The sequence below is a fragment of the Mesorhizobium sp. M0011 genome, from assembly GCF_040324155.1.
Classification (GTDB): domain Bacteria; phylum Pseudomonadota; class Alphaproteobacteria; order Rhizobiales; family Rhizobiaceae; genus Mesorhizobium.
In genome coordinates, this window is sequence record NZ_JAMYVQ010000020.1 from 1 (window position 1) to 57,285 (window position 57,285).

At 63.4% G+C, this 57,285-nt stretch carries 52 protein-coding genes (1 of these 52 only partly in view); 19 read left to right on the forward strand and 33 right to left on the reverse strand.

Annotated features, from left to right (window positions below):
* Positions 1-130: 130 nt before the first annotated feature.
* The 5 genes from NKK51_RS20855 to NKK51_RS20875 all read right to left on the reverse strand — a co-directional run bounded on the left by NKK51_RS20855 (position 131) and on the right by NKK51_RS20875 (position 5,835).
* Entirely contained in the window at positions 131-1,069 is a 939-nt protein-coding gene (locus NKK51_RS20855) for an ABC transporter substrate-binding protein (RefSeq protein ID WP_027038073.1), read from the reverse strand.
* A 77-nt stretch (positions 1,070-1,146) separates the two neighbouring features.
* The gene (locus NKK51_RS20860; RefSeq protein ID WP_127266680.1) at positions 1,147-2,145 is read right to left on the reverse strand and encodes an ABC transporter permease subunit; all 999 of its coding nucleotides are present in this window, start codon (positions 2,143-2,145) and stop codon (positions 1,147-1,149) included.
* Positions 2,142-3,686, reverse strand: a complete 1,545-nt coding sequence (locus NKK51_RS20865; RefSeq protein ID WP_023811053.1) for a sugar ABC transporter ATP-binding protein — start codon at positions 3,684-3,686, stop codon at positions 2,142-2,144. The genes NKK51_RS20860 and NKK51_RS20865 overlap by 4 nt, the downstream gene beginning before the upstream one ends.
* Entirely contained in the window at positions 3,683-5,062 is a 1,380-nt protein-coding gene (locus tag NKK51_RS20870) for an FGGY-family carbohydrate kinase (RefSeq protein WP_352554461.1), read from the reverse strand. The genes NKK51_RS20865 and NKK51_RS20870 overlap by 4 nt, the downstream gene beginning before the upstream one ends.
* Positions 5,059-5,835: a DeoR/GlpR family DNA-binding transcription regulator gene (locus tag NKK51_RS20875; RefSeq protein WP_023811051.1), complete on the reverse strand. Its 777-nt coding sequence runs from the start codon at positions 5,833-5,835 to the stop codon at positions 5,059-5,061. Before NKK51_RS20875 ends, NKK51_RS20870 begins: the two co-directional genes overlap by 4 nt.
* A 192-nt stretch (positions 5,836-6,027) precedes the next feature.
* Here NKK51_RS20875 and NKK51_RS20880 point away from each other — a divergent pair, with 192 nt between their 5' ends.
* The 3 genes from NKK51_RS20880 to NKK51_RS20890 are packed head-to-tail and all read left to right on the forward strand — an operon-like array spanning position 6,028 to position 9,201.
* Positions 6,028-7,071: a class II aldolase/adducin family protein gene (locus NKK51_RS20880; RefSeq protein ID WP_352554462.1), complete on the forward strand. Its 1,044-nt coding sequence runs from the start codon at positions 6,028-6,030 to the stop codon at positions 7,069-7,071.
* Between the two features lie 7 nt (positions 7,072-7,078).
* Positions 7,079-8,353 (forward strand): FGGY-family carbohydrate kinase, encoded by a 1,275-nt coding sequence (locus tag NKK51_RS20885; protein ID WP_352554515.1) that lies wholly within the window; start codon positions 7,079-7,081, stop codon positions 8,351-8,353.
* Positions 8,350-9,201 (forward strand): TIGR01459 family HAD-type hydrolase, encoded by an 852-nt coding sequence (locus NKK51_RS20890; protein ID WP_023811048.1) that lies wholly within the window; start codon positions 8,350-8,352, stop codon positions 9,199-9,201. Before NKK51_RS20885 ends, NKK51_RS20890 begins: the two co-directional genes overlap by 4 nt.
* Here NKK51_RS20890 and NKK51_RS20895 read toward each other — a convergent pair.
* A complete protein-coding gene (locus NKK51_RS20895; RefSeq protein WP_023811047.1) occupies positions 9,188-10,198 on the reverse strand; it encodes a sugar-binding transcriptional regulator in 1,011 nt (336 codons plus the stop codon). The genes NKK51_RS20890 and NKK51_RS20895 overlap by 14 nt on opposite strands.
* A 159-nt stretch (positions 10,199-10,357) precedes the next feature.
* On the opposite strand from NKK51_RS20895, the gene NKK51_RS20900 reads away from it, so the two are divergent.
* The gene (locus NKK51_RS20900) at positions 10,358-11,161 is read left to right on the forward strand and encodes a hypothetical protein (protein ID WP_128304696.1); all 804 of its coding nucleotides are present in this window, start codon (positions 10,358-10,360) and stop codon (positions 11,159-11,161) included.
* Between the two features lie 14 nt (positions 11,162-11,175).
* Here the strand turns inward: NKK51_RS20900 and ptsP are convergent, their stop codons facing one another.
* The 5 genes from ptsP to NKK51_RS20925 form a co-directional block, all read right to left on the reverse strand.
* On the reverse strand, positions 11,176-13,155 hold the full coding sequence (ptsP, locus tag NKK51_RS20905; RefSeq protein WP_352554463.1) for a phosphoenolpyruvate--protein phosphotransferase: 1,980 nt from the start codon (positions 13,153-13,155) through the stop codon (positions 11,176-11,178).
* Positions 13,156-13,210: 55 nt separating this feature from the next.
* Positions 13,211-13,591, reverse strand: coding sequence for a PTS glucitol/sorbitol transporter subunit IIA (locus NKK51_RS20910; protein ID WP_023811044.1), 381 nt, complete (start codon positions 13,589-13,591; stop codon positions 13,211-13,213).
* Positions 13,592-13,699: 108 nt separating this feature from the next.
* The gene (gene srlE / locus NKK51_RS20915) at positions 13,700-14,701 is read right to left on the reverse strand and encodes a PTS glucitol/sorbitol transporter subunit IIB (protein WP_127295941.1); all 1,002 of its coding nucleotides are present in this window, start codon (positions 14,699-14,701) and stop codon (positions 13,700-13,702) included.
* A gap of 16 nt (positions 14,702-14,717) precedes the next feature.
* Positions 14,718-15,479, reverse strand: a complete 762-nt coding sequence (gene srlA, locus NKK51_RS20920) for a PTS glucitol/sorbitol transporter subunit IIC (protein WP_013529328.1) — start codon at positions 15,477-15,479, stop codon at positions 14,718-14,720.
* Positions 15,480-15,567: 88 nt separating this feature from the next.
* The gene (locus NKK51_RS20925) at positions 15,568-16,005 is read right to left on the reverse strand and encodes a transcriptional regulator GutM (protein WP_023811041.1); all 438 of its coding nucleotides are present in this window, start codon (positions 16,003-16,005) and stop codon (positions 15,568-15,570) included.
* Positions 16,006-16,200: 195 nt separating this feature from the next.
* On the opposite strand from NKK51_RS20925, the gene NKK51_RS20930 reads away from it, so the two are divergent.
* Both NKK51_RS20930 and NKK51_RS20935 read left to right on the forward strand, forming a co-directional pair.
* A complete protein-coding gene (locus NKK51_RS20930) occupies positions 16,201-16,842 on the forward strand; it encodes a hypothetical protein (protein ID WP_023811040.1) in 642 nt (213 codons plus the stop codon).
* A 94-nt stretch (positions 16,843-16,936) separates the two neighbouring features.
* Positions 16,937-17,611: an HAD family hydrolase gene (locus NKK51_RS20935; RefSeq protein WP_128304698.1), complete on the forward strand. Its 675-nt coding sequence runs from the start codon at positions 16,937-16,939 to the stop codon at positions 17,609-17,611.
* Here NKK51_RS20935 and NKK51_RS20940 read toward each other — a convergent pair.
* The 6 genes from NKK51_RS20940 to NKK51_RS20965 all read right to left on the reverse strand — a co-directional run bounded on the left by NKK51_RS20940 (position 17,608) and on the right by NKK51_RS20965 (position 24,712).
* Complete coding sequence (locus NKK51_RS20940; protein WP_352554464.1) at positions 17,608-18,780, reverse strand: DUF930 domain-containing protein; 1,173 nt, start codon at positions 18,778-18,780, stop codon at positions 17,608-17,610. The two genes, NKK51_RS20935 and NKK51_RS20940, sit on opposite strands and share 4 nt — an antisense overlap.
* 163 nt (positions 18,781-18,943) lie before the next feature.
* Complete coding sequence (locus NKK51_RS20945) at positions 18,944-19,702, reverse strand: 5'/3'-nucleotidase SurE (RefSeq protein WP_352554465.1); 759 nt, start codon at positions 19,700-19,702, stop codon at positions 18,944-18,946.
* Positions 19,699-20,865: an MBL fold metallo-hydrolase gene (locus tag NKK51_RS20950; RefSeq protein ID WP_352554516.1), complete on the reverse strand. Its 1,167-nt coding sequence runs from the start codon at positions 20,863-20,865 to the stop codon at positions 19,699-19,701. The genes NKK51_RS20945 and NKK51_RS20950 overlap by 4 nt, the downstream gene beginning before the upstream one ends.
* Positions 20,865-21,944, reverse strand: coding sequence for an ABC transporter ATP-binding protein (locus NKK51_RS20955; RefSeq protein WP_352554466.1), 1,080 nt, complete (start codon positions 21,942-21,944; stop codon positions 20,865-20,867). Before NKK51_RS20955 ends, NKK51_RS20950 begins: the two co-directional genes overlap by 1 nt.
* Positions 21,932-23,635 (reverse strand): ABC transporter permease, encoded by a 1,704-nt coding sequence (locus tag NKK51_RS20960; protein ID WP_023811034.1) that lies wholly within the window; start codon positions 23,633-23,635, stop codon positions 21,932-21,934. Before NKK51_RS20960 ends, NKK51_RS20955 begins: the two co-directional genes overlap by 13 nt.
* 90 nt (positions 23,636-23,725) lie before the next feature.
* Positions 23,726-24,712, reverse strand: coding sequence for an ABC transporter substrate-binding protein (locus NKK51_RS20965; protein ID WP_128305052.1), 987 nt, complete (start codon positions 24,710-24,712; stop codon positions 23,726-23,728).
* A gap of 257 nt (positions 24,713-24,969) precedes the next feature.
* On the opposite strand from NKK51_RS20965, the gene NKK51_RS20970 reads away from it, so the two are divergent.
* Positions 24,970-25,941: a sugar-binding transcriptional regulator gene (locus tag NKK51_RS20970; protein WP_352554467.1), complete on the forward strand. Its 972-nt coding sequence runs from the start codon at positions 24,970-24,972 to the stop codon at positions 25,939-25,941.
* A 45-nt stretch (positions 25,942-25,986) separates the two neighbouring features.
* On the opposite strand, the gene NKK51_RS20975 is transcribed toward NKK51_RS20970, so the two are convergent.
* The 5 genes from NKK51_RS20975 to NKK51_RS20995 all read right to left on the reverse strand — a co-directional run bounded on the left by NKK51_RS20975 (position 25,987) and on the right by NKK51_RS20995 (position 31,213).
* Positions 25,987-26,355, reverse strand: a complete 369-nt coding sequence (locus NKK51_RS20975; protein WP_013529317.1) for a hypothetical protein — start codon at positions 26,353-26,355, stop codon at positions 25,987-25,989.
* A gap of 114 nt (positions 26,356-26,469) precedes the next feature.
* Positions 26,470-27,852: a pyruvate dehydrogenase complex dihydrolipoamide acetyltransferase gene (locus tag NKK51_RS20980; protein ID WP_352554468.1), complete on the reverse strand. Its 1,383-nt coding sequence runs from the start codon at positions 27,850-27,852 to the stop codon at positions 26,470-26,472.
* A 3-nt stretch (positions 27,853-27,855) separates the two neighbouring features.
* Complete coding sequence (locus NKK51_RS20985; protein WP_128305050.1) at positions 27,856-28,854, reverse strand: alpha-ketoacid dehydrogenase subunit beta; 999 nt, start codon at positions 28,852-28,854, stop codon at positions 27,856-27,858.
* On the reverse strand, positions 28,854-29,882 hold the full coding sequence (locus NKK51_RS20990) for a thiamine pyrophosphate-dependent dehydrogenase E1 component subunit alpha (RefSeq protein ID WP_127261511.1): 1,029 nt from the start codon (positions 29,880-29,882) through the stop codon (positions 28,854-28,856). Before NKK51_RS20990 ends, NKK51_RS20985 begins: the two co-directional genes overlap by 1 nt.
* Positions 29,883-29,884: 2 nt before the next feature.
* Positions 29,885-31,213: an NAD(P)H-dependent oxidoreductase gene (locus tag NKK51_RS20995; RefSeq protein WP_352554469.1), complete on the reverse strand. Its 1,329-nt coding sequence runs from the start codon at positions 31,211-31,213 to the stop codon at positions 29,885-29,887.
* A gap of 434 nt (positions 31,214-31,647) precedes the next feature.
* Between NKK51_RS20995 and NKK51_RS21000 the strand changes: the two genes are divergently transcribed.
* The 6 genes from NKK51_RS21000 to NKK51_RS21025 all read left to right on the forward strand — a co-directional run bounded on the left by NKK51_RS21000 (position 31,648) and on the right by NKK51_RS21025 (position 39,188).
* Positions 31,648-32,550, forward strand: a complete 903-nt coding sequence (locus NKK51_RS21000; protein ID WP_352554470.1) for a MurR/RpiR family transcriptional regulator — start codon at positions 31,648-31,650, stop codon at positions 32,548-32,550.
* A 46-nt stretch (positions 32,551-32,596) separates the two neighbouring features.
* Entirely contained in the window at positions 32,597-34,039 is a 1,443-nt protein-coding gene (locus tag NKK51_RS21005; protein ID WP_352554471.1) for an amidase, read from the forward strand.
* Positions 34,040-34,113: 74 nt separating this feature from the next.
* Positions 34,114-35,646: an ABC transporter substrate-binding protein gene (locus NKK51_RS21010; RefSeq protein ID WP_352554472.1), complete on the forward strand. Its 1,533-nt coding sequence runs from the start codon at positions 34,114-34,116 to the stop codon at positions 35,644-35,646.
* A gap of 74 nt (positions 35,647-35,720) precedes the next feature.
* A complete protein-coding gene (locus NKK51_RS21015) occupies positions 35,721-36,659 on the forward strand; it encodes an ABC transporter permease (RefSeq protein WP_023811025.1) in 939 nt (312 codons plus the stop codon).
* Positions 36,656-37,507 carry an ABC transporter permease gene (locus tag NKK51_RS21020; protein ID WP_236383514.1) on the forward strand — a complete coding sequence of 284 codons (852 nt, stop codon included), beginning with the start codon at positions 36,656-36,658 and terminating at the stop codon, positions 37,505-37,507. Before NKK51_RS21015 ends, NKK51_RS21020 begins: the two co-directional genes overlap by 4 nt.
* Position 37,508: 1 nt before the next feature.
* The gene (locus tag NKK51_RS21025) at positions 37,509-39,188 is read left to right on the forward strand and encodes a dipeptide ABC transporter ATP-binding protein (RefSeq protein WP_352554473.1); all 1,680 of its coding nucleotides are present in this window, start codon (positions 37,509-37,511) and stop codon (positions 39,186-39,188) included.
* Positions 39,189-39,539: 351 nt separating this feature from the next.
* On the opposite strand, the gene NKK51_RS21030 is transcribed toward NKK51_RS21025, so the two are convergent.
* Positions 39,540-40,073 (reverse strand): TetR/AcrR family transcriptional regulator, encoded by a 534-nt coding sequence (locus NKK51_RS21030; RefSeq protein WP_023811021.1) that lies wholly within the window; start codon positions 40,071-40,073, stop codon positions 39,540-39,542.
* 146 nt (positions 40,074-40,219) lie between these two features.
* On the opposite strand from NKK51_RS21030, the gene NKK51_RS21035 reads away from it, so the two are divergent.
* Together NKK51_RS21035 and NKK51_RS21040 are read left to right on the forward strand one after the other, a co-directional pair.
* Positions 40,220-41,551: an efflux RND transporter periplasmic adaptor subunit gene (locus tag NKK51_RS21035; RefSeq protein WP_352554474.1), complete on the forward strand. Its 1,332-nt coding sequence runs from the start codon at positions 40,220-40,222 to the stop codon at positions 41,549-41,551.
* Positions 41,548-44,631, forward strand: coding sequence for an efflux RND transporter permease subunit (locus tag NKK51_RS21040; protein ID WP_027038951.1), 3,084 nt, complete (start codon positions 41,548-41,550; stop codon positions 44,629-44,631). The genes NKK51_RS21035 and NKK51_RS21040 overlap by 4 nt, the downstream gene beginning before the upstream one ends.
* Positions 44,632-44,881: 250 nt before the next feature.
* Here the strand turns inward: NKK51_RS21040 and NKK51_RS21045 are convergent, their stop codons facing one another.
* Both NKK51_RS21045 and NKK51_RS21050 read right to left on the reverse strand, forming a co-directional pair.
* Positions 44,882-45,343 carry a L,D-transpeptidase gene (locus tag NKK51_RS21045; RefSeq protein WP_023811018.1) on the reverse strand — a complete coding sequence of 154 codons (462 nt, stop codon included), beginning with the start codon at positions 45,341-45,343 and terminating at the stop codon, positions 44,882-44,884.
* A gap of 233 nt (positions 45,344-45,576) precedes the next feature.
* On the reverse strand, positions 45,577-45,885 hold the full coding sequence (locus tag NKK51_RS21050; RefSeq protein WP_352554475.1) for a hypothetical protein: 309 nt from the start codon (positions 45,883-45,885) through the stop codon (positions 45,577-45,579).
* A 199-nt stretch (positions 45,886-46,084) separates the two neighbouring features.
* Between NKK51_RS21050 and NKK51_RS21055 the strand changes: the two genes are divergently transcribed.
* Positions 46,085-46,252, forward strand: coding sequence for a hypothetical protein (locus NKK51_RS21055; RefSeq protein ID WP_081738724.1), 168 nt, complete (start codon positions 46,085-46,087; stop codon positions 46,250-46,252).
* A 72-nt stretch (positions 46,253-46,324) separates the two neighbouring features.
* Here NKK51_RS21055 and NKK51_RS21060 read toward each other — a convergent pair whose 3' ends face one another.
* On the reverse strand, positions 46,325-47,026 hold the full coding sequence (locus tag NKK51_RS21060) for a response regulator transcription factor (RefSeq protein ID WP_027037043.1): 702 nt from the start codon (positions 47,024-47,026) through the stop codon (positions 46,325-46,327).
* A gap of 46 nt (positions 47,027-47,072) precedes the next feature.
* Here NKK51_RS21060 and NKK51_RS21065 point away from each other — a divergent pair, with 46 nt between their 5' ends.
* Positions 47,073-47,846, forward strand: coding sequence for a response regulator (locus NKK51_RS21065; RefSeq protein WP_206517176.1), 774 nt, complete (start codon positions 47,073-47,075; stop codon positions 47,844-47,846).
* An 84-nt stretch (positions 47,847-47,930) separates the two neighbouring features.
* Positions 47,931-50,018: an ATP-binding protein gene (locus NKK51_RS21070; protein ID WP_352554476.1), complete on the forward strand. Its 2,088-nt coding sequence runs from the start codon at positions 47,931-47,933 to the stop codon at positions 50,016-50,018.
* A 113-nt stretch (positions 50,019-50,131) separates the two neighbouring features.
* Here NKK51_RS21070 and NKK51_RS21075 read toward each other — a convergent pair whose 3' ends face one another.
* The 6 genes from NKK51_RS21075 to NKK51_RS21100 form a co-directional block, all read right to left on the reverse strand.
* Positions 50,132-50,542, reverse strand: a complete 411-nt coding sequence (locus tag NKK51_RS21075; protein ID WP_352554477.1) for a hypothetical protein — start codon at positions 50,540-50,542, stop codon at positions 50,132-50,134.
* Positions 50,543-50,752: 210 nt separating this feature from the next.
* Positions 50,753-52,063 carry a flavin monoamine oxidase family protein gene (locus NKK51_RS21080; protein ID WP_352554478.1) on the reverse strand — a complete coding sequence of 437 codons (1,311 nt, stop codon included), beginning with the start codon at positions 52,061-52,063 and terminating at the stop codon, positions 50,753-50,755.
* Positions 52,064-52,152: 89 nt separating this feature from the next.
* The gene (locus NKK51_RS21085) at positions 52,153-53,211 is read right to left on the reverse strand and encodes a dipeptidase (protein ID WP_127295190.1); all 1,059 of its coding nucleotides are present in this window, start codon (positions 53,209-53,211) and stop codon (positions 52,153-52,155) included.
* 144 nt (positions 53,212-53,355) lie between these two features.
* Positions 53,356-53,655, reverse strand: coding sequence for a GNAT family N-acetyltransferase (locus NKK51_RS21090; protein WP_023811010.1), 300 nt, complete (start codon positions 53,653-53,655; stop codon positions 53,356-53,358).
* Positions 53,656-53,657: 2 nt separating this feature from the next.
* The gene (locus NKK51_RS21095; protein ID WP_023811009.1) at positions 53,658-54,278 is read right to left on the reverse strand and encodes an alpha/beta hydrolase; all 621 of its coding nucleotides are present in this window, start codon (positions 54,276-54,278) and stop codon (positions 53,658-53,660) included.
* Positions 54,279-54,282: 4 nt separating this feature from the next.
* Positions 54,283-55,215, reverse strand: coding sequence for a VOC family protein (locus tag NKK51_RS21100; RefSeq protein ID WP_352554479.1), 933 nt, complete (start codon positions 55,213-55,215; stop codon positions 54,283-54,285).
* Between the two features lie 227 nt (positions 55,216-55,442).
* Here NKK51_RS21100 and NKK51_RS21105 point away from each other — a divergent pair, with 227 nt between their 5' ends.
* The gene (locus NKK51_RS21105) at positions 55,443-57,011 is read left to right on the forward strand and encodes an alkaline phosphatase family protein (protein ID WP_352554480.1); all 1,569 of its coding nucleotides are present in this window, start codon (positions 55,443-55,445) and stop codon (positions 57,009-57,011) included.
* A gap of 48 nt (positions 57,012-57,059) precedes the next feature.
* On the opposite strand, the gene NKK51_RS21110 is transcribed toward NKK51_RS21105, so the two are convergent.
* Positions 57,060-57,285: the 3' portion of a PRC-barrel domain-containing protein gene (locus NKK51_RS21110; protein ID WP_352554481.1), read on the reverse strand. Its footprint extends 1,112 nt past the window's final position; 226 of the gene's 1,338 nt are visible here — the last part of the coding sequence; its start codon lies beyond the right edge, outside the window — the gene reads right to left on this strand; it ends in the stop codon at positions 57,060-57,062.

Below are 57,285 nucleotides of genomic sequence, written 5' to 3' on the forward strand. Positions count from 1 at the left end.
CCCCCCCCCCTTTCCCACCCCTCGTGGTGGGCGGGCGCTGTTTTTTTTTTTAACTCCAACCTCTCGGGGGCCGCGGGTCCCCCCTCGGGGGGGGCCGGGCCCCCCCCCCCCCCACCGGCCTTGGGAGGATTTAGCGGGCTGCGGTCCAGCCCTTGTAGTCCTTCAGGTTCTCGGCCGTGATGAGCTTCGGGTCGAGCAGGACGGTCGGCTCCGCCGGCTTCTTGCCGGCCAACAGTTCGGCCGCCATCGTCAGCGACTGGCCGGCCATCACATAGGGATCCTGCGAGGCCGAGGCCTTGATCATCGAGGTGCCGGAGGAGAGTTCCTTCTCGATATCGGGCGCGCCGTCGACGGCGGTGAAGATGAACTCCGAGCGGTTGAGCTGCTTGGCGGCAAGCTGGGCGCCGATCGCCGTCGGATCGTTGATGGCAAACACCGCATCGATCTTGTCGAAGCGGGTGAGCAGCGACTGGAACACCTTCAGGCCGCCGTCGCGCGAGCCTTCGGCATTCTGGTCGTCGGAGAGGATCTTGATGTCGGGATGCTGCGCCAGCACGTTCTTGCAGCCCTTCACCCGCTCCAGGATCGAGGACGATGCCGGTCCGTTGAGGATGACATAGTCGCCCTTGCCGCCGGTGTGGTCAACCAAGTACTGGCAGGCCTCTTCGCCGGCCTTGACGTTGTTGGTCATCACGGTGACGTCGGCGCCCGGCGCCGAAACGTCGAAGGCGGCAACGACGATACCCGCAGCCTGTGCCTTCTTCACCGCCGGCGCGATCGCCTTGGCGTCGACGGCATTGAGCATGATCACGTCGACACCGGCGGCGATGAACGAATCGACCTGCGAGACCTGCTTGTTGAGGTCATAGTCGGCCGACACCGAGGTCACCTCGACCTTTGGGTTGATCTTCTTGGCCGCGTCCTCGATGCCCTTGATGGTGGCGACGAAGAAGGGATTGCCGAGCAGGCCGACCGAGATGCCGACCTTATTGAGGTCCTTGGCCGAAGCAGGCGCGATGGCGAGCGACGCGAGTGCGACGCCGCAGAGCAGTTTGGCGATGGTCTTCATTGCTTTCCTCCGATTGCCCCGCGCCTCTCACGGTGCGTTACATGAAACCGGTCGTTGACGCCGGCGACTAAGGTCAATCACGTTCTTGCTCCTGCCTGGAGCCTGTAGCGGTCGAGGGCGACCGCCACGATGATGACCAATCCCTTGATGATGTACTGCCAGATGTCCGAAACGCCGGCCAAGATGAGCCCGTTGGAGAGCACCGCGATGATCAGGCCGCCAATCAGCGTGCCCCAGATCGAGCCGACGCCGCCGACGAAGCTGGTGCCGCCGAGGATGACCGCGGCAATGGCGTCGAGTTCGTAGGACTGGCCCAACTGCAAGCCGTTGGCGGCGTAGAGCCGGGCCGCCGACATGGCGCCGCCAAGACCGGCCAGCAGGCCGGAAACGCCATAGACGAAGAGCAGCACCAGCGGCACCTTGATGCCGGTCAGCCGCGCCGCTTCGGCATTGCCGCCGACGGCATAGATCCAGGTGCCGAGCACGGTGCGCTTGAGCACCAGCCAGGACAGCACCACCACCGACAGCGCGATGATGACCAGCCAGGGAATGCCGAACAGCGAACCGTTGCCGATAAAATCGAACGGCAGGTCCGAGTTGAACACCGTGGTGTCCTGGCCGAGCAGGCGGGCAACACCGCGCACCGCGGTCAGCGAACCCAGCGTGACGATGAAGGGCGGCAGCTTGATGTAGGCGATGAGCAGCCCGTTGATGAGGCCGAAGCCGAGCCCGACCAGAATGGCCGCCGGCACGCCGAGCAAACCCCAATCCGGCACCAGCGACACCATCACCGCCACCATCGCCGATGCGGCGAGGATGGCGCCGACGGACAGGTCGATGCCGCCGGTCAGGATGACGAAGGTCATGCCGGCCGCCAGCACGATGTTGATCGACGACTGCTGGGTGACGATCAAGAGGTTGGTCTCGGTCAGGAAGCGCGGGTTCAGGAACTGGAAGCCGGCCGCCAGCAGGATCAGCACCGGCAGCATGCCAAGGGCAGCGAAAGCCGTGCGCAGCCGTCGGCTCGTGCCGGTGGCCTGGCCGCCTGCGCTGATCTCGGTCGCCTTGTCGGTCATTGCTGAGCCGCTCCCGTTGCAAGTTCCATGATTTTCTCCTGGCTTAGCGGTTCGCCTTGCGATGCCGTCACCTCGCCCGATATCGTGCCGTCGCGCATCACCAGCACGCGGTCGGCAACGCCGATCACCTCCGGCAGTTCGCTGGAGATCATCAGGATGGCGATGCCCTGCTTGGCGAGATTGTCGATCAGCCGGTAGATTTCCGATTTCGCCCCGACGTCGACGCCGCGGGTCGGCTCGTCGAGGATGACGACCTTCGGCTCGGTTTCGAGCAGGCGGGCGAGCAGCACCTTCTGCTGGTTGCCGCCCGACAGCGAGCCGGCATTGGCCTGCACCGAACTGGTGCGGATGGAGAGACCGGCAACGGCCTTGGAAGCGCGCCTTTCGGCGGCCGCGAAGTCGCGCAAGCCGCCGGCGCGCGAATCCCGCGCCAGCACGCCCATGCTGATGTTGTCGGAAATCGACATGTCGAGGAACAGGCCGAGTTCCTTGCGGTCCTCGGTCAGATAGGCGATGCCGGCATCGAGCGCCTCGCGCGGCGAGCCGATGGTTACAGGTTTGCCGTCGAGTTCCAGCGTGCCTGACACGCGCCTGTCGGCGCCGAAGATCAGCCGCGCAAGCTCGGTACGGCCGGAACCGACCAGACCCGCCAGCGCCAGCACCTCGCCCTTGTGCAGGTCGAACGAACAGTCTTTCAGGAGACGGCCGTCGGACATGCCACGCACCGAGAGCGCCACCGCGCGCTTTTCGTCCGGCGGCCGATGATCCTTCTTGTAGAAAGCCGACAGATCGCGGCCGACCATCATAGAGACGAGGCGCGAGGCGCTGAGGTCGGCACGTTCGAGCGTACCGACATAACCGCTGTCGCGCAGCACGCTGACGCGATCGGCAAGCTGGTAGACCTCTTCCATGCGGTGACTGATGTAGATGATGGCGATGCCTTGCGATTTCAGCGTCGCGATGACCTCGAACAGCCGGTCGGTCTCGCGCGAGGTCAGCGACGTCGTCGGCTCGTCCATGACGATGATGCGCGCATTGGTCGACAGCGCGCGGGCGATCTCGACCAATTGTCGCTCGCCGAGCGACAGGCTGGAGACCATGTCGCGGGCCGAAAAGGAGACGCCCAGACGCGCGATGATCTCCCTGGCGCGCCTTGTGCACTGGTCACGATCGACGATGCCGAAGCGTCGCGGCTCGTTGCCGAGGAAGATGTTCTGCGCCACCGTCAGATTGGGCGCCAGCGACAGCTCCTGATAGATCACCGCGACGCCGCTGGCGCGCGCCTTGATCGGATCGCCGGTCGCGGCCGGCATGCCGTCGATCAGGATCTCGCCACCGGCATCCGGCCGATAGGCGCCTGAAAGCACTTTCATCAATGTCGACTTACCGGCGCCGTTCTCGCCCATCAAGGCGTGCAGCTCGCCGGCATGGACGCTGAGCGAGACATCGTGCAAGGCACGGATCGCGCCGAACGTCTTGGAGATGTGCCGCATCTCCAGCACCGGCTGGCGCGCCGTCTCGGCCTTGGCAATCGCACTCATCGCGCGCCTCCCACTGCCGCACCAGCGACGCCCCGGTCCATGGTGGCGTCACGCCAATTGCCGCGATAGCCTGCCAACCCGGTGAAACGCGACGCGCGCACCGACTCCGGAACTTCGGCGGCGAATTCGCGCCCAACGCTCTCGAAGGCGAGCGCCGCTGCACCGGTGGCACTGCCCTCCAGCGTGGCGCCCTGCAGGAAAGCCTGGTCGGGACGCAATTGCGCCAGCAGTCCGGCGAGCAGACCGCCCGTATTCAGCCCGCCATCGACGATCACCGTGTTGTTCGAATGGATGAGGTCGAGGCAGAGATCGACCATCAGCGCGACGTAGAGCAGCGCCGTAGCCGCGCGTTCCTCGACATTGGGCGCGCGCCCCGCCAGTCGGCCGGAATGCCCCGCCATCGGCCCGCCCGGCGCGAAGCTCGGCAGCGCCATGATGCCGGCATCGATCACCCGCTGCACCGCCGGGCCGGCGATCTCGCCTTGCCAGCCGGCGCTGATGGTTGCGAATTCACGCCCGCCCATGAAGCGGATGGTCGGCACTGGGCCGCCGCCGACATCGACATTGACCAGCATGTCGCGGTCCCGGTCGAGCGCGTCGAGGGGACAGGACGGATTGAGCACGACGACCCAGGTGCCGGTAGAAACGACGGTGACCGGGCCAAGCTCCTGCCGGCGATAGGCATGCAGCGCCGCATTCGAGTCATGGACGCCGTTGTGGATGGCGATCGGGCTTGCCGCAGCGCCGAGGCGCTGCTCGCCGATAACGGTGCCGGCGCGCTCGAAGGCAGGCATCCGGTCACGCCAGCCCTGCGCGTCGACCAGCGAGGAAAAATCTTGGCGGCGCGGCGCCCACAAATGCGAATGGCAGCCGAGATAGGATACTTCCGAGACCGCCCGTCCGCCAAGGCGCCAGCTCCAATATTGCGGATAGCCGAGGATCGATTTCGACGCGGCGAACGCGTCGGGCTCGACCTCCTGCAGCCACAGCATGTGGCGGCCGTAGTTGAAGCCCAGCGGCAACCGCGGCGAGAAGGTCTCGGCAAAGGCCGGAATGCGGCGATCGATCCGCGCGGCAATCTCGGCCGGCGGCTCTTGCTCGTAATCGAGGATCGGATGCGTCAGCGCCGCCTCGTCGACCAAGGCAAAGGTGCAGCCATGGCCCGAGACCATGACCCCTTCCACTCCATGACCATCGACCGCATCGGCAACGGCGCTGAGCGCCCAATGGTGGAGCGCCGCCTCGTCGAGCACGCTGAAGCCGCCTTGGCGCACCCATTTCGGCTGGGTCCGGCGCTCGTCGACAATGCGCCCGTCCTGGCCGAAGACGAACAGCTTCGAATTGGTCTTGCCGAAATCGAGGACAGCCACCTTCACTGGATGGCTCCCGAGGCTATCCGCACCATGACGCCGGCGTCCTCCAGCATGCGCGCATCGGCGTCGGAGAGACCGTCGTCGGTGACCAGCGTGCCGATGCGGGAAAGCGGCAGCGCGACATTGCGCGCGTGGATCGACAGTTTGCGGCTATCGGCCAGCACCACGATCTGGTCGGCGCAGAGGCTGAGATCGAAGATCGAGCGTACCAGCAGCGGGTGCGATTCCATCACGCCTTCCTGGCCAAGGCCTTGCGCGCCGAGAAAGAATTTGGAGGCGTAGAAGGGCACGGCCTGGGTGAGCGAATGGATGATGCCGGGTTCGCGATGCAGATCACCGCCCGCAACCGTCAGGCTGCAATGGCCGTGGTCGCTGAGATAGGCCGCCAGCGGCATCGAGTTGGTGTAGAGGCGGATGTTGCGCTCGGCGAGCTTGACCCCGAGATGGAAGCAGGTCGAGCCGCCATGCACGATGACGGCGTCGCCGTCACGCACCATGGTCGCCGCGAGAGCGGCGATCTGCCGCTTGGCCTCGACCGCAAGGTCGCGGTTCTCGTCATAGGGCCGGGCGTAGGCGACACCGGCCTGGGAAGCGCCGTCGAGCGCCGAGATGCCGCCATAGACCTTCCGCGCTTCGCCGGCTTCGTCGATCCTGTCGATATCGCGCCTGACCGTCGCGGCCGAAACGCCAAGCCGTTCCTGCAGCTCGCGCACCGAAGCGAACGGACGATCCCGCAGCAGTTCGACGATCTGACGCTGGCGGCCGGAGTCGCTCAATTCTTTCCTCCCGGATGCCATTTCCATGGCAGTTGGCGCAACTTACTCAACATTAGCCGGATTGCAAGCGGGTTTTGATGATACTAGATCACTATTGACGTAGATCACTCGTATCTGCGATATCAGCGCCAATTCGACCCCGGCAACGGGATTTCGCGCAGGACACGGCCGAGCCGTTGGAGGAAAAGCGCCATGGCGACCCAAGCTGATGCGCAGGAGCTGGCGGCCTTACGGGCGCTTTCGGCCAGCATCGGGCAGAGCCCGCATCTGACCCAGGCGGCAGGCGGCAACACCTCGCTGAAAGCCGGCGACACGCTGTGGATCAAGGCCTCCGGCACCTGGCTGAAGGACGCGCTGGTCGATGACATCATGGTGCCGGTGGCGATGGCGCCGTTGCTGAGAGCCGTCGAACAGCGCGATCGCGCCGCCGACCAGCCGCAGGGTTTCACCATTGCAGCGCTCAACCCGCGCGGCCTGCGGCCGTCGATCGAGACCACGGTGCACGCCCTGATGCCGCAGCGCGTGGTTCTTCACGTCCATTGCGTCGACACCATCTCACTTGCCGTGCAGGCCGATGGCGAGGCCGAGGTCGCCAGGCGGCTCGATGGCATCGACTGGGCCTATGTGCCCTATTTCCGGCCCGGCCTGCCGCTTGCACGCGGCATTGCCGAAAAACTGCGGCCTGGTGTCGACGTGCTGATCCTTGGCAATCACGGGCTGGTCGTCGCCGCCGAAACCGTCGCCGGGGCGGAGCTTCTGCTGCGCCGTATCAGGTCATTGCTGGCCCGGCCGGCGCGCGCGACCGCCGCACCCGACCTCGATGCCTTGGCGGCGCTTGCCGGCGGCAGCTTCTACAGATTGCCGGCCGATGTCGAAGCGCATGCGGTTGCGCTCGACCCTGAGAGCCGCCGCATGGCGCAGGCCGGCAGCCTCTATCCGGACCACGTCATCTTCCTCGGCCAGGGCTCCATCGTGGCGAAACCAGGCGAGGCGGTGGCCGATGTCATTGCACGACTGGACACGTCGCCTGCGGCGATCCTGTTTCCCGGCGCAGGCGTGCTGATGCGCGGCGACGCCAGTGCCGGCGCCGATGCCATGCAACGCTGCCTCGCCGACGTGACCGCGCGGATCGACGTCGCAGCGCGGCTGAACTATCTCACCGCTTCCGAGAATGACGAGCTGGTCAACTGGGACGCCGAGCAATATCGCCAGAAGCTCAACGCGGCTGGCGGCTAGCATGGACATGATGCCACTTGTCATCGGCATCGACCTAGGCACATCAGGTGCGCGCGCCGTCGCCATGCGCCCGGATTTTTCCATAGCCGGGCATTCGGCCGTTCCACTCGACAGGTTTGGCCGCGATGACCGAGCCCCCACGGCATGGTGGCAAGCGGTCAAGGCGGTGCTGACGGACCTGCTTTCCGGCATCGACCGCACGGCGGTCCGCGCCATCGCCATCGACGGCACCTCCGGCACGCTGCTGCCGGTCGACGCCGCCGGGCGGCCGCTGGCCGAACCGCTGATGTACAACGACAAGGTCGATGACGACGACATTCTGGCCGCGATCGACCGCACCGCGCCGGCTGCAAGTGCAGCGCACGGAGCGACATCCGGCCTCGCCAAGGCCCTGCGCTTCCAGCATCTGCCGGGCATTGCGGCGGTGCTGCATCAGGCCGACTGGATTGCCGGAAACTTCTCCGGCCGCTTCGACGTCAGCGACGAGAACAATGCCCTGAAGACAGGCTATGATGTCGAGGCCCGCCGCTGGCCGGAATGGATCGCCGCGACCGGAATGCGCGTGGAGTTGCTGCCGCGCGTGGTCGAGCCGGGCGAAGTCACCGGCGCCCTCACCGCGGAAGCCGGGGAACTGTTCGGCTTGCCGCGCGATGTGGCCATCGTCGCCGGAACCACGGATGGCTGCGCCTCGTTCTTGGCGACCGGTGCTGCCGCGATCGGCGACGGCGTCACCGCGCTGGGATCCTCGCTGACCATCAAGATCCTGTCCGACCGGCCGATTTCGGCGCCGCGCTTCGGCATCTACAGCCACCGGCTCGGCAACGCCTGGCTGGCAGGCGGTGCGTCGAATTCCGGCGGCAAGGTGCTGGCTCAGCATTTTCCGCTCGCCCGTATCATCGAACTCAGCGCAAAAATCGACCCGGAGACCCACACCGGCCTCGATTACTATCCGCTTCCCGCCACGGGCGAACGATTTCCGATCGCCGATCCGGCGCTGCCGCCTCGCCTTGCACCCCGGCCGGCGGACGACGCCGATTATCTGAAAGCGATGTTCGAAGGCATCGCCGCGATCGAAGCGCTCGGCTATGACAGGCTTGCCGAACTCGGCGCGCCCGCGCTGATATCGGTCAGGAGCGTCGGAGGCGGGGCGGCGAACCCAGCCTGGACGGCAATCCGGCGGCGCAGGCTCGGCGTCGATTTCCTGCCCGCGCTTTCCGACGAGGCCGCCGCCGGCACGGCGCGGCTGGCGCTGATGGGTGCAAGCCGGGCAGGACTCCTATGAGCGCGAAAACGATCGAACGTCTCGACGGCATCGGGCCGCTGGCGGAGCGCTACGACGTGTTCCTGCTCGACCAGTTCGGCGTGCTGCATGACGGCACACGGCCCTATCCGGGCGCGGTGGCAGCGCTGTCGGCGCTGAAGCGCGCCGGCAAGACCGTGGTGCTGGTTTCGAACTCCGGCAGGCGGGCACGACCCAATGAAAGCCGGCTTATAAAACTCGGCTTCGAAGCGGGAAGCTGGGATCATTTCGTTTCTTCCGGCGAGGTGGCGTGGCGATCCTTTAGGGAGATGGCGACGTCGGGGAAGCTGCGCCCAGGGACAAAATGCCTGCTGATCAGCCGTGAAGCTGACCGCTCCGCGATCGAGGGCCTGCCTTTTGTGTTGACCGGGTCCGGCGATGAGGCCGAACTGGTGCTGATCGCGGCCAGCGAGGGTGACCGCTTTGACCTCGACCATTATCGCAGGCTGTTCGCGCCGGCCGCAGAGCGGCGGGTGCCGTGTTTCTGCACCAATCCCGACATCATCATGCTGACGGCCGTTGGCCCTCGCTTCGGCGCCGGCCGTCTGGCCGATCTCTATGAAAGCCTGGGCGGCAGCGTTACCCGAATCGGCAAGCCCGACAAGGCGATTTTCGACGCCGCGCTGGCGCTGGCCGGCGAGCCGGACCGTGGCACCGTGGTCTGTGTCGGCGACAGCGTCGAACACGATATATCGGGCGGAAACAGCACCGGCATCGCCACCGCGCTGGTGCTGAGCGGAATACTGGCGGACACACCGGATCTCGCCGCTGTTTTCGACGAACAGCAGGCCTGGCCGGACTACATCACGGACAGCTTCAGCTTCCGCTGACCGCTTCCAGCATGCGCCGCGCGCTCTCCTCGTCGGTGATCAGGATGGTTGGGGCAATGAGGGTCATGGCGCCGAGCAGCGCTTCGGTTTTCTCCTCGCCACCGGAAGTGAGGATACGGATCGGCGCCTTGCGCAGACGGTCGACATCCACCGACATCACGTGGCTGTTGACGGGATGGTCGACCAGATCGCCGTTGCGGTCGAAGAAATGGAACAGGAGGTCACCCACGGCGCCACGCGCAAGCAGAGCCTCCCGATCCGCCTCCTTGAGGAAGCCGCCACGAGAGAAGGTGGTGGCCGAGGCGATCCCGCCGACGCTCAGCAGAACGGCATCGAGCACGTCGGCCATCTCGAAAATCTCCTGCAGGCCGCAGCGCTCGATCAGTGCGATCTTGGTCTCGACGCTGTCGACGACGGCTGGTGTCGGCATCAGATAGCCGTCGCCCTGGAATATCTGAGCGAAGCGCCAGGCGAACTCGGCTGGGTTGACCCGGCGCACGACGCCGACACCGCCAAGCAGCGAAATCACCTTGAAATCGGTGAGCGACTTGGCGCTGATGAAGGGCAGGCTCGAGAACAGCGTCTGCCCCCAGCCGACGCCGACCCGCATCCCGGACTTCATCGTGTCCGACAGGAAACTGCCGGTCTTGGCGCTGATCGCTGGTATCGGATCGGCATCGGGTGCCGAAAGCGGCGCCACCAGCGCCTGCTGCAGCCCGAACGTCTTCTCCAGCGCGCGCTCAAGCCGCACGATTTCCGACAATTCGCTCTCGATGGTGATCTTCACTTCGTTGCGCGCCCGGGCATCCGCCAGCATGCGCACGATGGTGACGCGACCGACGCCGAGCACGTCGGCGATCTCGTTCTGCGTCATCTGTTCGACGAAATACATCCAGGCGGCGCGAATCCTGAGGCGATCCGTCCGGCTTTCGCTGGCGACCTGCTCGGTTGCCTCGCCTCGACCGTCTTCGCTTTCGCCCTGTCGTCGTCTGCCCAAGTCTGTCTCTCCCCCTGCGGCGACGGACGAGCGCGCCGCCGCCGATTCTGCATGCTGGTCTAGTATCGCCTATTGATCTACCAATCGATAGGAACAATGTAGAGAGTGGCGGCTGCCCCGGTTGGCGGCTATCCGCAGCAAATTTCAAGGCGATCCGCGATGCTCCGACAAATCTCCGAGGATGTCCGCGTCAATCTGAAGGACCGGCTGCGGGAAGTCCGCGAAATCATCCGCCAGAGCCGCCATGACGGCAGCGGCAATACCAGCATCCTGCGCGAAGCAACCAGCCATCTGCCGCCGTTTCCAGGCAAGGGCATCGAAGGCCTGCTCAGCCATGCCGCGAGTGCCGTCGACGAAGCGCTGTCGATCGCTGAAGCTTTCGTCCCGCATGAGCGCCCGATCAAGGTGGACGGCACCACGGTGAAGGGCCTCGGCACCTATTTCCCGGTCGGCAACGAGGATCGCCAACTGGGCGCCGAGCGCCTGTTTCGGCGCGATATGTATTATCTGACCAAGGCGGTGCTTGCCGGTCTGAACATCGACAGTGCCCGCATCCACGAAGCCGATTTCGCGGCCGTCCATGCCACGATGCGCAAGCGGCATGGCGATCTGCTGGCCGCGTTGGCCGCGCCAGGTGCCGGACTGCAGGCAATCGCGGCCACCTGTTCGGCGCTGCTGGTCGAGTGCCTCGGCCAGCGTCCGGTCCGCTTTGCCGAAACGGTGTCCGAAACACCGGCGGTGGTGGGCAGCAGCGCACTTGACGTAAGCTGCCTGGCACCGCTCGCTTTGGCCTGCGGCCTGGCGACCGCCGGCAGGGACGGCGCGCCGGAGCCGGATATGCTGGAGATCGCGATACTGGCGGCGGATATCCGCCACGACCGCATCGTTCAGGCCTGCGCCAAGGCAAACCCGATCGCTGAACTGACACCGGTGTTCGCCACCTTGCTTGCCCATCTGCCGTAGTTGGCCGGCCTGGGCTAGCCTTCAGCGGCCATGGCCATGATCGCTTTCTTGGCGCGCTGGATGGAAGCCGGGCTCATCGAGAGTTCGGTCAGCCCCATCTTCACGAAGGTCGCAATGAGATCGGGACGGCCGGCCGCCTCACCGCACATGCCGACCATGATACCGGCGGCGACGCCGGCTTTTGCCGTCATTTCGATCGCCGACATGACGGCTGGATTGGTGACATCGTTGAGCTTGGCGACCGTCGGATTGAGCCGGTCGGCGGCCATGATGTACTGGGTCAGATCGTTGGTGCCGATCGAGAAGAAAGCAACCTCCTTGGCCAGCGCCGGGGCGATGAGCACGGCGGCCGGGGTTTCGATCATGACGCCGAGATCGAATGACGCGTGCGGCACGCCTTCGGCTTTCAGCTCGACCGTGCATTCGTCAATCAGCACGCGCGTCTGCCTGACCTCCGAGATGTCGGACACCATCGGCAGCATCACCTTGATGTTGCCGTGCACGGCGGCCCGCAGCAGCGCCCGCAGTTGGCGCTTGAAGATGTCGGGCCGGTCGAGACACATGCGGATGCCGCGCCAGCCGAGGAAGGGGTTTTCCTCGTCGGGAAATTCGATGCCGGCAATCGGCTTGTCACCGCCGATGTCGAGCGTGCGCACAATGACCGGATACGGCGCAAAAGCCTTGGTCAGCGCCGCATAGGTCTCGGCCTGCATGTCTTCCGAGGGCAGATGCATGTGGCGCATGAACAAAAGCTCGGTGCGGAACAGGCCGATGCCCATGGCACCAGCCTCTTGCGCCGCTTCGATTTCCTCAAGTGAGCCGATATTGGCCGCGACCTCGATGATCCTGCCGTCGGCAAGCTTCGGCGTCACCGTCTTGAAGATGGTCAGTCCGGCGCGCTCCTTTGCCGCCGCTTCGACGCGGCCGGCGAAATCGGCGCGGGTCGCCTCGTCGGGGTCGATGATCACATGGCCGGCATTGCCGTCGAGCGCGACGTCTCGCGCGGTACGCAAGGCATTCACCTGGCCGCCGAGGCCGAGCACTGCCGGAATGCCGTGCGAGCGGGCAATGATGGCGATGTGCGAGGTGGCGCCGCCATGGCCGCACACCACGCCGCCGATACGCTTCAGCGGCGCGCGTGCCAGATCCCAGGCGCCGATGTCATCGGCAATCAGGATAGCCCCTTCGGGTATGTTTTCGAGGCTGACATCGTCCTGCCCGAGCAACACGAGGCAGATCTGCCGCCCGACCGCATGAACGTCATCCGCCCGCGCGTTGAGATAGTGATCGTCGACCGCGCTGAATTCGGCGGCAATGTTGGAGGCGGCGGTGATGACGGCGGAGACCGCGTCATTGCCGCCCTTGATCAGGCCCTCGGCCTCACCAGTCAGGCTATCGTCGGCGGCGATATCCCTGAGCGCGGCGACGATGCCGCGGTCTCCAGCCGACAGGCTGTCCTGCGCCAACGCATAATCCATGCGGGCCTGGACCGCGCCGACAGCCGCGCGGAACCTGTCGATCTCGGCTTCTATCTCCTCGGCCCGCAACATGCGGCCCTGTCCGGCGATATCGGGCGGGAAATGCGCAAAGGCCGGGCCGATGGCGAAACCTTCGCTCGCGGCCACGCCACGCAGGCGGTTTGCCCCGTCAGGTGCCGCTGGCGCCGGTTCGGACGCGGGTGCCGCTTCCTGTCCGGCATCGTTCGCCGGACTCTGTGCTTCTGCTTCATCATCGAGGCCGGCCCGCGGATTCTCGAGATAACCGATCAGCGCCTCAAGCGCCTCGATGGCATCGGCGCCATTCGCCCGCACCGTGACTTCCTGGTTCTCCTTGACCGCCAGCAGCATCAGCTTGACCGAGCTCTTGGCGCTGACCGCCTTGCCGTCCTTGACCAGTTCGACGTCGGATTCGAAGCCCTTGGCGAGCTTCACGAACCGCGTCGCGGGACGGGCGTGCAAACCTTCATGCACTCTGACGATGGTCGAGCGTTCCATGGCAATACTCTGGTTTTGGGCGCCGCTCCCAACATAGGCCACGGCGCGAATGCTGTCAGGCGGCGATGGTGATGATCGCGCCGGTCTTCAGGGCGGCCACCAGCGCTTGCGGGTCGACTTGCGACGCACAGATCTCGCCCGGCCTCTCGGCCTCGGTAGCGCCGTTGAACGAGATGACGACATGGCCCATTTCCAGCACCTTGCTCCACGCGCTGGAGCCGACCGCTGTGATAACAGCGACAACCGGGCCGAGGGTGATCGAAGCGCCCTTGGCGGGCGCTCCGTCACTTGGTCCCTGCTCCGCCTTGTGGAGCACCGAAACCTCGGCAAGCTCCGGCGGCGACCCATCCGCAAACAGGATGACCACGCCCCCTTCGGCAAGGTCCGCCACTTCAGGGCCGATGGCAGTGACCCGTGTTCTCAGCAGAACCGTCATATGGCGAACCTCATTTTCTCAACTTTCCCTAGAGCGGTGAACCGCTCTAACTCTTTGTTTTGACGCAATTTCCAAGGGAAAGCATTAAGCGCTTTTCCCAGAGTTGCCTTAGAACACGATCAGGCTGACGACCCAGGCGATCAGCACCGAGACCGGACCCATGATCTGGCGGCTGATGAGCACCGCCGGAACGCCGATTTCGATCGTCTTCGGCTTGGCCTCACCGAGCGCCAGGCCGACGGGGACGAAGTCGCAGCCCACCTGGGTATTGTAGGCAAACAGCGCCGGCAGTGCCATTGCCGGCGAAATCGTGCCGTTGGCAATCTGCGGGCCGATAATGGCAACGCCGATGACCTGCGCGATAACAGCGCCCGGCCCGAGAATGGGCGACAGGAACGGCAGGCCGCAGATCGCCGAGATGATCAGCAGGCCGACGATGTTGTTGGCCAGCGGACCCATCGGCTGCGCCAGCACATCGCCGATGCCGGTATACAGGATCAGACCGATGAGCATGGTCACGAAGGCCATGAACGGCAGCACGTTGCGGATGACCTGGTCGATGGTGCGGCGGCCGGCATTGAAGAAGATGCCGACGATACGTCCCATGACGCGGCCGATCGTGCTGATGAGGCCGATCAGCCCACCCTCGCTCGGCAGCGGCTGTGGTGCCGCGGCCGCATTGTTGCTTGAACTCATCGCTGCTGCTCCCCCTGCAGTCGTGATCGTCTCGGATCCGTCCGCCATTGTGATGTTGGCCGGCTTCACGCCTGAAACGTAGATGTCCTCGGTGATGAACTGGGCCAGCGGCCCCGATTGACCGACCGGCGTCAGATTGACGGTCGGAATACGCTTGCGCGGATAGACGCCGCATCGTGCGGTGCCGCCGCAGTCGACGACGACAACCGCCATCTCGCTTTCGATCGGCGGCGCCCTGAAGCCGTCGACGGCTTCGCCACCGGTCATGTCGGCAATAAGCTGCGCCACCGGGTGAATGCCACCACCGGTGACGGAAACCACCTTGCTGCGCTGTTCGGTCGGCTCGATGACGAGCGGGCCGCCCCAGCCGGTTTTGCCCTGGGTGATCCTTACGGCTTTGTATGTCTTGGCCATGATGTCCTCCCCGCCCTTACAGCTCGACGCCCTGGCGGCGTGCCATGATAGCGGTGATGCGTTCGGTCAGCATGCCCTTGAGCAGGATGACGACGAGGCCGACGATGGCGTACCAGATCGCCACCTTGACGTGGTAGCCGGCGACGACGACGCCCTTCTTTTCCAGTTCCAGCAGCGCGACGAGAATGCCGCCCCAGACGAAATACTCGCCGGGATTGATATGCGGGAACAGACCGAGCGGCGGGTGCACATAGGACACGGCCGCGTCATAGAAGGCCGGCTTGTGCTTTTCTTCCAGGAACGATCCGAACGTATAGGCCATCGGATTGGTGAGGAAGAACACCGCCAGCAGCGGCAACAGCGTGTACCGCGTCAGCGCGATCCGGCCGGCGCCGCGCGCCAGGCCATGCACGCGCTCTTCACCGACCAGTTCGGTGACGGCGTAGAAGGCCGTCATCAGCACCACCAATGTCGGGATGATGCCGGTGACGAAGCCGGCGAAGACCTCGCCGCCCTTCTGGAAGATGCCGATGAAGTACTTGCCGATGGCGGTCAGCCAGCCGAGCTGCTCTTCCTGCTGGACGTCCTTCAGCTTTTCCTTGAACTGATCGACGGTGATCGGTCCGCTGTCCGCTTGTGCGAGGACAACGAGATGGTCGGAGGCATGCTCGACTGCGAGCTTGCCATGCAATGCGGCATCCGAGACCATGGCACCTGCGACATGCAGATTGTGCACGGCCATGTCGGCATGCTGCGCCAACAACGAAAATACAGACATTTCTCCTCCTTATGCCACCCGCCGGTTGATCCCAGTCGGTGCGCGGCGTCCTCTATCCCTTTGATTTAGAGCCCGAAATCCTCCGGCCCTAAGCCCTTGCTATGTTCAAGCCGGACAGGCCCGGCTTCTTCCCCGGCTCCGACCGTGTCTTGTCGATCTGCTCGATCGCCCGTTTCACGGCCTCGGCCACACCGGGTTCCCCCTCCCCCATGATTGCAGGGTTGGACCGGAGTTTATCGAGGGGAACACCCTCGAATTCTTCATGTCTTTTGAATTTGGTGAAGACGGAACGGCCGCTCATCACCATCAGGCGGCGCACGACCAGATCAGGCGTCACCACGACGAGCGCGATGGTGCCCTTGGCCAACCGGCCGCGAAAATTGCCGGCTCCGACGAAGCCATCCTTGTACTGGTCGGTGACGCCCCTGAAGACATCCGAATAGTGCCGCATCTGCAGCCAGACGCCGAGCGACTGCAGCGCCCACACGATAACCAGCAGAAGCAGTCCCCACTGCCAAATCGCCATTCGGTTCTCCTCCCGAAGCCTCAGTTGAACCGCACCTTGGACCGGCGCGTGACAACAGCAAAGTGAGAACATTTGTTTCCGAGAATGTCAATATGTATGATATTGGCCTCGGCTGCGGTCATCTACAAGGGCGCTGACCGATTTCGGCCGTGGCGCTGTTGTGCTAGGCTGACCGGGAAACAGGATACGAGGAACATGGAGCTGCCCTTCAGGGACGAGCTGGCCTTGATGCCGGATCTTCGCCATCGGCTGCGGCAGCTGCGCTGGTTCCGCGCCACCTTTCGCGGCAGCGCCAAGGTGGTCTCGGACACGTTCGGCGTGCGCTTCGAGATCGACGAGGCCAAGCTCACCAGAGCCTTTCTCGACTGGGTCGAGATCATGGAAGCGCAGAAGCGCTTCGCCGCGATCGACCGCGCCGACTTCATCGTCTTTGCCGCCGGCCTCGTGCTGCGCGAGTTGATAAAACAGGCGCCGGCAAAAGAAATATCCGGCCTCACCCAACTGATCGAGACGGAAACGAACGCCGGCACGCTGGAAATCGTCCGCTTCTGGCCGGAGGGTTTCCTCTACACCAACTACTGCGTCTCGGTGATTTCGGCGATCCACGAGCAGGAATTCGGCACGGCACCCGGCATCGACAAATGCGCCGACGATTTGCGCACATGGTGGTCCTATCGCGAGAATGTGACCGAGATGCCGGCCTATGCGGTGGCTTTCCTCGACCGCTTTCTCGGCGCCGAACCGAACTGGATCACCCCAGATCGCGCGCAGTCCCGGCAAGCCATGCAACGGGCGCTCGGGTCTTCCCGTGCGAGCGATGCGTTGCGCCAGCTTTGAGCCCACTCTTCGCGCCCTCAAAAACGCACCCGCTATTGAACATTTGACTTTTTGCCGATAGCGATGTGCGAAAACTGACTCGAGAGGGAAACGCGTGGCGCAACCAAGGCCTATTATTTTCGATTGCGACGGCGTTCTTGTCGATAGCGAGCCTCTGGCCGCCCGCGCCTACGAGCGCGTCTACGAAAAGCACGGCATGCCCGGCGTCAACACCAGCATCATCGCCCAATGCATCGGCATGAAGCAGTCCGATATCATCGCCAGGATCAAGGATTTGACCGGGCACCAGTTTCCGGCGGCGGCGGACGGCGACATCTGGGCCGAGACCAAGGTGCTGTTCTCGCAGGAATTGAAGCCGACACCGGGAATCGCTGCGTTCCTCGAGACGCTTGCGGGCGACCGCTGCGTTGCCTCGTCCTCCTCCGTCGAGCGCATAAACCACAGCCTTGCTGTGACCGGGCTGGCGCGTTTCTTCGGCGATGCGATCTACAGCTCCTCGATGGTCAAGAACGGCAAGCCCGCGCCGGACATCTTCCTCTTCGCGGCGGACAAAATCGGCGCCAATCCCATTGACTGCATCGTCATCGAGGACTCGCCCTTCGGCATTCAGGGCGCGGTCGCCGCCGGCATGACCGCGATCGGCTACACCGGTGGCGGCCATACCTATGCCGAGCACGCTGCGCGGCTGACGGCTGCCGGTGCCGATTTCGTCTGCGCCGACTGGCAAGAAGTTAGCCGGCAATTGTCCGGGCTTGGCGTGCCGGCCTAATTCAGCGGATACTTGGCGAATCCACGACTGGCCCATTCGCCAGGCGGGACCAATGACCCCACACGGAAATTGAAGGACAGAACCCTCGTCGCATCGGGGTCGACTTCGCACCGGAAGTTTAGATTGTACCAGGTATTTCTGGTGCTGAAGGCCGCCTGAGCAGGATTGAGGACATTGCCTTTGTCCAGCGTAATGGTTGGCACCCATTTGACCGTATAGTCCGCACTTTGCAGTTCCCGGCTGAGGACATTGCCGCAAAGGGTGGCCACGCGCTGACCGCGCGGCACATTCTCCATGGAGCTTGTAGCGAACGCATTGCCGGTTGCTCCTTGCGAGTAAAGCTTTCTGACGCCCGGAAGGCCGGAATAGATCGGTGATCCTGCAACGTCGTTGTTGGTGGGATTTGACCTTCCAGCATTCCCGATCGGCGCTTTGAAAGCTCTGGCGGGTTTGAACGTCATTGTCTTGGCAGGCTTGCTTTTGGGCTTTGCCTTTCCTGTCGAGGCTGGAGGCGCCGGCTTGTCACCGGTCTCAGCCGCCAATGGCTTTGGCGTCACGACGGCTTGCTTTTCGGCGGGTTGCGGTGCGAGTTCCTGTTTGTCCGGCTGCTGTTTGTCGGTTTCCTCGGTCGCCTGCTTCTCCTCGCTTTGCGCGGGCTTTTCGTCCGGAGCAACGGTGGCTGGCTTCTCGTCAGACTTGCTGGGCTCTGCCTTCTGCTGTGGCGTTGCAGCAGGGGTGGGCTGGGTCGGCGCGGGTGTCGGTGCTACAGGCGGCTTCGCCGTCTCATCCTTGGCCGGCGACGTGTGGGGTTTAGCGCTGCTTCCGTCGAGCGATTTCTCCGGCCCGGTATCTTTCTGGCCGTACTGGAAAACGCGCTTCAGAACCTGATCGTCTGGCGGTTTCGGCGGTTCCGGAGGCGGCTTTTGTTCAGGCGGCTTTTCAGCCTTCTTTTCAGGTGTTGGTTCCGGTGGCTTTGGAGCAGGTTTCGGCTTGGGCTTCTCGGGTGGCGGCACGATCGCGACATTGACGGGCTGTTCCTGCTGAACCGGCTGCTGCTCTTGTCTCGGCAGGCCATAGACCAGAAACGCCGCGATGAGCGCATGCAGGATCAGCGATGCGGGCAAAGCCCACAGCAGATGCCGCCGCCGTTCTCCTGTTTCGCCCTTCATCCGCACCGATGTGGAATGAAATGGCGGCGGCTTCAAGCATAGGTAGTGGATTGGCTTGATTTAACCGCTGACAGGTTGGTGATCGGATGACGACGCGCGGATCAGCGCCGGTGAGATATGGCGCGACTCAAACCACCTCCACAATCCGATTGAAGCCCTGAGGTCAGCCAGCTTGCCGCTGGCGCGGGATCCCGTCCAGAAACCGTTCGTCCAGCCGTGTCTCGCCAAACCAGTTCAGCCGGTTGATGCTGATGAAGCCGGCATCAATCGCCTCGTTTTCGTCACCCGGCTCACTTGCATGAGCGCGCCCGCGCGGCACGGTGATGACCGTGCGTTCGCCGTCGCTTTCCAAGATCTCGGCCTTGCGGGCGATCTTGTCGCGACCGATGCGCGGCTGCCGGATTTCGGCCGGCAGCGCCGTTGGCAGGTTGATGCTCAGCCAATGACCCTCAGCGGCCCAGTCGGCGCGCGATTGCCACAATGAAGTGATCAGCGCGCCAAGCCATTGGTCGTCGCCATCGGTGAAATCAGGATTTTTCACGCGTGAGAAGCCGATGGCTGGAACGCCCCAGAACGTCGCCTCCCGCGCAATGCCGAGCGTACCGGAATAGGCAAGATCCTCGGCAACGTTGCGGCCATCGTTGACGCCCGACAGCACAAGGCCCGGTTTGTCGGAATCGGCGAACAGCCAGGTCATAGCGCTTACAACGCAATCGGCCGGGGTGCCGGAACAGGAGTACCAGTTCGGCTTGACGCGCCGCATGGTCAACGGCCTGGCAATCGTCAATGACGAGCCGGCAGCGGTGCGCTTGCCGTCGGGCGCAACCACCCAGACATCGTCGCTCAACGTGCCGGCGGCCTTGACGAGACGGGCAAGCCCCGGCGCTTCGATGCCATCGTCGTTGCAGATCAGAATTCTCATCGTTTTCTTGCCTCAGGCACCGTGATGCGCTGGCCGGTGCGGCATTGCGTCCGCAGCGACGGGATGTGGGTTTGCAGATCGCCGAGAAGGTCCGGCGTGCAGGAATGACCGAGTGCGGCGGGACGGCCAGCCTTCTCCCAGATGTCGACATTGCCCGACAGCGTCGGATGGGTCGGCATGCGCACCCAGTCCGCCCGGCCGACCTTGTGCAACAGATCGCCCGGCGAACCTGACGGCAGATGGCCGGTAAGCAGCACCGGAAAAGCGGAATGGTCGGCACGCGGCAAGAGGCGCGACGACGGGCCGGCCTCACCCATACCGTCATCCGCCAGCAACGGCATTGGCGGCAGGGGATCGGCATCGGTCCAGTCGGCTGCTTCCTGCAAGCGGCGGCGCAGCAACTCTGAAACACCCGGCAACAAGGCTGCCGTGGCGCCGATCTGCGCTTCCAGGGACGAACGCATGCCGGCATGGATGGCGAACGTCCCAGGCAAGGCCGCGATCAGCTCCAGCGACCGACCCGAGAGCGGCGTCGGCAAAAGACACCCGCCCGAATGCCTCGCAACCCACTGCGATATTTCGCGCGCCCGCGCCGCCCCCGGCACCGGATCGGCGCCATAGGAAGCATCGAGGACAAGCAGGTCGCAGTGCGGGATCGTGTCCATGACGAAGACATTGCTGTCCGGCACCACGTCGGCGGAATAGGCAACGCGGCTCTCGCCATCGTCCACGGCAAACCAGACGCCGCCCACCACATGCCCGGAGCGTCCCGTCCGGATCGTGAGGTTGCCGCTGTTCAACGTATCGCCGGGTTCGAACAATTCGATGCGATCTTCGGGAAAAGGGAACCGCCTGAAATCCTCGGGCTCAGCATAGCCCGCGAGCGTGGCGGGCGCCTCATTGCGGGTCTCGGCCGTCATGAAGATCGGGCCGGCATAGCCGCGCGACAGCAGCCAGCTCAGCGCGCCGATATGATCCTCATGGGCATGCGATACGAACAGCGCGTCGATATCGGTGACCGCCCCCTTCAGCGCCGGATGGTAGTCCGCGCCCGACGCGCCGACCTTGATGCCGACGTCGAGCAGGATGCGATCCTTGCCGCTGCTCACAGCAAGACTGGTGCGGCCCTTTTCGCCAAAGCCGCCGAGCAGGTCGAGCATCATCACGATGCCGCCCCCACCGCCGGGATCAGCCAGCCGGACCTTATGCGCAGACGCGCCCGGGACCCGCTTTCCAGCATGACTGGGTCGGGCTGTTCGAAGTGCAAGGTGATGTCGGGACTGGTCGAAGGCGTGAATTCGATACGCGCCGAGCCACCCTGATAGATCACCCGCTTGACCAGGCCATCGAAGCCGGGGCCATCCGGCGAAACGTCGAGATCGGCTGACCGGCAGCAGATCTTGGCGCCAGCGCGCGGCCGCTCGCCTGGCCGGCAGCGGACAATCAGTTCAGTCCCGAGAACCCGGACCTTGCAGTGGCCCGCCTGCTCCGCGCTCAGCACGTCGGCGGGCAGCAAAATGCCTTGCGAAATGAAGGATGCGACCATTTCATTTGCCGGCTCATGATAGAGCTCGCGCGGCGTCGCCAGCTGGGCAAGGCGCCCGCCATCCATCACCGCGATGCGGTCGGCCAATGCCATCGCCTCGGCCTGATCATGGGTGATATAGACGATAGTGGTACCTGTGCGTTTGTGAAAGGACGCGAACTCGTCCTCCATCGAAGCTCTCAGATGCACGTCGAGATTGGCCAGCGGCTCATCGAACAGCACTAGCGAGGGCGCGGCGACAAGGCAGCGCGCCAGCGCCACGCGCTGGCGCTGGCCGCCGGAAAGATTGGCCGGCCGACGCTCGCCGAGCCCTTGCAGATTGACCAGGGCCAGTGCGTCTTCAACCTTCCGGCGGGCGACGGCCTTGTCGAGCTTCGCCACCTTCAGCGAATAGCCGATGTTCTCGGCCACCGTCATATGCGGCCACAGCGCATAGTTCTGGAAGACGATGCCGACGCGCCGCTTTTCCGGCGCGACGCTGCCGCCCTTGCCCGACACGGCCTCGCTGCCGATGCGGATTTCGCCCGACGTCACTTTCTCGAATCCGGCGACGAGCCTCAGCAACGTCGTCTTGCCGCAGCCGGAAGGGCCGAGCACTGCCAGGAACTCGCCGTCGGCGACGTCGATCGACACGTCCTTGACGGCATCGAAATTGGCGAAGCTCTTGGTCACATTGTCCAGGCTCAATCGCGCCATGGCAGCACTCCGGTCGGAAGGTAGGGGGCAAGAAGATTGGTCACCAGCATCAGCACGAAGGTGACCGCCACGGTGATGACGGACATCGCCGCCGCATAGTTGGAATCGCCGCCCTGCTCGAAGGAGAACATCACCACGCCGATCGTTTCCGAGCCCGACGACCACAGCAGCGCCGAAACGGTGAGTTCGCTGAGCGCCGTCATGAAGATCAGCAGGCCGCCGGCGATCGCCGCCGGTGCCACCAAGGGAAAGATGATCGTACGCATGCGCGTGAACAGCCCGGCGCCGGCCACTTGCGCCGCTTCCTCCAGCGCCCGGTCGATCTGGTGGTAGCCGCTGATGGTTGGCCGCAGCGCCAGCACCAGGAAGCGGGCGAGATAGGCGTAGAGGATGATCCAGACCGTGTTGTAGAGCTGGATGCCGGTGAGCGGGATCGGCCGCAGGAACATGAGCAGCGAGGCGATCGCCAGCACCACACCGGGCAGAGCATAGGGCAGTTCCACCGACAGATTGAGCAGCCGCACCCAGCGCTGCTTGCCCCAGGCGATCAGATAGCCGATCGGCACGGCGACCAGGACCGCGAAGAACGCAGCCGCGATCGACAGCCAGAAGCTGTTGAAGAAGGCACGGCTGGCGGCATCATGCTCGAACAGCACGAAGCGATAATTGTCGAAGGTTGCCGTCTTGGCGGTGAGCGCGATGCCGTAGCCCGGCACCAGCGATGTCAGAACCAGCCCGAACAGCGGCAGGAACAGCACCACGATGATCAGCAGCCACATGCCGGCCTGCACGGCCGGCCGCCATCGGCCGAGTTCGTATGGCTCAGCCGCCAGCGACGTGGAGCTGATGCGATAGTCCCGGCGGCGGCTCATGATCTCCTGGGCAAGGATGCCCGCCATGGCGATGATACCGATCAGCACCGACAGGAATGCGGTTTCGCCGAGCACGGCGGGGCCGCCGCCGGCCAGCTTCTGATAGATCAGCGTCGGCAGCACGAGATAGTTGGCGGGAATGCCTAGAAAGGCCGGAATGCCGAAATTGCCGACGCAGGAGACGAAGGCGAGTGCGGCGGCGGCCATGATCGAGGGCGTCATCAACGGCAGCACGATGGTGACCAGCATGGTGAACCAGCCGGCACCGCCCGCCCGCGCCGCTTCGATCAGTTCGCGCGGCAGCTTGCGCAGGCCGGCGCGCACCAGCAGGAAGACCAGCGGGCCATACTGCACGCCGAGCAGCAGGATGATGCCCGATGTCGAATAGAGCGGGTTCCTGGTCCCGAGCGGCGGTGCCGCCCCGAACAGCTTGAGGAACGGGCTTGCCGGGCCGAACAATTGCAGCCAGGCCAGCGCCGTCACCTGCGGCGCGATCATCAGGGGCATGACGTAACAGAGCACCATGGCGCTGCGAGCGCGGATATCGGTCAGCGTAACGAGCACTGCCACCAGCGTTCCCGACAGCACCGCAAGCAGGGTGCCGCCGATGCCGACGACCAGTGTGTGCCAGGTGGCGATCCAGGTCGCCGGACTGGCGAGCCCCGCCTTTATCGCGACGGTCGACAGCGTGCCGCCGGGTGCCACGATTTCCTTGATCAGGCGCAGCATCGGCAGCAGCGAAAGCAGGACGATGACGATGGCCACCGCCGCCGTCAGGACCATTTCCTGGCCCCGGCTTTCCCTGATCCGTGTTGACATGATTGCTTTTCCTGGGATCGATCAGCCGATGCGCTCGGATTTCGCAGTCGGCATGCCGCTAGGGGGGGGCATGCCGACTGGATTGCCGGCTCAGCCGCCGAACAGTTCCGAGAACTTCGCCTTGTCGGCGTCGGTCTTGGCGACGATTGCCTTGGTGTCGAACGACATCACCTTGACCTTGACGCCTTCCGGCAGCCATTCGGGGCGGCCGACCGAGGCGCGCGCCGGCAGATAGCCCATCGAAAGCGCAAGCTTCTGGCCGTCATCGGAAAGAATGAAGTCGACGAACTTCTTGGCGCCATCGACATTCCTGGCGGTCTTCATGATGGCGACCGGTTCGGTCACTGCCGGCACACCTTCCGAGGGGAACACGAACTCGACCGGGGAACCCTTCTTCTTGGCGTTCATCGCCATGAAGTCGACGAGGATGCCATAGGGCTTCTCGCCCGATGCCACCGACTTCAGCACCGCACCATTGCCGCGCACGCTGACGGTGTTGTTGGTCTTCAGCTTCTGGAAGAAATCCCAGCCATAGTTGGTATCGCCGACGAAGCCCGAAAGCAGGTAGGCGGCGGCACCCGAATAGAGCGGGCTCGGCATCACCAGGCCATCGGCATAGGCGGGCTTGGCAAGATCGGCCCAATGCTGCGGCTTCTCGGTCGCCGCGGTGTTGTAGACGATGCCGGTGGTGATCAGCTTGCTGCCGAAATAGGTCTTGTCGGCATCATAGGCATCCGCTTCGATGCCGTCGAGCTTTGCCTCGGGATAGGGCAGCAGCCGGTCGTCCTTCTTCAACAGCTCCATGCTGACCGCGTCAGCGATCAAAAGCACATCGGGCTGCGGGCTGCCGGCGGCAAACTCGGCCGCCATCTTGGTCAGGATGTCGCTCGTTCCGGAGCGATAGATATTCACATCGATACCCGGCTGCGCCTTCTTGAAGGCATCCACGGTCTTGGCCGCGTCGGCTTCCGGCTGGGACGTGTAGAGAGTCAGTGTTTCGGCGTTTGCCACGCCGGCAAACAAAGTTGCCGCGAGCGCCAGCTGGCTGGCCAGCAGCTTGATGAAGTGCGTCTTCAATGAGACCTCCTGTCTTTCTGTGCATGACCGGTCCGGCTCTGGCCGGCTCCCCGTCTCTTCCTCCCTGCACGGCGCATATGACTGGTGGATGACACAGCGCGTGAAACCCACAAAATATGTTCATATGTACGATGTCAATTACAAATGAACAAAACTGTGCGACAATCGACGCGCCTGCGATCGGCATCAATTGACATCCGGCCGGTGTTTCCTTGATGAGCACCGATCAGGCCACGGCTCATGAGGGACAGGAACCGATGACCACAGAAAAACCCAGACAGGCTCGCCTGCCGATGGTCTCGTCGGACCTTAACGTCAAGACGGCATGGCTCTACTATGTCGAAGGTTTTACCCAGGAACAGATCGCCGAAAAGCTCGATGTCTCCAGGGTGAAGGTCATGCGTACGCTGGCCTCCTGCACCGCCGAGGGCATTGTCGTCACCATGATCAACGCACCGACCGCCGGGCAGGTGGCGCTCGAGCGGGAACTGGAAAAGCGCTGGGGTCTGGATGCCGCCGTCGTCATCCCGACACCTTCGGCGCATGACCATCTGGAGAAGGCCATCGGCCATGCCGTCGCGGCCTATCTCGGCGAGCAGATGCAGGACGGCATGACGCTGGCCATCGGTGGCGGCGCGACCCTGCATGCCAGCCTCGGCTTCCTTGCCCGCCGGCAATTGAAGCGTGCCTGCGTGGTGGCGCTTGTCGGCAGCCTGCCGCACTCGCAATGGATCAATCCATCCATCGTTGCTGCCAAGGTCGCAGACGTCTTCGAGGTCGACAGCTATCAGATCACCGCGCCGGTGACGGTCGACAATTCCTCGCTGCGCGATCTCCTCTGGGCGCAGCCGACCCTGCAGGATGTACGCCAACGCGCGGCCGCCGCCGACATCGCGCTGCTCACCGTCGGCGACATGTCGCCGGACGCCACCATCTTCCGGCACGGCATCGTGCCCTCATCGCTGATCGCTCCGTTGAAAGCGAAGGGCGCGGTCGCCAACATGCTGTGCTATTTCGTCGATGCCGCCGGCGGGCTGGTCGACCACGAGGTCAACAGCCGCGTCATGGCCATCGATCTCGATGTGGTCAGCAACGTGCCGAATGTGGTTCTCGCCGCGGGCGGCAAGCGCAAGGTCGCGGCGATCCTCGCCGCGCTGAAAGCCGTCGACACCAACGTGCTGATCACCGACAGCGATACCGCCACGGCGCTGCTTGCCAAGGGCGGCTGAGCCGGTTCGACTGGCCCCGGTGTTTCCCGCTACCCGTGTTTCTCGCTAAATGAGCCCGCGCTCGCGCAAAAAATCCTCGACACCGACATGGGTCATGGATTCGAATTCGGCGATCGCCTCGGCCACCCGCTTGCGCTGCGCCGCCAACAGCGTGAAAACCTGCTTCATCTCGCCGGAAACACCAAAACGGCTCCAGCGCTCGGCGATATGCGTGGGCAAGCCGATATCGGCGCAGAACGCGTCCAGGCTGTCATAGCCGAGGCTGGCGACAAGCTGCCTGGTCTCCTCCGCCGACATGCGCGGCTCGAAGGCGTGGTCGTGCAGGCGCTGCGCCACCAGCTTGATATCGGATGGCGACGCGCCCATGACCTTGCCGAACAGGGTTTTGACGTCAGATGGGTCGAATGCAGGCATATTTGGCCTCCCTGGATCGCAATCCAGATAGAACATGGGTCAAGGGTCGGCGCCTGACAAGTCGTTTCTGTTTTAAGCCGGCGCATCATTCGGCGCCGGCTTCTGCTTGGTGGATCAGACCAGCAGGCCGATCGGATTTTCAAGGAGGTTCTTGAAGGCGACCAGCAGTTCGGCACCCAGCGCGCCGTCGACGGCGCGATGGTCGGTCGACAGCGTCACCGACATCACGGTGGCTATTCTGATCTCGCCGTTCTTGACCACTGCCCGCTCCTCGCCGACACCAACGGCCAGGATGGTCGCATGCGGCGGGTTGATGACGGCGGCAAAGTCCTTGATGCCGAACATGCCGAGGTTGGACACCGCCGTGGTGCCGCCCTGATACTCTTCCGGCTTCAGCTTGCGGCTGCGGGCGCGGCTGGCCAGATCCTTCATCTCGTTGGAGATGGTGGACAGCGTCTTCTCATCGGCCTTGCGGATAATCGGCGTGATCAGGCCGCCCGGGATCGACACCGCGACGCCGACATCGGCATGCTTGTGCTTGACCATGGCGCTTTCGGTCCATGAGGCATTGGCATCCGGCACCGCCTTCAGCGCCATAGCCATCGCCTTGATGACCATGTCGTTGACCGACAGCTTGTAAGCCGGCGCCTCGCCCTTGTCGGTCTTCTTCACTGGCGCTGCGGCGTTGATCTGCGTGCGCAGCGCCAACAGCGCATCAAGTTCGCAGTCGAGCGTCAGGTAGAAATGCGGGATGGTGGTCTTGGCCTCGACCAGGCGCCGCGCGATGGTCTTGCGCATATTGTCATGCGGGACGAGGTCGTAGGAGCCCTGTTCGAACAGTTTCAGCACCTGCTCGTCCGACATTGCCTTCACCGCAGGCGCAGGAGCGCCAGCAGGAGCCTTGGCGGCAGGCGCCGCCTGGGCGCCTCCACCGGCAATCGCCGCGTCGACATCCGCCTTCACCACCCGGCCATGCGGGCCGGTGCCGGCAATGCTGGCAAGGGCAAGACCCGCCTCGCGGGCCAGGCGTCGGGCAAGCGGTGTTGCACGGCCGGCGGATGGGGATTGGCCAATCTCCCCCCTTGTGGGGGAGATGCCAAGTGGCGGCAAAGAGGGCAGGGCAGAGGGGGGCGTGACAGAATGCGACGTTGGCTGGGCAGCGCCCCCCTCTGTCGGCTTCGCCGACATCTCCCCTACGGGTGGGGAGATTGGCGCTTTGTCCTGCTTTGTCGCAGCGACATCAGCCCCATAAGCCTCATCGTCAGCATAAATCCACGCGACGGCAGCGCCGACCGCAATATCGACACCTTCCTTGCCGCTGACATCGCGCAGGACGCCGCTGGCCGGCGCGTCGATCTCCATCGCCGCCTTGTCGGTCTCGATCTCGAACAGCACATCGCCCTTCTTGACGCGCGCGCCCTCCTCGGCGAACCAGCGCGAGATCTGTCCGGTCGCCATGTCCATGTCGACCTTGGGAAGAATGACTTCGGTCGGCATTTCTCAGCGAACCCCTTTCACGAGGTCGCGCGCGGCGGTGATGATGTCGGGAACCTGCGGCACCGTCGCTTTCTCAAGTTCCGGATTGTAGGGGATCGGCGTTTCGGCGCCGCCCAGCCGCACGATCGGCGCATCGAGATAATCGAAAGCCTCGCTCTCGGCGATCATGGCACTGACTTCGGCGCCGATGCCCAGCGTCTTGACCGCTTCGTAGACGCATAGCAGCCGCGACGTTTTCTTGACGCTGTCGATGACGGTCTGCTTGTCCATCGGCCGGATGGTCCGGAGATCGACGACTTCGACGTCGATGCCTTCGCTCTCCAGCGCGGCAGCCGCGTCGAGCGCCTTCTGCACCATGATCGAGGTGGCGACGATGGTCAGGTCCCGGCCCTCGCGGCGGATATCGGCCTTGCCGATCGGCACGGTGTAATAGCCTTCGGGCACCGGTCCCTTCATCTTGTAGAGCAGCTTGTGCTCGAAGATCATGACTGGATCGGGATCGGCGACCGCCGCCAAAAGCATACCCTTGGCATCATAGGGGGTCGCCGGCTGGATGACTTTCAGACCCGGCACATGGCCGAGCCAGGCCTCGAGGCTCTGGCTGTGCTGAGCCGCCGCACCGGTGCCGGAACCGGCGGGAAAGCGCATCACCACGGGAACCGAAACCTCGCCGCCCAGCATGAAGCGCATCTTGGCCGCCTGGTTGACGATCTGCTCCATGGCAAGCGTGGCGAAATCGGAAAACTGGAACTCGAAGATCGGCCGCATGCCGGTGAGGGCAGCGCCCACCGCAACGCCCGCGCCGCCCAGTTCCGAAATCGGTGTGTCGATGACGCGGTCAGCGCCGTAACGTTCGACCAGGTCGCCAGTGACCTGGAAGGCGCCGCCATAGACACCGATATCCTCACCCATCAGGAAGACGCGTTCGTCCATGTCCATGGCGATCGCCATGGCTTCCTGGATCGCCTGGGCGTAGCTCAGTTCACGCACCATCGCGTCCATCACGCCTGCTCCGTATACACGTAATTTCCGGTCTCGCTGATATCGGGCGATGGGCTCGCCTTGGCGAACTCGATGCCCTCGGCGATCTCTTGCGCCACGGCATCGCGAATGGCCTCGATGCCCTTGTCGTCGATGAAGCCGAATTCCCTGAGCTCGCTTTCGAACAGGGTGATCGGATCGCGGTTCGACATCCAGTCCTCGATCTCTTCCTTGGTGCGATAGCGGTTGCGGTCGCTCTTGGAATGGCCGCGATGGCGGTAGGTCTTGGACTCGATCAGCGTCGGCCCCTCGCCGGCGCGGGCTCGGGCGATGGCCTGATGAGACGCCTCGGCGACCTCGGAGAAGATGTTGCCGTTGACGATGACGCCGGGCATCGAATAGGCGGCGGCGCGCTCGGCGATGTTCTTGACGGCGGTCGAGCGGGCCGTCGATGTCGACATGCCATAGCCATTGTTCTCGCAGACGAAAATGACAGGCAGCTTCCAGACCGCCGCCATGTTGAGCGCCTCGTGGAAAGCGCCTTCATTGTTGGCGCCATCGCCGAAGAAGGAGACCACGACCTTGCCGGTCTTCATCATCTTGGAGGACAATGCCGCCCCGACGGCGATCGGGATGCCGCCACCGACGATGCCATTGGCGCCGAGATTGCCCTTGCCGACATCGGCGATGTGCATCGAGCCGCCACGGCCCTTGCAATAGCCTGTGGTCTTACCGAAGAACTCGGCGAACATGCGCTTGACCTCGGCACCCTTGGCTATGCAGTGGCCATGACCGCGATGCGTCGAGGTGATCTGGTCATCCTCGGCAAGCGGCATGCAGATGCCCATGGCGCTGGCTTCCTGGCCGATCGACAAATGCATGGTGCCGTGGATGAGACCGCGCGTGTAGCACTCCTCCGCGCCCTCTTCGAAGCGGCGGATCAGGTACATCTTGTGGAGCACCTCCCTGAGCTGCTCGGCGCTGTAGTGGCGGTAGACGAAGGGCAGATTGGCGCGACTGTCAGTGACGGCTTTGCTGGCTGTGGCCATGATCACGCTCCCACGGCCCCATAGACAAGCTTGTCCTGGCGGGCGCGCAGTTCGGCGATCTTGGAGCCCGCCGCGGGCGCTGCATTCGCGTAGGTTATGAGCTCGCCCTTCTTGATCGGCGCGGTGACCGAGCCGCCCTGCAGCAGGCCGCAGGGAATGGCCTTGGCGGCGCGCGCCTCAGGCGTCGTCATGATCCAGGCACGGTAGCAATATTCGCCGATCGCATCGAGCTTCTCGCCGGGCTTCATGTCCTTCTTGGCCACGGCGGCGACTTCGGCCACCGGTTTGGCCAGCGGCACCATGTCGGCCTTGCCGTAGAGCACGACGCGGGCGCAGGTCAGCGGCACTTCGAGCGAGGTAAGGTGATAGGGACGATGGAAAGTGAAATACGGGCCTTTGCCCATCTTCAAATCTTCCATGCGCTCGGAGATACGCGGATGCGACATGTCGGCAACGACGAAGACGCCTGGCGCGACACCCTTGCCGATCGAATAGTCGACGACGCCGACCCTCGACAGCACGCCGCCATCCTTCTGCGGCACCAGCACCTTGGACAGTTCGCCAAGCGTCGCCGCCGGGCCATGCATGCCGGCCTTGTCTGGAACCAGGCCGGTGGCATTGGCGATTGCCGCCATCTCGACCATGGTCTTGGAGCCGTCGACGAATTCGACCAGCATCCGCACGTTCATGTGCCGGCGCTTGGCTTCCTCCTCATAGTCTGGGGGAATGGCGTCGATGTTGAGCGGATTGTTCTTGCCCTTGCCTGCGGCAACGATCGGATGGCCCATGGCCGAAACGAATTCGATGAGTTCCATGCAGGAGGACGGCTCGTCGCCGGCGCCCAGCGAATAGGTGACGCCGAGCCGGTCGGCCTCGCTCTTCAGATAGGCGCCGATGGTGACGTCGGCCTCGACATTCATCATCACCAGATGCTTGCCATGTTCCATGGCGCGCAGCCCGATCTCGGCGCCGACGGCGGGAACCCCGGTGGCGTCGATGACCACGTCGATCAGATCGTTGTTGATGACCAGATTGGCGTCGTTGGTCACCGCGACCTTGCCGGCTTCCATCGCCGCGGTCATCGCCGAAACGTTGGACACTTCGCGCGCATGCCCGGTTTCCTGGAAGGCGATATCGACCGCCTTGCTGGCGGCAGGCAGGTTCAGTTCGGAAATGGCGCCGATCTCGATGCCCGACATATGGGCGACACGAGTGACGATGTCGGTTCCCATCTCGCCCGAGCCGATCAGGCCGATGCGGATAGGCTTGCCCGACTTGGCGCGTTCCTCGAGATCGCGGGCAAGGCCCGTCAACGAAACATTGGAAGCCATACCGCTCGTTCCTCCCATAATGCAGGCTTGTTCGATTGCCTGACGGGTATTGAACATCTGTATTTCTGTCAAGACTAATGTCCAAATTCTCGTGCTTAAAACCACTTTCCCGGCGGCCCGAACCATGGCCGAAAACGAGCCACGAACCGCACGGCGCGCAAAGACAGCTTCGCTCGCAGGCGCGCTGGAACGGCGCCAGCGCTGCACGCTTTTTGGGATTACGGCCGGCCGTGAAATAAAAATACCGGAATATAAAACTGTAAAATTTATCTTTCATGGCGTGTTCTCGCGTGCTAGCGTCACGTCATGAACTGGAAATGAAGTGCGCTTCCTGGGCGGCATTTCCGGTCTGTTCCAAATAGGTCTACCAAGGGACGTTGCGGTCGATGAAGACGAAAACGCCTGGCGAGAAGGCTGTGTCCGGTGAGACCGAGGTGGCCAGCGCGCTGGAAGCCAGGTTGCGTGAGGGCTGGCTGGATTTCGCCCGGACCGAGCAGGCAATGGCGCGATACCTGCTCGCCAACATCCATGACATTCCCTTTGAAACTGGCGCCACTATTGCCGCCGGCGCCGGTGTAAGCGAGGCAAGTGTCACCCGTTTCGTACGGCGTCTCGGCTACACCGATCTCAAGGAAATGAAGCGTGGCCTGCGCTCCGCACCGAAAGCCGCTGGCCCGGGCCTGGACAGTGCCGAGTTGCGTTTCCGCATCGGCGGCGAAAAGCAGGAGCGGTTGGCTCGCAGCCTGGAGATGGAGCAGCAGGCCTTGACCGCGGCCTATGGCCTTGCCCAGGGCGAGATGTGGTCCGAAATTGTTCATCTGCTGAGCACCTGTGATCGCGTGAACTGCGTCAGCTTCCAGGCAGTGAAGGGATTGGGGCTCGATTTCGCGACGCGTCTGCGCTGGGTGCGTAGCGATGTCCGCTTTGCCGAAGGTTTGGGCGGCACGTTCTCGGAAATCCTCACCGATAGCGGCGAAAATTCTTGCGTGCTGCTGATCGACACGGCGGAATACGCAGCGATGAGCTTTCGGCTGTGTGCCCAGATCAAGCGCCGAAAGATTCCTCTGATCATCGTTACCGACAAATACAGTCATTGGGCATCTGAATACACAAAACTGGCGCTCGAAGTATCGACGCGCGTCGACCTGTACTGGGATTCGACGGCCGCGATAAGTTCGGTTCTGAACCTCCTCACGCATTCCGTTGCCGAGAAACTCGGCAAATCGGCCGAGACGCGGATGAATGAGCTGGAGGATATCGCCGGGATCCTGCGAACCTTCCACAAACCGCCACGGCGCGTCGCACGGCACATCAAAGAGGAAGAAGTCGAAGAATGACGATGCATCACCCGTTGCTGAAACCGCGGACTGTCAGGGCAAGCGCATGAAGTTGACGGAATACGCCGCCTATGACGGCGTTGGTCTGGCCGAGCTCCTGCGCAAGCGGGAAGTTACGCCGCGCGAACTGGGAAACTGCATCATTTCAGGGATCGCCGCGGTCAATCCGCAGCTCAATGCCGTGATCGAAACCTATGCCGATGCGATCGAAGCGCTCGGCGAGGTCCCCGGACCCGCACCTTTCCACGGCATGCCGACATTGACCAAGGATTTCCCCATCGAAGCTGGCCGGCCGGGAGAGTTCGGCAGCGTTCTCGCCAAGGGTTTCATCTGCGGCGACGATCACGCCTTCTGGGTGAAAATGCGATCCGGCGGCCTTGCCAATATCGGGCGTACCACCACGTCGGAATTCGGCATAGCGGCGGCAACCGAATCCTCCCTCTATGGTGCGACACGCAACCCCTGGGATACCAGCAGGGGTGTTTCGGGATCGAGCGGCGGCGCAGCGGCAGCCGTTGCCGCCGGCATCGTTCCTTTCGCGCAAGGCGCCGATGGTGGCGGCTCCATCCGCACCCCCGCCGCCTTTTGTGGTGTCGTCGGCCTGAAGCCGTCTCGTGGCCGGATCAGCGGCGCGCCGGAATCGAATGCGCCAATGCTGGGTCTCGCCATTTCATTCATGCTGACACGCTCGATCCGCGACACGGCGGTTTTGCTTGATCTGGGGTCTGGTGCGCTTCCCGGCGACAGCTATGAGATCGTCCCTCCAACCACCAGCTATGCCCAGGCGATCAAGACGCCACCCAAGGCTTTGCGCATTGCCCTGTGTACAACGTCCTGGTCCGGCTATCCGCTCGACGCCGAGGTGAAGGCGGCAGTTCTCGAAGTGGGCAAGAGGCTGGAGCAACTGGGCCACAAGGTCGTCGAAGCCGGGCCTGTGTTCGGTTATGAGCGCTATCTGGCGGCACAGAAAGTGATCTGGGCAGCTTCTACGGCGCAGTCGCTCGACGAGTTGGCGGGCTTGCTGCGACGGCCAGTCGAAGAGGCCTGCCTGCAGCAGACGACACTTGCTGTCTATCGCCATGGCCGAACGCTGGACGCGGCAAGCCTGATCGCGGCCCTCGCTGTTTATGACCAGATCACGCGGACGGTTGGCGAATTCCTGGCCGTCCATGACGTGCTGGTGACGCCGACTTGCGCGATCTCGCCGGAGTTGCTCGGCACGTACAACCCGGATCGTCCCGGCCGCGACATCGATACGGTGTTCGCCGATCTGGCGCCGAAGGAGACGTTCAGCGCGCTCTTCAACGGCACCGGATCGCCGGCGATATCCCTGCCGCTCGGCTGGACGCAAAACGGCCTGCCGATCGGCGTGCAGTTTGTCGCCGCATTCGGACGCGACGATCTGCTGCTACGGCTAGGTGCGGTGCTTGAGGCCGACTACGCCTGGCACCAGCGCAAACCACCTGCCCACATCACCAAGACTGCTTGAACCAACAAGGACTGCTTGAACCAACAAGCATGGAACCGCCCCGGGAACATCATCAACGAAAATGGGAGATTGTCATGGACCGCAGAGTATTCCTCAAAAGTGCGGCGTTTGCCGGCTTCAGCATCGCGACGTTGCCGGCCACATTGCTTCGAGCCAATGCTGACGGCAGCAAGATACTGCGTATGGCCTATGGGGCCGAGGTTCTCACCCTGGACCCGATCAAAACCACTTACGGAGCCGATATCCTTATCCAGGGCATGATGTATGCACGCCTGCTGCATGCCAATGCCGATCGCACAGAAGTCGGCCCGGGCCTTGCCGAGAGCTGGGACATCGCGGATGACGGCAAGACCTATACCTTCCATCTGCGCGAGGCCAAATTTTCCGATGGGTCGCCGATCACGGCCGAGGACGTGGCGTTCAGTTGGAACCGCATGCGCTTCCAGAAGGATTCCGCCTATGCGGCGCCGTTTCAGCCCCTGACCAAGGTCGAGGCAAAGGACGCCAGGACAGTGGTGATGACGCTCGACCGCAAATTCACGCCCTTCCTGACGCTGACCGAAATCTGGAATACCGGCATCGTGCCGAAGGCAGCGGTCGAGAAAATGGGCGACGACGCTTTCGCCAAGGCGCCGGTCACATCAGGGCCGTTCAAATTCGTCGAATTGAAGCCGGGAGACCGCGTGGTCCTTGGCCGCAACGAGCATTATTACCGCCAAGGCGAGCCCAAGATCGACGGCGTCGAATTCCGCTATGTCCCGGACGACAACACCAGGGTCTCGATGTTGCAGGCGGGCGAACTCGACGTCTGCCTCGCAGTTCCGGCCCCGCGCATGGCCGAGTTGAAGGCCGCCGGCTTCCGCGCCGACCCTGAACCTTCGAGCACCACCTATGACATGCTGATCAACCATTCGGCAGAACCCTTCAACGATCTCAAATTCCGCCAGGCCGTCAGCTATGGCATCGATCGCACGGCCATCAATGCCGCGGTGACGCTGGGTCTCGGCACGCCGGCCAGTTCCATCATGAGCCCGACGCTCGATTTCTTCGACAAATCGCTGCCAGTCATTGCCCGCGATGTCGAAAAGGCCAAGGCCCTGCTGGCCGAATCCGGCAAGATCGGAGCCAGTTTCGAACTCATCCAGAACGCCGGAAGTGCCGACGAGGAAAAGGCGGCGGTGCTGATCCAGGCGCAGTTGGCGGAAGTCGGCATCACCGTCAACATTGCCAAGATCGATTCAACCCAGGCATGGACCCGCCTCGCCGATGGCGAGTACCAGGCGGAAATGAACTGGTGGTACAACGAGACGCGAGATCCCGACAACGCATTGCGCTGGTGCGTCTGGGGCGCGGGCGACAACAAGTCCTACTACACCCGCTACAACAACGAAACGGTCGACAAACTGATCGATGAAGCCTCGGGCGAGGCGGACAATGCCAAACGGGCCGAGCTCTATGCCCAGATCCAGAAGACCGTGGTGGACGAGGTGGCGCAGGTGGCGCTCTATCACCCGACGTGGCTCAACGCCTACGCTCCGAGCGTGAAAGGGTTGGTCCTGAACGTCGGCCTGCAATTCTCGTCCATCGGCGGGACCAGCCTGGATTGATCGGCACAGGATGCGAGACGGGGACGAGACACTTCGTCCCCGTCTCGCATCGATTTGACACCAGGATCCCGACCATGAATCGATTCTCCTTCGTGCTCAGACGGCCGATACAGTTGATCCCCGTGCTGCTGGGTATCAGTGTGATCACCTTCCTGCTGCTGCAAATGACACCCGGCGATCCGGTTCGCCTCATGCTTGGCCCCAAGGCCAGTCAGGAGGCGATCGAATTCGTGCGGGCGCGATACGGTCTCGATCAGCCCATCCCCGTGCAGTATTTCTATTACGTGCTGAATTGCCTGCGCGGCGATTTCGGTCAGTCGATCGCCTTCCGGGGTCCCGTCAGCGGCGTCATCGCGGCACGGATCGCGCCGACGGTTTTCTTGATCCTCTATGGCCTCGTCATCTCGCTGCTGTTGACATTCGCGCTCGCGGTCACCGCTGCCCGGCAGCGCGGACGGTGGATCGATCACCTCATCCGTCTCGTCTGCGTCGCGGGCGTCGGCGTGCCGTCCTACTTTGTCGGCCTGCTGCTGATCATGGGCTTCTGCCTGCGGCTGAAGATCTTCCCCGTCTCTGGATACGGACCGACCTTTATCAACAATCTGTGGCATCTGTTCCTGCCGGCCCTGACGATCGGCATCGGGGTGACGCCGATCCTCGCGCGCAATCTGCGCGCGACCTTCATTCAGCAGCTGGACAAGGATTACGCGATCGCCTGCCGCTCCAGGGGCCTGCCGGAAAGCTATATCTTTTCCCGACATGTATTCTGGAATTCCCTGTTGCCGACGGTCAATCTGCTGGGCGTCGTGGTCGCCTTCCTGATCGGCGGAACGGTCGTTGTCGAAAATGTCTTCAACATTCCAGGGCTCGGCAACCTGCTCATCCGCGGCGTTCTCACGCACGACCAGTTCGTCGTCCAGGCGGTGGCCCTGCTGCTTGCCGTAGGTGTCGTCATTTCGAATTTTGCCGTCGATGTCTTGACCGCCATTCTCGACCCAAGGGTGGAATTATGAGCGATGTGATGCAGGGCAGCGGCTCCTTGGCCATGGCGCGTATCCGGACGATGCCGGCAACCTTGATCATTGGCGGCGCCATCACTTTGGCCTGGATCGTCGTGGCCATTTTGGCGCCGGTGCTGACCAGTTTCGACCCGATCAAGGTCGATGTGATGCAGGCGCTGAAACCACCTGGCGCCGAGCATTGGTTTGGCACCGACGCCATCGGCCGCGATGTCCTGGCGCGGACACTGTTTGCCGCACGCTACGATCTCGCCATGGCCTTCTTCGGCGTCGTCGGTCCGATCATCCTTGGGACGATCATCGGCCTTATCGCCGGCTATCTGGGTGGCCGGATCGATGCCGCGCTGATGCGCATCCTCGAGGTCACCGTATCATTTCCCTATTTCGTCCTCGTGATCGCCATCGTGGCCGTGCTGGGGCCCGGCCTCAAGAGCTACTTCATCTCGCTCACCTTGGTGAACTGGGTCAGCTATGCGCGACTTGTGCGGAGCCAGGCGCTGGTGCTGCGCGGCGTCGATTTCGTGCTGGCGGCACGTGGCATGGGTTTTGGGCATTTGCGCATCATGCTGTTCCACATCCTGCCGAATGCCATCGTCCCATCGATCGTCTTCGTCATGACCGATGCCGTGCTGGCCATCGTGCTCGGATCATCATTGGGTTTTCTCGGCCTCGGCGTACAACCGCCGACGCCCGAATGGGGCGCCATGATCGCGGATGGGCAGACCTACCTGACGACCGCATGGTGGATTGCGATCTTCCCAGGCATCGCCATCTGCCTTCTGGCGCTCGGCCTCTCCTTGACCGCTGATGGTCTCGCCCGCCTTCTGAACACGGAATCCTGAGATGAGCGACCTCGTCAGCGTCGAGAACCTCACCATCGACTTCGCCACCAATTTTGGCGACGTCCACGCCCTGCGCGGCGTCAGCTTTTCACTAAAAGCGGGAGAGGTCCTTGGGATCGTCGGTGAATCCGGATCGGGCAAGACGGTGGCCTGCAGGGCCATCCTCAAGCTGATTGCCGGCAACGCACTGGTGAAGTCGGGCCGGATTATGTTCGAGGGCAGCGATGTCCTCGCCATGAAGGATGCCGAGCTGGGCCGGCTGCGCGGCGGGCAAGCGGCGATGATCTTCCAGAACCCGTCAACGCATCTTGATCCGATCATGACGGTCGGGCGTCAGGTGGGCGAAGCGATGGTGGTCCATCAGGGCATATCCTGGCGGCAGGCCAATGCGCGGGCGGTCGGACTGCTCGAAGACATGCATATCAAGGACGCGTCAAGGCGCGCGGGCGCCTATCCTCACGAGCTGTCCGGAGGCATGCGTCAGCGGGTGATGATTGCGGCGGCCCTTGCCTGCGAACCGAAACTGCTGATTGCCGACGAGCCCACGACGGCACTTGATGTCACGGTGCAAGCTCAGATACTCGACCTGCTCCGCGGCATCCGGCGTGAACGCAAGCTGTCGGTCATTCTGGTCTCTCACGACCTTGGCGTGATCGCGGAAATGTGCGACCGCGTCGTCGTCATGAAGGACGGTGCGGTGCTGGAAATCGGCTCGGTCGATCAGATCCTGCGTGACCCCGCCCATGAATACACGAAGCGCCTGATCGCTTCCCAACCCTCGCTGATGAAGCCGACCACGCATGCCTGCCCCGTGGCGACGGAACCGCATCTCCTGGTGAAGAACCTGTGCGTGAACTTCTACCCTGGGCAGAGCCTTGCGGCCTGGGCGACGCGCAAGCCGCCGCAAATCGTGCGCGCCGTCGACAATGTTTCGCTGGCATTGCGGCGCGGTGGGGCACTGGGGATCGTCGGCGAGTCCGGTTCCGGCAAGAGCACCATAGCCCGGGCTATTGCAGGCCTTGTGCAGCCGCAACAAGGAGAGATCGAGGTGGACGGCCAATCGCTCGATCGCGCACTGAGGCAGCGCCGACCGGAGCAGGTTCGCAAACTGCAGATGGTGTTCCAGGACCCGTTCATGTCCCTCAACCCGGCGTTTACGGTTGCGCGAACTCTGGCCGAACCGTTGCGGCAACAGAACATCTGCCCGGAAAGAGACATCCCGGAGCGGATCCGCGAGCTGATGGAAAAAGTGGAATTGCCACGCCAGTTGCTGGGCCGACGCACCACGCAGCTTTCCGGCGGCCAGCGGCAGCGCGTCGGCATCGCCAGAGCGCTGGCGCTGGAGCCTGAGATCTTGATCGCCGATGAAGTCACCTCCGCTCTGGACGTCACCATCCAGGCCCAGGTGCTCGGCCTCTTTGCGCGGCTGCGCCGCGAATTGTCGCTGACACTGATCCTGATTTCCCACGATCTGGGCGTGGTGCGCTATCTCTGTGAACACGTTGCGGTCATGCAGCACGGCAAGCTGGTTGAGTATGGCAACACGGAAGACGTTCTGGATCGTCCGCAGCAGGCCTATACCCAAGAATTGATCGCCGCTATCCCGAAACTCTCGCGTCGAACGAGCAGCGGAATCCAACCAGGAGACACCCCGCTATTGGCCGCCGGAAGCAAATGCTAGACTAAAGCCTTCAGGGCCGAGTGTGATCGAGCACGGCAGCGTCAGCACCCAGGCAAGCAGCAAATTGCGTCGGGCGTTGCCGGAACGATGGCGGCGAACGGTTCCGGCTGCAATGGGGCGACGGTGCGCACACCGAAGGCCGGCAGGAACCACTTCGCGCTGCCCGATTGATCCAGCGGATGGTCCGGTCTCGGAATGCCCGCCTCGCTGGAAACCATATCCACCATGTTCCACTCCAGATGCATTGCAGCAAAGAACTGGGAAGACGCTATGGCCGCACGATGAACCCTGTGTGACGCCGGCGAAAGCCGCGTTCACGAACAGGCCTGCCGAAAAGCGGGTGGACCACGCCTATTTGGCAATCTCGAGCAGGGACGATACCAACAACTCGCGCTCGTCTTTCGACAGGACATCCGAATCGAAGAGGTTCATGCTGCGCAATCCCTCGATGGCGAGATAGCAGATCAACAGCGATTTGAGATCCGGCGTCTCGCCCTTCAGCCGCTCGAAAAGCTGCCGCTTGAAGGTCTTTATCGGCATCATGAAATCGGGATCCTCGGCGATGGCCGAGAAAATCCAGGACGCCGACGGCTGCTTTTCCTCGCAATCATTGGCCGACAGCCTGATGTAGACGGCCAGGGGATTTTCGTCCTTGTCATTTGTGCGGGCAGCTTCCAGCGCGTGCTCGAATTCACGCAGATAGCCTTCGACCAAACCTTGCATCAATTTGGCCTTGGTCGGGAAATTGTAGAGGAGCCCTCCCTTCGACACGCCGGCACGGCTGGCGACGGCATCCAGCGACAAGCTGCCTGGTCCGGATTCCCGGGCAACATCGGCCGCCGCGGCGAGAATCTTCTCGCGCGAATTCGGTCTTTGGGCTCTCATGGTGCCTCCCATCGCAAGCTTAGGCCCAATTGACAAGACCGTCCAGACGGTACAGTAAGACCGCCATTATTTGAAATCGGGACCCGCAGTCGATATGTGTCCCGATATCCGCGCTTCGCGCCGGATTTTCGACTGAGGGGACTTCCTTGTTCAAGCGCATACTCCGTATCTTTATTATTGTTCTGGTTCTGGCCCTGCTCGTCGTCGTGGTCGGCGGCATCGTCGGCTTCAACTTCCTGCGCGACAACGGCATCAAGCAGTACTTCGCATCGATGAAGCCGCCGGCGGCTACCGTGTCGACGACCATTGCCAAGCCTTCGAGCTGGACGCCGGGCGTCGAGGCGATCGGTACGGTCAAGGCCGTGCGCGGTGTCGACCTGACAGTCGAGACCACCGGTATCGTCAAGGACATCCTTTTCCATGCCAACCAGAAGGTGGCGGACAATGCGGTTCTGCTGCAACTCGATGACGCCGTCGAGCGCGCCGACCTCGACGCACAGAAGGCACAGGCCGCGCTCGATCAGACATCGCTTGCCCGCGCCATCGAACTGACCAGGCGTGGCGTTGGCTCCGACTCGACGCTGGACACGGCGCGTGCGGCGGCCTCGGCCTCGGCATCCCAGGTCACCAAGCTGCAGGCCGTGCTCGAGCAGAAGCAACTGACGGCGCCTTTCGGCGGCACGTTGGGCATTCCGAGGATCGATATCGGCCAGTATCTGGCGCCCGGCACCGCCGTGGTGACATTGCAGGACCTCGACACGATGCGGGTCGATTTCTCGGTTCCCGAACAGCAGCTCGCCCTGCTCAAGATCGGCCAGACGGTTCGATTGGGCTTTGGCGGCGAGGACAGGCCATTCGCAGGCGCCATTCGCGGCATCGACCCGAAGATCGACTCGTCCAGCCGGCTGGTGAACATCCGGGCGGAAGTCGCCAATCCCGATGGCAAGCTGACCCCCGGCCAGTTCGTGCAGGTGCGTGTCGAGCTGCCCGAAGAGCAGAACGTGCTGACCCTGCCGCAGACGGCGCTGACGACAAGTCTCTATGGCGACTACATCTTCGTGGTGCAGCCGGCCAAGCCCGCCGAGGCGGCGCCAGCGGCCAAGCCGGATGAAAAACCCGCAGCGCCGGCAGCTGACAAATCGGCTGATGCCAAGCCTGCGGACACCAAGCCGGCCGATGCCATGAAGCCGGCGGCTGATGCAGCCAAGCCTGCCGCCGATGCGGCAAAGCCAACCGACAAGGCTGCCGATGCGGCCAAGCCGGCGGCGGAAGGTGACAAGCCCGCGCTCGTGCTGTCGCAGGTGTTCGTCAAGCCCGGCCGCCGCAATCAAGGCGTGGTCGAGATCGTCGAGGGGCTGAAGGCCGGCGACGAGGTCGTCACCGCCGGTCAGAACCGCCTCTTCAACGGCATGTCCGTCGTTGTGGACAACACCATCGACCCGACCAAATCGGCGAACAAGCAGGCCGAACAGCAATGAGCTTTTCAGATCTCTTCATTCGCCGGCCTGTTCTTTCGACGGTCCTTGCCTGCATGATCCTGCTCCTGGGTTTCCAGGGCATCTTCAATCTGTCGATCCGGCAGTATCCGAAGGTCGATGAAACGGCGATCACGATCACCACGGCCTATCCGGGCGCCAGCGCCGATCTGATCCAGGGCTTCATTTCCGCCCCGATCGCCCGCGCCGTCGCCTCGACCGAGAACATCGACTACGTCACCTCGTCCAGCCGCCCGTCCTCCAGCACCGTGACGGTGCAGATGAAGCTCGGCTCGAACCCCGACGTAGCGCTGACCGAAGTTCTGTCCAAGGTCCAGGGCGTGCGCGGCACCTTGCCGGACGCATCGAAGGACCCTGTCATCGTCAAGGGCACCGGCCAGCAGTTCGCGATGATGTACATCTCGATGCAGAACCCGAACATGACGAAGGAGCAGCTGACGGAGTATATCGAGCGCGTCATCAGACCGCGCATGTCGACGGTCGAAGGCGTCGCCGACGTGCAGATCTTCGGCGCGCAGGAATACTCGATGCGCGTCTGGATCGATCCGGTCAAGCTTGCCGCGCGCGGCGTGACGGCCTCAGAACTGCTGACGGCGATCAACAATTCCAACTTCCTGTCGGCGCCCGGCAACACCCAGAACGAGTATGTCGTTTCCTCGATCACCGTGCGCTCGACATTGCAGACGCCGGAGGCATTCGCCGAGCTGCCGCTGCGCTCTACCGACGGCAATGTGGTGCGGTTGCGCGACGTGGCTCGCGTCGAACTCGCCGCCGAGAACACCGACACCAGGGTCTCGTTCAACGGCAAGCCCGGCACCTTCCTTGCGATCTTCCCGACGCCGGCGGCCAATCCGCTGACCACGGCGGCGGCGCTCACCAAGCTGGTGCCGCAGATTCAGGAGACGCTGCCGAAAGGCATGACGATCGAGGTCGTCTACGACGCGACCGGGCAGATCAGCGCTTCCATCGAAGAGGTGTTCAAGACCATCGCCGAGGCGGTTGCCATCGTCATCGTCGTCATCCTTCTGTTCCTTGGCTCCTTCCGGTCGGTGATGATGCCGATCATCACCATCCCGTTGTCGCTGATCGGCGTCTGCTTCCTTCTGTTTGCTGTCGGCTACTCGATCAACCTGCTGTCGCTGCTGGCCATGGTGCTGGCGATCGGCCTGGTCGTCGACGACGCCATCGTGGTGGTGGAGAACATCCATCGTCACATGGAAGAAGATCACATGTCGCCGATGCAGGCTGCGTTCAGCGGCATGCGCGAAATCGCGTCGGCCATCGTTGCCATGACCATGACGCTGGCCGCCGTGTTCGCGCCGCTGGCCTTCACCGGCGGCCTGACCGGCGCGCTGTTCCGTGAATTCGCAGTCACGCTCGCCGGCTCGGTGGTGCTCTCGGGCGTCATCGCCATCACCATCACCCCGATGATGTCGGCACGCCTCTTGAAGTCCGGCACGCCGGGCCGTTTCCAGCGCATTGTCGACGGCACCTTCGCGCGCGTCGAGCATGTCTATGAACGGGCCGTCACCGGGTCGCTCAATTATCGCCCATTGACGCTGATCATCGTGCTTGCGCTTGTCGGTGTCACCGGCTTCATGTTCACCAAGACCTCGAGCGAACTGGCGCCGGAAGAGGACCAGGGCTTTCTGCTCTCGATTGTGACGGCGCCGCGTTATGCGACCTCCGATTACACCGAGACATACGTCAACCAGATCCTCGGCCTGGTGAAGGATATTCCCGAAACACGGGCGCAGTTCTCGGCCGTCGCCTTCGGCGGCACGACAAACAGCGCCTTCGTCGGCTATGCCTTCAAGGACTGGGCGGAACGCAAGCGCAATTCGAAGGAACTGCAGGCCGACATTACGGCCCGTATCGCCAAAGTGGCCGGGGTCGAGGCTTTTGTCTTCGCACCGCCGACGCTGCCGGGCTCCGGCGGCGGCCTGCCCATTTCCATGGTGGTGAGATCGACGGGCGCTTCCTCGGAAGTGTACGAGGTGGCCGAGCAGATCAAGAACAAGGCGCAGGCCTCCGGCCGCTTCATCGTCGTACAGAATTCGATGGCCTATGACGCACCGGAGGTGACGGTTACCATAGACCGCGACCGCGCCGCGGCGCTGAACCTGCCGATCGCCGATATCGGCCGCACGCTGACCCTGCTGGTCGGCGGCGCCGAAGTGGCGCAGTTCGACCGCGACTCCAACAGCTACGACATCATTCCGCAGGTGCCGCAGGAGTTTCGCGATAACCCCGACAAGCTCGGCGAATACTTCGTGCGCAGCGTGACGGGCGAGATGGTGCCGCTATCGGCGGTGGTCAAGATTTCGACCAATGCGGCGCCGGCGGCAATCGAGCAGTTCAACCAGCTGAATTCGTCGACGATTTCGGCGCTTCCGTTGCCCGGTGTCACCACTGGCGACGGGCTGAAGGCGCTGGAGGACATCGCCAGGGAGAGCCTGCCCGACACCTTCTTCCTCGACTATTCCGGTCAATCGCGGCAGGAAAAGGAACAGGGCAACACCATCCTGATCGCTTTCGCGGCCGCCGTGGTCGTCATCTATCTGGTGCTGGCGGCGCAGTTTGAAAGCTTCCGCGACCCTCTGATCATCATGATGGCGGTGCCGCTATCGATCTTCGGAGCGATCGTGCCGCTCAATCTGGGCCTCGGCACGCTCAACATCTACACGCAGGTCGGCCTGATCACACTGATCGGTCTGATAACCAAGCACGGCATCCTGTTGGTCGAGTTCGCCAACCAGCAGCGCGAAAAGCATGGCATGCGGCGGCGCGACGCCATCATCGCCTCGGCCAAGGTGCGCCTGCGGCCGATCCTGATGACGACAGCGGCGATGGCGCTCGGCGTGGTGCCGCTGATCACGTCCAGCGGCGCTGGTGCGGCGGCCCGCTACTCGATGGGCCTGGTCATCTTCACCGGCATCCTGGTCGGCACCCTGTTCACGCTCTTCGTCGTGCCCATGTTCTACACCTTCATCGCCAGCAAGGACCTGCCTCATCTGGCGGAGAAGCCGGATCCCAAGCTGATGCCGGCACTGCCGAGCTAGGACGGTCGAGGGATGCGGCTTCCTGCCCGGAAATGCGCAGGACAAATGCAAAGGAAAAGAGGCCGGAAAATTTCCGGCCTCTTTTCTTTTTGGCTGGGCTCGATACCCCGGTTCGAGCTTTGCTCGATACCGCCGGTTTGCGCTGTACTCAATACACCCGGTTCGAGCTGTGCTCGATACCGCAGCGTTTTCCGGCGGGAGCCTTGAACAAGGCGCGGCAGCATGCTGACACGCCGTCGGTCACAGCCTGCTACTTGACGATGACGATGCTGGTGTTGGTCGCCCCGAAGGTTTCGACGAGCTGGTAGAAATCGGCGGCGTTGTCGGGATGCAGCCGCACGCAGCCATGCGAAGCCGGCTGGCCGAGGCGCTTGATCGCATAGGTCGCATGCACCGCATAACCGCCGCTGAAGAAGACCGAGTGCGGCATCGGCGCGTTGTCGTATTTCTTCGAATACCACATCTCGTGCATGCGGGTCGGCTTGAACGAGCCGGTCGGCGTCACATGGGCCCGGTCGCCGGTGGAGACCTTCCAGGCGAAGGTCGGCCGGCCGTCGACGGAGACTTCCATGATCTGCTGCGAAAGCGAAACACGCGCCACGATCTTGTTGGCGGCGTGCGCAGCGCCCGAGCCGGCGCCGAGCAGCAGTGCTGCACCAGTCAAGGCAGCGGCGGTGATGTTGATGAGCTTGGCGGAAATGGCGGTGTGCATAATGAAGTCCCCTCTCTCTGCCGGTTGGGCCGGCTCCAATTCGATGGCCGCTTATCCCAACGTCATGTTTCGAGAAGATTTCGCAAAACGCTCGTTTCTGTTTCGAATCTGTTTCCGCTGGTTAACAAACGCCTCCTTATAAACCTGGCTGGAACAGGCTCGGCAGACCCGCCCGCCAAGAACAGGAGTCGGGAACATGGGTATCCGCCTCCAAACGAAAGTGCGAATTGGCGTCATGTGAAAGAACAACCCTCGGCATCGAAACCAACCTGCAACAAAGCGCGGCTCCAAGCGGCATGATCCGGATACGGGCCGCGAGCAAAGTTGACGCAACGAAAACAGCCGGTAACGAACATGAGGACGAAATCGAACGCGCTGTCCTGGCTTTTCAGGATCAGCATCGCGGCAGCGGTCATCGGCGGCGTCGGCACGGTTGCCGGCACCCCGCTGACAAGGCTCGGCCCTATGACTTCGGGCGAGATTTCGACGCTGCATACCGCACTGTTTTTCGCCACGGTCTGGATTGTTTCCAGCCTGCGCATCGCCCGGCTCAAGGCCCTCTGGCGGGTCGGCCTTAGGCTGACGGGTTTGCGCGGCGCCTCCGGCAACTTGCTGCCGAGAGGACCGAAGGCCCGCGCCGCGACGGGGGGCTCCGTGGGCGGCGCGGGCACTTCGGGGGTATCCTGAAGCGACCCGCAACAGGTTCATTTCTAGAGAATTGGCATTTGGGGAACTGCGACGATGAAAACGAAATTCGCTGCTTCGGTGCTTTCCGCACTGCTTTACGCCCAGGGCCTGCTCGGCTTTGCCGGTCTTGCTACCGTGCTCCTCCGGGACCGCGCCCATGCAAGCGAACTCACCATGGGCAGTGACATGCCGGTGGGGCCATCGCTTCTGCTGGTACGCTGAGCGTCAAGAGCATCGGGCCCAGAGATGGAAAATCCGATGCCCGAAAAAAGGGATTGCGCCAGCAGCCGGCAGTCAGTCGGCAAATTGCCGCGGCGGATCGAACCGATAGCCGGCGCCACGTATTGTGGTGATGGTGTCGGTGTCGAGCTTGCGGCGCAGCCGCACGATGCGCGAATCGATCGAGCGATCGAAGGCGTCGGCGTTTTCGGCCGGTGCCGCGGCGATGATATCGTCACGCGTCAACACCTTGCGCGGACTGGCCAGGAACAACCTGAGCAGGGCCACCTGGCCAGGCGAAAGCTGTTCCTCGGAGCCGGAGCGATGCATGACCATGGCCGATCTCAGATCGACGGTCGCGTTCTCCAGCACGATCAGTTCCTGGGTGCCCCTGCCGCGGCGCGAAAGCAGGCCGCCGACACGGGCGGCCAGTTCACGGACATTGAGCGGGCTCTCGACGACGTCGGCCGCACCAAGCTCCAGCGCCAGCACCTTGTCGACAAGATCGGCCGGGCGGCAGATCAGAATGAAATCCGGTCCGCCCTCACCGCCCCCACCTTGGCCGCCATAACGTTTGAGCAGGTCCCGGCCCTCCGCCTGGCTGAGGCTGTCGCCGACGACGACGACGTCGATGCCCTTTCCCGACAACAGCGATTCGGCCTCCCAGGGCTGGCGCGCCTGATGCACGTCGTGGCCGCGCCGCTCGAGATGGTCGGCGAGTTCGGTCGCCACCACTTCGGCTACCGAAACGAGCGCAATGACGGATCGTGCAGCCATGTTTTCCAACCGTTCCCTGGCAACCCGGATATGAGTGCTGGACATGATGTTTATACCCAATCTACTTTCCACTGAAAGTGGGAGCGAAAGCATCGTGCGGGCAAGAATTGTCATCGTCGAGGACGAGCCCGATCTACGGGACGCGGTCGCCGAATATCTTGGCGCCGCCGGCTATGAGGTCGCCACCGCCGAAAGTGCTGCCGCTGCCCGCAGCCTCGTTGAAACGCAATCGTTCCATCTCGCCATTCTCGACATCGCCATGCCGGGCGAGGACGGCCTCTCGCTCGGCCGCTGGCTGCGTTCGAAACTGCCGATCGGCATCATCTATGCGACAGCGGCCGGCACCGCGCTCGACCGCATCGTCGGGCTGGAACTCGGTGCCGACGATTACATCGTCAAGCCCTACGAATTGCGCGAAGTGCTGGCCAGGGTGCGCAGCGTGTTGCGCCGCGTTCCCCAGCCGAAGGAGCTCCAGGACAAGAAGGCCGGGACGGACCGCCGTTCCGTTGCCTTCGGCCCCTTTCAGGCCGATCTCGATGGCAGGCTGGTCACCGGCGCCAATGGCGCGGTGATCGACATGGCCAAGAGTGAATTCGACGTGCTGGAGATTTTCCTCACCCGCGCCAACCGGCTGCTGACCCGCGCCGCTATCTCCGAGGCGATCGGTTTCACCGAAGATCCGGAATCGTCGCGCGCGGTCGACATCCGCATCATGCGGCTGCGCAAAAAGATCGAGGCCGATCCCGCCAATCCGAAATTCCTGCGCACGGTGCGCGGCGAGGGCTATATCTTCTCGCTGCCGACCGGCGATGGCAACTGAGGACCGGGCCAGAAGGATTCGGCTGCTCGCCAGCCGGAATTGGCACGACTCCGAATTGGCGCGACTCCGGAATGACAGCACAAGATGATCGCTGAAGCAGCAAGCACCGATATGCAAGGGTTCAGGCAGGGCGCGGCGATGGCGGCCGTGCGTGTCGTTCGCCGGCTGCGCGAGGCCGGCGACTGGCAGCGCGAGATGGACGGCATACTGGAAACGCTCTGCCGGGCCATGGATTGCCAGCGCGGCATCCTGTTTCGCTTGCGCGAGCTGCCCGGCCAGGGCTTCGCCCAATCCGTCGCAGCCTACTGGATCGACCCTCTTTTCGGCGGCGAACTGGCGTCGCCGACCGTCATCATGCAATCGATCGTCAATTCCGACCCGCTGCTGGAGCGGCTGGCCGAGGACGAGAGGCAAGGCAAGGTGTTCGCCGGGCATACGCGCGACCTTGAAGGCTTCCTGAGGACCGACTTCGAAAAACAGCACATCAAGTCGTTCCTGTCGGTGTCGGTCTTTGCGCATGGCCATCTGTGGGGGACGCTGGCGGTCAATGACTGCGTCAACGAGCGTGCGTGGACCGACGAGGAAGAGGCGACGCTGCACATCATCGCGCTGGCCATCGGCGATGCCATCGAGCGCTCGCCCTCCGACGCCCACGCCAGCGAGGTCATTCGCCGCACCATGCTGCAGGCCTCGCTCGACGCCATCGTCGTCATCGACGAGACCGGCTCGATCATCGAATTCAATCCGGCCGCCGAGAAGATGTTCGGCTTCCAGCGCAGCGACATCCTCGGCAAGGACCTGCTCGATACGATCGTGCCGATCTACTACCGCAAGGGCTATGCCTCAGGGGCCGAATACATGTCCGGCCGCGGCGCGCCGATGGTCGGCCAGCGGCTCGAGACGGTGACCCAGAATGCCGCCGGCGAAGTGTTCCCGATCGAGCTGACGGCGACCGAGATGCGGGTCGCCGACCGCCGCCTGATCTTCGGCTCCATCCGCGACCTGCGCGACAAATTGCGTGCCGAGGAAGAAATCGGCCGGCAGCGCGAGAAGCTGCACCAGAACGAGAAGATGGCGGCAATGGGTTCGTTGCTGGCAGGCGTGTCGCACGAACTCAACAATCCGCTGGCCGTGGTTGTGGCGCAATCGACGCTGCTGCACGAATTCGCTTCCGATCCGCAGACCAAGGTGCGCGCCGAGAAAGTCCGCGCCGCGGCCGAGCGCTGCGGCCGCATCGTCAAGAGCTTCCTGTCGATGGTCCGCCTCCATCCCGCGGCACAGGCCGAGACCGACCTCAACCAGGTAATCCGGTCGGCACTCGAAGTGACCGCCTATGGCGCGCGCTCAAGCGGCATCATCATCGACACCGATTTCGCCGCCGGCCCGCTGCTGGCCATGGCCGACGCCGACCATGTGACGCAGGTGGCGGCCAATTTCCTCATCAACAGCCAGCACGCCTTGGCTGGCATTGCCGGCGACCGGCTGATCAAGGTGCGGACGTTCCGCAGCGACCGCGGTCATCCCTGTTTCTCGGTCGAGGACAATGGGCCCGGCGTCCCGGAAGCGATCCGCGGCCGCATCTTCGAATCCTATTTCACCACCAAGCCGGTCGGCGTCGGCACCGGCATCGGCCTGTCGATCTCGAAATCGATCATCGAGCGGCACAATGGCAATGTCTGGTTCGAGGAAGTGCTCCCGAGAGGCGCGCGTTTCGTCGTCCAGCTGCCGGCAATCGTGGCCGGCCTCGCCACCGCCGGCGACAACCAGCCGCGATCGAGCGGCCTGCGCCATGCCTTGATCGTCGACGACGAGCCGGATGTCGCCGGCTCGCTCTCCGACATTCTCGAACTGATGGGCATCAAGTCGCGGATCGTTCCTGTCTGGGAATCGGCCGCCGCCACTTTGAGCGGCCACATGCCGCCGGACATCGTCTTTTCGGACCTGCGCATGCCCGGCGTCAGCGGCATATCGATCTATCGCGAGCTGCTCGCCGAAAAGCCTGACCTGGCGCGGCGTTTCGTGCTGGTCACAGGCGACCTGATCGGTGCGAAAGCCGAGATCGAGGCCCTGCCGGCACAACAGCGGCCGCAGATCCTTGAAAAGCCGTTCAGCACGCTGGATGTGCGCAGTGTGCTGTCCGCCATTGCCGAACAGGCGGCCATGAAAGGATAAAAAAGAGGCCCCCGGGGGGCGGGGGCCGAAGAAGAGCGCGCTGGAGGGAGCGCTCGGGGAGTCCAGAGCATGATCTCAAAACGGGAACTGTTTCGGATCAGGCTTCGACAAAATCAGAAAATATTCGGCGTATCGGCCAAGGGTGCGGCAGTGGCGATCATGCGGATGGCGCGGCTCTTGTGTGTTCCGGACTGTTCGGCGATGGCGCGCAGGCAATCGATACTCTCGGCACCCCATGCCTGGCCCTTGCAGGCGAAGTCGGTCACCGGCACCGGCAGACGCGCGGTCCTGGTCGTCGTCTGCGCGCCGTCGATGAGATTGGCCGGCGGATTCAGCGAAGCGAAGGCCGGCCCGATTGTCGGCGTGAACGCCATGCCGACGAAGGCGCAAGCAGCCAGCACCATGAACATCGCCATGGGGTGGTCGCTGGCCCGCTGGCGCAGCGCCAGTTTCGGACGGCGGTCATTGCGCTCTGGAGCCTGAAGGCGGCTCTCGCCGCTGGTCGTCTGGATTTTCGCATGCATTGCCTTCCCCTTCGCTGAGTTTCTTTTGGCGGTGAAATGAACTTATCCGCACTTTGTAACGGCGATGGGGTGGCGAAGGACTGGCACTGTAACGAATTCGAAACAGCATTCGGGCGAAGTCGGGCAAAATCGGGCATAGCTTCGACGGCGCTCGGGCTCGAGGCGCAACCTGACCCGATCTTGCCAAACAGCTTTTCGAAAAGACCAGGCTCAGCCCGGAGCTTGAAGCTCGGCAATGATCTTGTACGCGGCGATACGCCCGGCAATGATGGCGCCCTCGACATACCCCGGAAACGATGGCGAGAGTTCTGAACAGGCGAGATACACCGGCGGTGCGCCGGCAAGGATCGTTCGCTCGGCGTCTCTCGCTGTAACATCGACAACAAGATCGCTATACGCGCCGCCGCTCCAGCGATCTCCTGTCCAGTCACGCAAACTGAAATCGATGACATCGCCGGCATCCGGACCAAGGGCTGCCTCCAACCGGCCGGCCACCGCCGCACGCAGTTCCGCCTCGCCGAGGTCGCGCCAGCGCAGCGCAAGCGACCCGCCGACGAACACGACGAGCGCGGCGTGCTCCACATCCTTGCTGGCGTCGCAGGCAAACAGCCCCGGCGGATCGAGCCACATCACCATGCCGTTCAAATCCCGCCCGCGCCAGAACGGTTTGGCATAGCGCACCAGGATCTTGATCGCCGCGCCGCTTTTCCAGGCGCCAAGCGCCCGCCCCAGTCCGGCCGGCAAGGCGGGGGCAAAGGCGAGCTCCGTCACCGTCGCCGGCGGGACGGCAACCAGGACCGCGCGCGCCTCGATGGCACCCCCGGCCGAAACGACAAGAACACCTTGCGAACTGTGCTCGATGCGCGTGACCGGCTGGCTTAGCCGCAACCGATCACTGAGGTCGCGGGCCAGATCGTCGGCCAGCGAATGCATGGTTTCGCGCACGAAATATTGCAGCTCCGACACCTCGTTGGTGACGCGTCGGTCATTGTCGATCAGATACCAGAGAGGAATCCGATCCAGCGCCATGCACCAGAGACCTTCGATCATCGAACGGAAGACGGCCCTGGCATCGGCCGAATCGCGCTGGCGGGCAAGCCAGTCGGCAACGGTCAGCCCCGCAATAGAGACGTCGTCCGGATCGATCCCGTTCATGCGCTCGCGGATTGCCATTGCCGCGTCATAGATCCGCTCTGCTCTTTGTACGGACATCGTCGGCTGGGTGATGAAATCGCCATCGACATAGGTTTCAACCAGCGTCTTGCCGCGCGCCTCGATCAGCGCCATCAATTCCGGCATGTCCTCGCACAGGAACTGGCCGCCACTGTCGATCCGTTCGCCAAGTCCGTTCAGTCGGGACTCGACGCGTCCGCCGACGCGGTCGCGTGCTTCGAGCAGGATGAAATCGATGTCGGCCTTCTTCATCTCGAGCGCCGCCGACAGGCCCGTGAAACCCGCACCGACGATGACGACATCGGTTCGCTCGAATTCGCCGCCCTCATCCGTGAAGGTCTTCAGCATCCACCCAATCGCATCCGGCTTCCACAGACGAAGTATGTCCTTGTCGACATATGCCGGCGGGCCGCACACGCCATGCCGCAGGCTTGTCTCTAACCTATCGTTTTCTCGAGCATATTGAGCCAGTTGCGATAGGCGATTTTTTCGATCAGTGCGCGGCCGAAACCGCGTGCCGCCAATGCATCGATCAGCTTCGGCAGGCCGGCGACATCCCCGATGACGGCCGGGATCATGGCGCCGTCGAAATCGGAGCCAAGACCAACGCCATCCTCACCCAGCGCCTGCAGCAGCGAATCGATATGCCGCACCATGATATCGAGGCTGGTGTCGGCATTCATGCGACCGTCCTCGCGCAGGAAGCCTGTTGCGAAGTTCAGCCCGACCATGCCGCCGGTTTCGCGGATCGCGCCGAGCTGCCAGTCGGTCAAGTTGCGCGAATGGCCGCAGATCGCGTGCACGTTGGAATGGGTCGCGACCAGCGGCGCATCGCTGAGCGCCGCGACATCGCGAAAGCCCTTCTCGTTGAGATGCGACAGGTCGATCATGATCTTCAACTGGTTGCATGCCTTGACCAGCGCCTTGCCGGCATCGGTCAGGCCGGGTCCGGTGTCGGGCGAGGACGGGAAGCGGAACGGCACGCCGTGGCCGAAGGCGTTCGGACGGCTCCAGACGATGCCGAGCGAGCGCAGGCCGGCTTCATGCAGCACGTCGAGCATGGTGAGCTCGGGATCGATCGCCTCGACCCCTTCGATGTGGAACACCGCGGCGATCGAACCTTGCGCCATGGCATTGCGCACATCGCCGGCGCTGCGGCAGACGGTGAGCGCTCCGGCCCGTTCCAGCCTGAACAGGATCGAGGCCATGGCGATCGTCGAGGTCAGCGCCTCATTGCGCGGAACCTCGGGCGGCAGCGGTTCGGCGACGCTCGGCGCCAGGGGCACGGCGCCGCGCCTGGATTTCTCGACAGGCGGCGGAAAGATGGCGAACATGCCCCCGGCGAAGCCGCCGGCTTTCGCGCGTGGCAGGTCGATATGGCCGCCCGATTTCCCCTCGATGAACAGTTTTTCGACGTCCGTGTCTTTCGACTGATAGAGTCTGAGCAACGTATCGTTGTGGCCGTCGAAGACGGGAACGAGATCGGTTTCGGTCATTGGGGGATCATTCGGTTCGTTTGTCGGCGCGGCGGCTAGGATATATCCTATCTACTTAGGCAGGATGCGCCACCCGCGCAAATGCCAAAGCCGCCCCGGCAGGATGGCAGCCGCTTGCCGCGCCGTTTCCAAGCAACGAAATCCCTACCGCTTCAGCACGTCGGCCCATTCCTGATGGCGGCGGAACTGGGCGTTGGCGAACGGGCAGAGCGGGATGATCTTCTTGCCTGCCGCACGCGCATCCTCGACGGCGCGGGTGACGAGCCGAAGCCCGGCACCCTGGCCGCGAAAGACGTCCGGCACTTCGGTGTGGTCGATGATGATCTGGTGCTCACCGATCTTGGTGAAGGTCATCTCGGCCTCGGCGCCATCGGGTCCACGCAGGACATAGCGGCCCTTGGAACCGCGATCCTCAAGTTCGATCTCAGGCAGTTGTTCAGGCATCGCTATGCTCCTTGGGCAGCATCGGCAAAGAACCGCCGTGCCGCCTCGATCTCGTTTGGCCGCACCTCGTGCCCGCCATCGTGCCATTCCACTGTGACATCGGCGCCGTCGGCACGCAAATAGGCCTCGAGCCGCGTGGTCAGGTTCGGCGGACAGATCGGGTCGCGCTTGCCGGCGGTCATCAGGATATGGCGGCCGGCGAGGCTGCCCTTGACCTGCGGCTCGAACGGGATCAGCGGATGCATCAGCACCGACGCGTCGAACAGCGCCGGAACCGCGAACACCACCGAGGCCAGGACATTGGCGCCGTTGGAATAGCCGAGACCCAGCACGGCCGATGGCTTCGCTGCTTCTACATGGGCCTTGACGAAGCCCGCCATCTTATCCGTCGCCCGCGCCAGATCGTCCATATCGTAGACGCCCTCGCCGGTGCGGCGAAAGAAGCGCGCGGCACCCTGTTCCAACACATCACCGCGCGGCGAGATGATGGTTGCCTGGGGCGCGAGATCGCGCCCCAGCGACAGAAGCTGGTTCTCATCGGCCCCAGTGCCGTGGAAGACGAACAGCAATGGACCGCCCGGCGAACCGGGCAGCAGCTTGTGGATGTAAGCGTCCTTGCTCATGACCTCAGCCTTCCAGGCTCTGCAGATGCTGTTCAAGATACGGCCGCAGGTGCTGATGCTGCGACGGCAGCTTCAGCGCTTCGCCCAGATGAGCGGTATCCTCGTCGCGATCGAAACCCGGCTCGTTGGTGGCGACTTCGAACAGCACGCCACCCGGTGTGCGGAAGTAGATCGCCCAGAAGTAGTCGCGATCGATCACCGGCGTCACCCCATAGCCGGTGTCCATCAACGCCTTGCGCACCTCGAGCTGCCTGGCGCGGTTCTCGACCGCGAAGGCGACGTGATGGACGGAGCCGGCACCGAGATCGGCGAAGGCCGTGCTCGGCAACGATTCGATGTCGATAACATCGGCGCCATTGCCGTTCTTCACCGCCAGCCGCCTGAGATTGCCGGACTTGTCGACTTCCTCATAGCCCATGAACTTCAGCAGCTCCTCAGTGGCGCCGCCATCCTTCAGCCTGAGCGATACCGAATGGAAACCGCGGATCGCCTGGTCGACCGGAACACCGCCTTTCGCCCAGGGCGCTCTGCCGTCGCCCTTGCCCTCGACCAGCGCGAAGCCGTCACCATCCGGTCCGGCAAAAGCCAGGCGCTTCTCGCCGAAGGTCTCTTCGCGCGAGAGGCCGGTGACGCCCTCATCGGCAAAACGTTTTTCCCAATAGGCAAGCGTGCCTTCCGGCACCGAGTAGACGGTGGTTCCGACTTCGCCGACGCCATGCCGGCCCTTGCCGATGTCGGGGAAAGGGAAATAGGTCATCACCGAACCCGGCGTGCCGGTCTCATTGCCATAATAGAGATGATAGACGTCGGGCGCGTCGAAATTGACAGTCTTCTTGACCCGGCGCTGGCCGAGTTTCCTGGTGAAGAAATCGTTGTTCTGGCGGGCATTCCTGGCCATCGACGTGACGTGATGCAGGCCCTTGATCTGGTCGAGCATTGTCTTGCTCCTTCCCTTGGTACTTGTGCGGCCCTCGCCGCTGTCCATGCCAATATGAGGACCCGAGCAGTTTACGCAAAGGCGGCAAACACAGAATGGACTGTGTCGCAAAAGTGAACGATGGAACAGAGTTCGTTCACCAATTGGCTCGCAGAGTCGGGCTTGCGCCGTGGCCAGAATTCGTTTCCATGAACGGCATTCGACATTCCGGGACAAAGGTATCGTGAGTGACTGGAAAAGCCAGGCGGCCCAACATTCTCCTGATCACATGCGATCAGTGGCGTGGCGATTGTCTGTCCGCAGCCGGTCATCCGGTCGTGCAGACGCCGAACGCCGACGCACTGGCCGGGGAGGGTGTGCTGTTCAAGCGGCACTATGGCGGCGCGGCGCCCTGCTCGCCCGCCCGCGCCTGCCTCTACACCGGTCTCTACCAGATGAACAACCGCGTCTGCCGCAACGGCACGCCGCTCGACGCGCGCCACGGCAACATCGCGCTCTCGGCTCGCGCTCTGGGCTATGATCCGACGCTGTTCGGCTACACCGACGTCTCGCTCGATCCGCGCCTGCTGGCGCCGGGCGATCCGCGGCTGCAAAGCTATGAAGGCGTGCTGCCGGGCTTTACGGTGCGCCAGTTGCTGCCGGAGCACCAGAAGCAATGGCTATCCTGGCTGGAGCTGCAAGGTGTCGACGCCAGCGCCGGCTCCCCCGACATCCACCGTCCGCTGGCCGACGGCGCCGGGACCACCATCAGCAACGCGCCGCCCGTCTACCGCGGGCAACAAACCCCGGCGGCCTTCCTGACCGGCGAATTCACGCGTTGGCTTGGCGAACAGGAGCACGCCGCGCCGTGGTTCGCGCATCTTTCCTTCATCAGCCCGCACCCGCCCTTCATTGCCCCGGAGCCCTACAATACAATGTACGATCCGGCTGACGGCCCGGCCTTCCGGCGCGCGGCAAGCTGGCAGGAAGAGGCGGAAAACCATCCCTATCTTGCCTATGATCTCGGCCGGCAGAAACAGATAAAATTCCGGCCCGAAGCCAGAGGCAAGGTGCACGACTGGAGCGAAGACGATTTTCGCCGCATCCGCGCGATCTATTACGGCATGATTTCCGAGGTCGACGCGCAGCTCGGCCGCGTCTGGCAAGCACTTAAGGCCGCGGGCGCGTGGGACGACACCATCATCGTGCTCACCTCGGACCATGCCGAGATGATGGGCGACCATTTCATGCTGGGCAAGGGCGGCTATTTCGACGGCAGCTACCACATTCCGCTGATTGTCCGCGATCCGCGCCACGGCAAGGCTGCCGGCGGCCGTGTCGACAGCTTCACCGAAGCGGTCGACATTTTGCCGACCCTTCTCGACCTGCTCGGCGAAAAGCCCGCGCCGCATCTCGACGGCGCCTCGCTGAAGCCGTTCCTGAGCGGAGAAACCCCTGCGGCGTGGCGCGATGCCGCGCATTGGGAGTTTGACTTCCGCTCGATTGCCGCGGGCGAGGCCGAAAACCATTTCGGCATCGCCGCACGCCAATGCAACCTCGCCGTTATCCGCACGGAAAATTTCAAGTATGTGCATTTCGGCGGCAACCTGCCGCCGCTGCTGTTCGATCTGGAAAACGATCCGGGCGAGCTGGACAATCTCGCGGCCGACCCCAGTCATCTCACCGTGCGCCTGGAATTCGCCGAACGGCTGCTCGCCTGGCGGGCCGAACATCTCGACCAGTCGTTGGCACTGGCCGAATTGACCGAGAACGGCCTAGTCGGCCATGCCGCTGGCCTGCCACCTGGCCACACATAAATGAAGCCCGCGCCGTTGCCAGCGCGGGCTTCATTTGGCTGAACAGAATTACCTTACGATCATGCGCTGCTGATCGCGCTGTTCGGCATAGCTGCCCTTGTCATAGGCGGTTTGAGCCTCGAGCTGTTCCTTGGTGAAGGTCGTGTAAAGATATTTGTTGCCGTCCTTGTCGGTCATGAATTTGAGATTATCCATGCCGACCGCGACCTCCTTCTCACCAATGCCGAGGAAGCCGCCGACATCGACGATCACCGCATCGGCCTTCTTGTCGGGC

Coding starts and splice junctions, on each gene's coding strand:
- NKK51_RS20890 (WP_023811048.1), top strand. CDS start 8,350: ATGAGCGCGAAAACGATCGAACGTCTCGACGGCATCGGGCCGCTGGCG.
- NKK51_RS20985 (WP_128305050.1), bottom strand. CDS start 28,854: ATGGACGCGATGGTGCGTGAACTGAGCTACGCCCAGGCGATCCAGGAA.
- NKK51_RS21025 (WP_352554473.1), top strand. CDS start 37,509: ATGAGCGACCTCGTCAGCGTCGAGAACCTCACCATCGACTTCGCCACC.
- NKK51_RS20860 (WP_127266680.1), bottom strand. CDS start 2,145: ATGACCGACAAGGCGACCGAGATCAGCGCAGGCGGCCAGGCCACCGGC.
- NKK51_RS20975 (WP_013529317.1), bottom strand. CDS start 26,355: ATGCCTGCATTCGACCCATCTGACGTCAAAACCCTGTTCGGCAAGGTC.
- NKK51_RS20955 (WP_352554466.1), bottom strand. CDS start 21,944: ATGGCGCGATTGAGCCTGGACAATGTGACCAAGAGCTTCGCCAATTTC.
- NKK51_RS21085 (WP_127295190.1), bottom strand. CDS start 53,211: ATGACCGAAACCGATCTCGTTCCCGTCTTCGACGGCCACAACGATACG.
- NKK51_RS20960 (WP_023811034.1), bottom strand. CDS start 23,635: ATGTCAACACGGATCAGGGAAAGCCGGGGCCAGGAAATGGTCCTGACG.
- NKK51_RS20970 (WP_352554467.1), top strand. CDS start 24,970: ATGACCACAGAAAAACCCAGACAGGCTCGCCTGCCGATGGTCTCGTCG.
- NKK51_RS20950 (WP_352554516.1), bottom strand. CDS start 20,865: ATGATGCTCGACCTGCTCGGCGGCTTTGGCGAAAAGGGCCGCACCAGT.
- NKK51_RS21100 (WP_352554479.1), bottom strand. CDS start 55,215: ATGCTCGACCAGATCAAGGGCCTGCATCACGTCACGTCGATGGCCAGG.
- NKK51_RS20990 (WP_127261511.1), bottom strand. CDS start 29,882: ATGGCCACAGCCAGCAAAGCCGTCACTGACAGTCGCGCCAATCTGCCC.
- NKK51_RS20910 (WP_023811044.1), bottom strand. CDS start 13,591: ATGACGGTTCTGCTGAGAACACGGGTCACTGCCATCGGCCCTGAAGTG.
- NKK51_RS20865 (WP_023811053.1), bottom strand. CDS start 3,686: ATGAGTGCGATTGCCAAGGCCGAGACGGCGCGCCAGCCGGTGCTGGAG.
- NKK51_RS21015 (WP_023811025.1), top strand. CDS start 35,721: ATGAATCGATTCTCCTTCGTGCTCAGACGGCCGATACAGTTGATCCCC.
- NKK51_RS21090 (WP_023811010.1), bottom strand. CDS start 53,655: ATGCCTGAACAACTGCCTGAGATCGAACTTGAGGATCGCGGTTCCAAG.
- NKK51_RS20945 (WP_352554465.1), bottom strand. CDS start 19,702: ATGAGAATTCTGATCTGCAACGACGATGGCATCGAAGCGCCGGGGCTT.
- NKK51_RS21050 (WP_352554475.1), bottom strand. CDS start 45,885: ATGCGCAGGCTGGAAACAATCCAGACCGTGGCGAAAAACAGTGCGGTA.
- NKK51_RS21010 (WP_352554472.1), top strand. CDS start 34,114: ATGGACCGCAGAGTATTCCTCAAAAGTGCGGCGTTTGCCGGCTTCAGC.
- NKK51_RS20855 (WP_027038073.1), bottom strand. CDS start 1,069: ATGAAGACCATCGCCAAACTGCTCTGCGGCGTCGCACTCGCGTCGCTC.
- NKK51_RS20980 (WP_352554468.1), bottom strand. CDS start 27,852: ATGCCGACCGAAGTCATTCTTCCCAAGGTCGACATGGACATGGCGACC.
- NKK51_RS21020 (WP_236383514.1), top strand. CDS start 36,656: ATGAGCGATGTGATGCAGGGCAGCGGCTCCTTGGCCATGGCGCGTATC.
- NKK51_RS20940 (WP_352554464.1), bottom strand. CDS start 18,780: ATGAAGGGCGAAACAGGAGAACGGCGGCGGCATCTGCTGTGGGCTTTG.
- NKK51_RS21080 (WP_352554478.1), bottom strand. CDS start 52,063: ATGCTGAAGACCTTCACGGATGAGGGCGGCGAATTCGAGCGAACCGAT.
- NKK51_RS21045 (WP_023811018.1), bottom strand. CDS start 45,343: ATGCACACCGCCATTTCCGCCAAGCTCATCAACATCACCGCCGCTGCC.
- NKK51_RS21030 (WP_023811021.1), bottom strand. CDS start 40,073: ATGAGAGCCCAAAGACCGAATTCGCGCGAGAAGATTCTCGCCGCGGCG.
- NKK51_RS21055 (WP_081738724.1), top strand. CDS start 46,085: ATGAAAACGAAATTCGCTGCTTCGGTGCTTTCCGCACTGCTTTACGCC.
- NKK51_RS20925 (WP_023811041.1), bottom strand. CDS start 16,005: ATGGCGATTTGGCAGTGGGGACTGCTTCTGCTGGTTATCGTGTGGGCG.
- NKK51_RS20995 (WP_352554469.1), bottom strand. CDS start 31,213: ATGGCTTCCAATGTTTCGTTGACGGGCCTTGCCCGCGATCTCGAGGAA.
- srlE (WP_127295941.1), bottom strand. CDS start 14,701: ATGGCCAAGACATACAAAGCCGTAAGGATCACCCAGGGCAAAACCGGC.
- NKK51_RS21040 (WP_027038951.1), top strand. CDS start 41,548: ATGAGCTTTTCAGATCTCTTCATTCGCCGGCCTGTTCTTTCGACGGTC.
- NKK51_RS20885 (WP_352554515.1), top strand. CDS start 7,079: ATGATGCCACTTGTCATCGGCATCGACCTAGGCACATCAGGTGCGCGC.
- ptsP (WP_352554463.1), bottom strand. CDS start 13,155: ATGGAACGCTCGACCATCGTCAGAGTGCATGAAGGTTTGCACGCCCGT.
- srlA (WP_013529328.1), bottom strand. CDS start 15,479: ATGTCTGTATTTTCGTTGTTGGCGCAGCATGCCGACATGGCCGTGCAC.
- NKK51_RS20880 (WP_352554462.1), top strand. CDS start 6,028: ATGGCGACCCAAGCTGATGCGCAGGAGCTGGCGGCCTTACGGGCGCTT.
- NKK51_RS21065 (WP_206517176.1), top strand. CDS start 47,073: ATGTTTATACCCAATCTACTTTCCACTGAAAGTGGGAGCGAAAGCATC.
- NKK51_RS21005 (WP_352554471.1), top strand. CDS start 32,597: ATGAAGTTGACGGAATACGCCGCCTATGACGGCGTTGGTCTGGCCGAG.
- NKK51_RS20930 (WP_023811040.1), top strand. CDS start 16,201: ATGGAGCTGCCCTTCAGGGACGAGCTGGCCTTGATGCCGGATCTTCGC.
- NKK51_RS20900 (WP_128304696.1), top strand. CDS start 10,358: ATGCTCCGACAAATCTCCGAGGATGTCCGCGTCAATCTGAAGGACCGG.
- NKK51_RS21060 (WP_027037043.1), bottom strand. CDS start 47,026: ATGGCTGCACGATCCGTCATTGCGCTCGTTTCGGTAGCCGAAGTGGTG.
- NKK51_RS21075 (WP_352554477.1), bottom strand. CDS start 50,542: ATGCATGCGAAAATCCAGACGACCAGCGGCGAGAGCCGCCTTCAGGCT.
- NKK51_RS21070 (WP_352554476.1), top strand. CDS start 47,931: ATGATCGCTGAAGCAGCAAGCACCGATATGCAAGGGTTCAGGCAGGGC.
- NKK51_RS21095 (WP_023811009.1), bottom strand. CDS start 54,278: ATGAGCAAGGACGCTTACATCCACAAGCTGCTGCCCGGTTCGCCGGGC.